The sequence below is a fragment of the Agromyces sp. NPDC056523 genome (assembly GCF_042794545.1).
Taxonomy (GTDB): Bacteria; Actinomycetota; Actinomycetes; order Actinomycetales; family Microbacteriaceae; genus Agromyces.
On record NZ_JBHTTM010000002.1, the window covers coordinates 194,886 to 252,556 of the forward strand.

Consider the following 57,671-nt stretch of genomic DNA (forward strand, 5'->3'; position numbering starts at 1 on the left):
GGGCGCCCCCCGGGGCCATCCCCCCCCCAGGGGGGCGCCCCCCCCACCCGCCACCCCCCTGCTCGCGCCGGGGGGGGGCCGGCGGGGCGCCCGCCGCCACCCCCGTCAACGGTCGCGTCAGTTGGCCTTCGAGGTGACCTGCGCCGCGTCGTGCGCCGCGACGATCCGCCCGCCCGCCAGGCCTGCGAGGATCGAGCTGACGTCGAGGCCCGTCAGCGACTTGACGACCTCGGTGCCCTCGCCGAGCACCTGCCCGACGGTCTTCGTCATGGCGCTGGCGCCGTCGGTCGAGACCACGGTGAGGGTGTCGATGCTGGCGATGGGCTCGGCCGCGGCGCGGACGATCTCGGGCAGGCGGGAGATGATCTCCTGCGCGAGGGCCGCCTCGCCGTACTTCTTCAGTGCCTCGGCCTTGGCGTCGGTCGCAGCCGCGTCGGCGATACCTTCAGCTTGGACGGCGGCGGCGCGAGCCTCACCCTCGGCGCGAATACCGGCCGCGAGTGCGACCTGGCGGTCGCGCTCGGCCTCACCAGCGAAGCGGACGCTCGTGGCGGCGGCCTCGGCATCCTGCACTGCGGCCACCTTGTTCGCCTCGGCGATCTTGGTGCGCTTGTACGCGTCGGCCTCGGTGGCGGCGTTCGCGGCGTCGCGCTGCGCGGTCGCCTTCTGGACCTCGGCGTACGCCTGCGCCTCGGCGGGCTTGCGGATCTCGATGTCGAGCCGCTCCTGGGTGACGAGCGCTTGCTCGGAGAGCGCGTCGCGCTCCTGAACGGCGACGAGCTTGTCCTGCTCGGCCTTCGCGAGCAGGCCGGCGGCTTCGGCCTCGGCGTTCGCCCGGTCGGTCTCGGCCTTGATGCCGGCCTGCTTCAGGCTGAGCGCCTTCTGGCGCTCGGCGACCTGCTCGGCCGCCTCGATGCGTGCGAACTCGCTGACCCGCGCCGCCTCGGCCTCGCTGACCTCGGCGACCTGGCGGGCGCGTGCGGCCTCGGCGCGGCCCAGGTTGGCGAGGTAGTCGCTGCCCGGCGTGGAGATGTCGCTGATGTTGAGCAGGTCGACCTGCAGCCCCTGCTCGGCGAGGTCGGTCTTCGTCTCGGCGACGACACGGTCGGACAGCGACTTGCGGTCGGAGATGATCTGCTCGATCGTCATGTCGCCCACGATGGATCGCAGGGATCCCTCGAGCGACTCCTTGATGATCTCGGTCAGGAGGTCCTGCTGCGACAGGAAGCGCTGCGCGGCGCGGCGCACGCCCTCCTCGCTGCCGCTGACCTTGAAGTTGATCGACGCCTTGATCGCGATCTTGATGCGGTGCTTGTCGACACCCTCGACCGTGATGCCGATCTGGCGCTGCTCGAGCGAGATCGAGAAGCCCTGCTGCAGCACCGGCCACACGAAGGTGCGACCGCCGATGACGACGCGCTGCCCGGTGCCGATCTCGGCGGTCGGGCGACCGGCGCCCCGACCGACGATGATGAGCGCCTCGTTGGGCGGCACGCGGCGGATGCGCCCGGCGATGAAGCCGAGCACGCCGAGGAAGGCGATGGCGATCGCGACGATCGCACCGATCTGGATGAGGGCGGGGTCGAGCATGGGGTCCTTCCGGTTCGGGTCGAGATGGGATGGCTGGGGGTCAGGCGGGCTCGGCGACGACCTTCACGCGCGAGCCCGAGTGCTGGACCACGCGCACACGCGATCCCTCGGCGATCGCGGTGTCGGCGTACGCCAGTCGCCGCTCGAGTTCGCCGGGACCATCGAGGCTCACCTCGCCGCCCGACGCCGTGATCGTGACGGTCGCCACGCCGGACAGCCCCACCGCGGAGGCCGGCACGCCGTCGGAGCTGCGCGCCAGCGAGCGGACGAAGGCGACCGAGGCGATGTACGCCGCCACCGCGAGCACCGCGGCGAGGACGTACGCCCACACGAGTTCGAGTCCGGCGCTCACGGTGAGCGCGCCGGCGGCGCCGAACACGGTCAGGCCGACGCCGAGGGCCGTGCCGGAGACGAGCCCGTCGCCGAGCTCGAAGTGATCGAGCACGTCGCCGATGACGAGCGAGATCACGAGCAGCACGAGGCCGAGGCCTCCGACGACGAGGAAGGGGATGAGCACGGAGCGGCCTCTCTGCACGACGATGTCCCCGCCTCAGGTAGCGGGGACATCGCTCACCCTACCGGCGGCGCGACCCGCCGCACCAGAGGGAGCGGTGCCCATCCGGAGAGATTCCTCCGGGCGCGGGATCGTCCGATCACGTCGTCGCGGGCACGCTGACCCGGAGCCGTTCGACCGCTTCTTCTCCGCGGATGAGGATCATGAGCCGCACGATCTCGTCGACGACGTCGGCCGTGAGCGAGCGGCAGACGATGCTGTACGGACCCAGCGCCTCGAGCCCGCCCGCGCGCACCCGGATGACCTCCCATCCGACCTCGCGCAGCGCCTCGTCCTTCTCGACGTCGGAGCCTTCCTTCAGCCCTCGGTGCGCGCGTCTCGAGCGGCCCGGATCGTCGTACTCGATCGCGATGCGCAGTTCGGCGACCAGGATGTCGGGCCACACCTCCTGGCGGCCGTAGAAGGTGCGTGCCAGGCGGACGGCGTTCGCGCGATGGTGCAGGCGCACGCGCTCACCGAGCATCGCCCGGAGTCGTTGCTCGGTCATGGAGGTACCGACCCGCAGACCCGGCTTCATGAACGGCATGCCGGCCTCGCGGGTCGCCGCGCCCGGTGCCGACGCGTTCGCCCGGCACTTGGCGCACCCCGGTCCGGTGAGCACGTCGATCACCGTCGCCCGGAAGCGGTCGTGCCCGCGCCGGCACTGCCAGTCGTACTCGGCGCCCACCCTCGTCTCGACTGCCAGCGCTCGGCGTCCCGCGGGAGCGACCCGGCCGAGCAGGTCTCCGCGGGTGCGCTGCGTCTCGTCGAGCAGCATGCAGAGGGGGCAGCGGCGACGGATGGCGACCGCCGCCGGATCCTCGGCGGCCGCTCCGTGGCCGCAACCGAACCTCACCGCGACCATGTCGTCGACCTCTTCCGCATGCCGACATCGTGCTCCCTTCCACCGACATCGCGATGTCGTCGGCACAGGAGAGAATCGTGAGCGTGCGGATCGCGGTCGCGGCGACGCGCGGCGGGCGCGCAGAGCTCGTCGACCCCGACGGCGGCCTCCGGCTCCAGGTCGATCGCGCCATGCTGCCCGCAGAGATCGCTCGGCTCGAGTCCGAGCTCGGGCCGCGATGGGTGTGGCGCGAGACGCGCGAGTGGGCGTCCGAACTGCTCGACGCGGGCGTGCGCGTGGCGCGATGCCACGATCTGCGGCTGTGCGGCGCCATCCTGGCTTCGTCCACCTTGGTCGGCGATGCCGGGCCGTCGGCCGGCGAACGACCCGCGTGGTTGCCGCCCGGGCCCGCCGAGGCGGCCGGCCTCGCCGACGTGCCCAGCCCCGCGCCATCCGCCGATCGCGGGCCGGCACTCTTCGACTTCGACCACCTCGAAGCAGGGGGCGCGTCGAGCAGCGCCACCGCGTTGCCCACGGCCGACGAGCTGCTCGAGGAGCAGGACCGCCAGCTCGCGCTCGTCGACGGCGCCGAGCGGCCCGGTGCGCTGCGCTTGCTCATGGCCGCGGAATCGGCCGGGGCGCTCATCGCCGCCGAGCTGCACGCGGCCGGGCTGCCGTGGGACCGACGGGTGCACGAGCGCGTGCTCGAGGAGGCGCTCGGCCCGCGTCCCGCGTCGGGCCGGAAGCCGGCGCGGATGGGGGAGCTCGCCGAGGCGGTCCGCGGCGCGCTCGAGGCTCCGACGTTGAACCTCGACTCGCAGGCCGACCTGCTCCGAGGCCTGCGCCGCGCCGGCATCGGCGCCGACTCGACCGCCCGATGGGAGCTGCGCGAGCACGACCACCCGGCCATCGAACCGCTCATCGCGTACAAGCGGCTCGCGCGCCTGCTCTCCGCGAACGGATGGGGCTGGCTCGACGAATGGGTCGTCGCTGGCCGCTTCCGCGCCGACTGGGTCGCCGGTGGTACTGCGACGGGTCGGTGGGCGACGGCCGGGGGTGGCGCGCTGCAGCTGCCCAAGGCGATCCGGCGCGCCGTCGCCGCCGACGACGGCTGGACGCTCGTCGTCGCCGACGCCTCCCAGCTCGAGCCCCGTGTCCTCGCGGCACTCGCACGGGATCCCGCAATGGCGGCGGCGGGCCGCGGTCGCGACATGTACCGTGCGATCGTCGAGGCCGGCGTGGTCGCGACGCGCGACGAGGCGAAGGTCGCGCTCCTCGGCGCGATGTACGGGGCCACGACCGGCGACAGCGGCCGCCTCGTGCCTCGGCTCGCGCGTGCCTACCCCCGCGCGATGGCGCTTGTCGACCGGGCCGCGCGCGACGGCGAGGCGGGGCGCGCGGTCACCACGCTCCTCGGCCGTTCCTCGCCTTTGCCGCCCGCGCGCTGGCACGAGCTGCAGGCGCGCGCGACCCAGCCCGACGCGACCGAGGTCGACGAGCGACGGGCGCGGACCGCCGCTCGCGAATGGGGACGGTTCACGCGCAACTTCGTCGTGCAGGGCACCGCCGCGGAATGGGCGCTCTGCTGGCTGGCGGGCGTGCGGAACCGGCTGGTCGGCCTGGGGGAGCGGCCGGACGGTTCGCCGGCCGCGCCTGCGTCCGGACCGGCGTTCGAGCGTGCGCCGCACCTGGTCTACTTCCTGCACGACGAGCTGATCGTGCACACGCCGGTCGAGCTCGCGCCCGCGGTGGCCGAGGCGGTTCGCGATTCGGCGGCCGAGGCCGGGCGACTGATCTTCGGCGATGCGCCGGTCGAGTTCCCGCTGAACCTCGTCACGGTGCCGAGCTACGGCGCGGCCACCTGAACCTCGCGCACGGCGCGTGCCGGACGACGACCACGCCGGGGCCGCTCGGCGCTGGGTGCGAAGGCGAGCGACGCGGCATCCGCTCGGCTCACCTGACCGAGCCACGCGATGGCTGCTGAAGCGCGCGCGACGTCGGCCTCGGCGGCGAGGTCGGCGAGGCCGGCGGCGCCCGCGAGGCCGGCCGGCTCCGACGCGACCGAATCCGACGCGCCGCCGCCGTCGGCGACCTCCCGAGCGGCGTCGCGCCGCGTGGTCCATCGGTGGAGCTCGCCGTCGAGGATCGGCGCCGCATCGATCGCAGGCATGGACAGTGCGAGCAGGACCCGGTCGATCGTCTCGTGCCACGGATCGGCGCCTGCGGCATCCGCACCGTCGAGCCAGGCCGCCGCAGCCGCGCGACCCGCCGTCGTGAGCCTGTGAAGGGGGAGTCCGTCGTCGGTCGCGCCGGCCGATTGGACGAGGCCCTGCGCGCCGAGGCGATCGAGTGTCGAGTAGGTCTGGCCGACGTTGATCTCGCGTCGGCCGCCCGTCCGTGCGGCGAGACCGCCGTGCAGCTGGAACCCGTACGCGGGTCCGTCGATCAGCAGCACCAGCAGCGCATCGCGTACGGCCACCCGGTCTCCTTCGCCCACGGGCAATCACTCACCCGGTGAGCAGTTTAGCGTCAGGCCTTGTCAGGCGCGGGGATGGACGGGCATACTCGTCCTGACGACTCGTCGTCGCCAATCGAACATTCGCGCTCACGCCGAGCCCGCAGTTTCCGAGGTCGTAGGGGAAGACGCACCTCACGAGGAAACGGAGCAGGAGATGGCGGAGCAGGTCACGCGGGCCGCACGCGCCGCGCGAGGGATGCTGTTCGTGCATTCGTCGCAGCGGGCGCTCTGCCCGCATGTCGAATGGGCGGCAGGAGGGGCGATCGGCACCGCCGTGAACTTCGACTGGGTCGATCAGCCCGTGCTGCCGGGCACCATGCGCGCCGAGTTCTCGTGGACGGGCGAACCCGGCACGGGCGCGCGGATCGCCTCCGCGCTGCGGGGGTGGGAGCAGCTGCGCTTCGAGGTGAGCGAGGACCCGGGTCCGGGCTCCGATGGCGCGCGGTGGATGCACACGCCCGAGCTCGGGGTCTTCTACGCGCAGACCGACTCGGCAGGCAACCTCGTCGTGCCCGAGGATCGCATCCGCTACGCGATGGAGATCGCCGCGTTCGACGCCGGGGAGCTGCACCGCGAACTGCGCCTCGCGCTCGGCCAGGCATGGGACGACGAGCTCGAGCCGTTCCGCCACGCCAGCGACTTCGCTCCCGTGGTCTGGCTGCACCGCGTGGGATGAGACCCGCCGCCCGGTGGCGCGACGCGTTCGTCGGTCGACTCGATCCCGGCAGCGCACGACCGTACCCCATGGCGGCGATGCAGCGGGCCCCGACGCCGTGAGGCGGCCGGGGCCCGATGCATGTCGGTGAGACGGATGTCGCGGCATCCGCCGCTCGCGTCAGGCGGAGCGGAACGCGGCGACGGCGTTGTGTCCGCCGAAGCCGAACGAGTTGCTGATCGCGACGAGGTCGCCGTCGCCGAGCGAACGCGGGGACGTCACGACGTCGAGCGGGATCTCGGGGTCCTGCTCGGTGAGGTTGATCGTCGGGGGAGCGGTGCGCTCGTGGAGCGCCAGCACCGTGAAGATCGCCTCGATCGCGCCGGCCCCGCCCAGGAGGTGCCCGGTCGACGCCTTCGTCGCGGTGATCGCGATCCGGTCGAGGTGGTCGCCGAAGACGCGTCGCAACGCGTTGTACTCGGCGATGTCGCCGACCGGCGTGCTCGTGGCGTGGGCGTTCACGTGCACCACGTCGGACAGGCTCGCGCCGGCGCCCTCGATGGCCGCCGTCATGGCGCGCGCCGCCGCGGACCCCTCGGGGTCGGGCGCGGTGATGTGGTACGCGTCGCTGGTGATCGCCCCGCCGAGCAGCTCGGCGTAGATGTGCGCGCCACGGGCCTTCGCGTGTTCCTCGGTCTCGAGGACGAGCGCGGCACCGCCCTCGCCCATGACGAAGCCGTCGCGCGCGACGTCGTAGGGCCGCGACGCGACCGCGGGGTCGTCATTGCGCTTGGACAGCGCCTGCATCGAGTTGAACGAGGCGATGGTGATGGGGTGGATGGCCGACTCCGAGCCGCCCGCGATGACGACGTCGGCGACGCCGTCCTGCAGGTGCTCCCACGCGTTGACGAGCGACTCGGTGCTCGAGGCGCATGCCGACACCACAGTGCGGATGCCCGCGCGGGCGTGGAGGTCCATGCCGACTGCGGCGCCCGGGCCGTTCGGCATGAGCATGGGCACGGTCATCGGCAACACGCGCCGTGGGCCCCGCTCGCGCAGGGTGTCCCACGCGTCGAGCAGCGTCCACACGCCGCCGATGCCGGTCGCCCAGTCGATGGCGAGACGCTCGGGGGCGACCTCGGGGGCGCCCGCGTCGGCCCAGGCCTCGCGGCCGGCGATCAGCGCGAACTGGCTCGACGGGTCGAGGCGCTTGACCTCGTGACGCTCGAGCACCTCGGCGGCGGGGACCTTCGCTGTCGCGGCGAACGTCACCGGCAGCTCGTACTTCTCGACCCACTCGTGCTCGAGGGGGCGCGCGCCGGACTCGCCGGCGAGCAGGGCATTCCAGCTGTCACGGGCGGTGCCGCCGATGGGCGTGGTGGCGCCGATGCCCGTGATCACGATCTTCTTGGTCATACGAAATCACTCCGTGGGGGCGAGACGACGGACGGGTCGGCTCGCGCCGACCCGTCCGTTCGTCACTAGGCCTGGGCGTTGACGATGAAGTCGACGGCGTCGCCGACGGTCTTGAGGTTCTTGACCTCTTCGTCGGGGATCTTGACGTCGAACTTCTCCTCGGCGTTGACGACGATCGTCATCATCGAGATGGAGTCGATGTCGAGGTCATCGGTGAACGACTTGTCCGCCTCGACCGTGTCGGTCGCGATGCCGGTCTCGTCGTTGATCAGCTCAGCCAGGCCGGCAAGCACTTCGTCGCGGGACAATGCCATGGTTCTTCTCCTTGCAGGGGTGTCTCGTCGTATGACCGAGACACAGTCTAGATGGACGGGGAACGGCGGCTCAGGGCAGAACCACCACTTGAGCGCCGAACACGAGTCCGGCGCCGAAGCCGATCTGGAGGGCGAGTCCTCCGGAGAGCTCGGGATGCTCCTCGAGCAGGCGGTGCATCGCCAGCGGGATGGAGGCGGCCGAGGTGTTGCCGGTCGTGGCGATGTCGCGACCGATGACGACCGAGTCGGGGAGCTTCAGCTGCTTGGCGAACTCGTCGATGATGCGCATGTTCGCCTGGTGCGGGATGAACGCGGCGAGGTCATCCGAGGTGATGCCCGCGGCATCCAGCGCCTGCTTGGCGACCTTGGCCATGTCCCACACGGCCCAGCGGAAGACCGTCTGGCCCTCCTGGCGGAGGGTGGGCCACTCCGACTCGCCGTTGCGGAACTCGGTCAGCGTGTGGTTCATGCCGACCGCGCCGGCCTTGGAGCCATCCGAACCCCAGACGGTGGCGCCGATGCCGGCAGCGTCGCTCGGGCCGACGACGACCGCTCCCGCGCCGTCGCCGAGCAGGAACGAGATGGTGCGGTCGGTCGGGTCGACGACGTCGGAGAGCTTCTCGGCGCCGATCACGAGCGCGTAGTTGGCGGCGCCGGCGCGGATGAGCGCGTCGGCCTGGGCGACCGCGTACGCGTAGCCGGCGCACGCGGCGTTCATGTCGTAGGCGGCGGCCGGGTTCGCACCGACCCGATCGGCGACGACCGCCGCGATGGACGGCGTCTGCTGCACGTTCGAGATGGTCGCGACGATGACCAGGTCGATCTCGTCGGCGGGAATGCCGGAGCGCTCGACGGCCTCACGCCCCGCCTCGGTGGCGAGGTCGACCGCGAGCACGTCGGCGCCCGCGCGAGCGCGCGTGATGATGCCGGTGCGCTGGCGGATCCACTCGTCGGACGAGTCGATCGGGCCGACCAGGTCGTCGTTCGGGACGAGGTTCTCGCCGCGCGACGCCCCGACCGAGAGGAGGCGGGTGAAGGCGGGTCCGTGCGACTGCGTGAGGGTGGGGTGCGTCATTCGTTCTCTCGTCCGGAGTCGGTGGGCTACGCCGCGGCCTGCTCGAGCAGCTCGATCGCGGCGGGCAGGTCGTCTGGCGTCTTGACGGCGACGGTGGGCACGCCCTTGAGGGCGCGCTTGGCGAGCCCGACCAGCGCACCGGCCGGTGCGAGCTCGATGAGTCCGGTGATGCCCTCGGCCGCGAACGACTCCATGCAGCGGTCCCAGCGGACGGGAGAGGCCACCTGGCCGACGAGGAGGTCGACGAACTCGGCGCCCGAGGCGACCTTCGACCCGTCGCGGTTGGTCCACAGCGTGACGCCGGGGTCGGACACGGACAGCGACGCGGCGACCTCGGCCAGCCGCTCGCGGGCGGGCTGCATGTAGCGCGTGTGGAACGCGCCGGCGACCTGGAGCGGGATGACGCGGGCGCCCGTCGGCGGCTCGCTCCTGAGTTGCTCGAGGGCGTCAACCGCGCCGGCCACGACCACCTGTCCGCCGCCGTTGAAGTTCGCCGGCTCGAGGCCCAGGCCGTCGAGGCGACCGAGCAGGTCGGCCTCGTCGGCGCCGATCACGGCGCTCATGCCCGTCGGCACCAGTGCGGCGGCATCCGCCATGGCCCGGCCGCGAGCCGCCACGAATCGCATCGCGCCGGCGTCGTCGAGGATGCCGGTGGCCGCGGCCGCGGTGATCTCGCCGACCGAGTGGCCCGCGATCCCGCCGATGCCGGAGACGCGCCCCTCGGCGGTGAGTGCGTCGAACGCGAGGATGCCCGCCGCGACGATGAGCGGCTGGGCGACGGCGGTGTCGCGGATCGTGTCGGCGTCGCTCTCGGTGCCGTGCGTGCCGAGGTCGATGCCCGCGGCCTCGGAGAGGCCCGCGAGTCGGTCGGCGAAGGACGGCTCGGCGAGCCACGGAGTGAGGAAACCGGGGGTCTGGGAGCCCTGTCCAGGGCAGACGACGACGATCACCGCTCCAGTCTGCCAATCACGACGTGGCCATGTGTGTGCACTCGCGACAAGGTATCTGCCGAGGCGTTGTCTCCGCGATACATACGAGGCTCAGCTTCCCGGTCGACGCCGGGGCGCGGCCTCGTGATCGCTCATCGAGCCGATGATCAGCGCCGACTGCAGGATCAGCGCCTCGCGAGCCCCCGTGGCATCCCAGCCGATGACGTCGGACACGCGCTTGAGCCGGTACCGCACCGTATTCGGGTGGACGAACAGCTCGCGCGCGGTCGCCTCGAGCGACCGGCCGTTGTCGAGGTAGCTCCAGAGCGTCGTCAGGAGCTCGGTGGAGTGCGCCTGCAGCGGGCGGTAGATCCGGTGCACCAGCGTCGCGCGCGCGAGCGGGTCGCCCGCGAGGGCGCGCTCGGGAAGCAGGTCGTCGGCGTGCACCGGACGCGGCGCATGGCGCCACGACCGCGCCACGGCGAACCCGGCCAGCGCGGCCTTCGCGCTCTTGCCCGCGTCGACGAGGTTGGCGACCTCGTGTCCGAGCACGAGGTGGCCTGTCCCGAAGTGCGGCTCGAGTTGGGTCGCGATCTCCATGAAGGTCAGCGCCGGCGCGGTGCCGACGGCCTCCTCGGCGTCCGGGGCGCGCGGGTCGGCGCGGCCGATCACCACCACGAGGCGGTTGCCCTGCACGCCCACCAGCACGTCGGCCTGCATGTGCCGGGCGGCGCGGCGGACCTGGTCGACGTCGAACAGCTTCGGGGCCGTGCCCACGAGCACCGCGACCTCGCCGTGGCCGTGCCACCCGAGGGCGGCGATGCGGCTCGGCAGCTCGTCGTCGTACTCGCCGGAGAGGATCGAGTCGACGACGAGCGCCTCGAGGCGCGCGTCCCACAGGCCGCGCGCCTCGGCCGCACGCGCGTAGACGTCGGCGGCGGCGAAGGCGATCTCGCGCGAGTACAGCAGGATCGCCTCGCGCAACGGCTCGCCGCCGTCCTTGACGCGCTCCTCGACGACCTCGACCGTGACGCGGATCAACTGCAGCGTCTGCTGCAGGCTCACCGAGCGCAGGAGCTCCCGTGGCGCGGCCCCGAACACGTCGGCGGCGATCCACGGCGTCGAACGCGGGTCGTCGAACCACGCGATGAACGAGCTGATGCCAGCCTGCGCGACGAGGCCGACCGCCGAGCGCCGGCTCGGCGGCATCTCGCCGTACCAGGGCAGGGTGTCCTCGAGACGCTTCAGCGTCTGCGTGGAGAGCTCACCGGAGATGGTGCGCAGCCACGCGAGGGTCTCCGCCTTGGTCCTGGGCTTCGTCGCCACCGTCGGGACGCCTGCTAGCTCTCGCCGCCGGCGGTGCCGGTCGTGCCCGCGTTGACGTCGTGCAGGCGGTACTTCTCGATCGCCTTGGCCGGGAGCGACCGGTCGACCTCGCCGCGGTCGGCGAGCAGCTGCAGCGTCCGGACGACGACCGAGGGGCCGTCGATCTTGAACCAGCGGCGCGCGGCCGGGCGCGTGTCGGAGAAGCCGAAGCCGTCGGCTCCGAGCGTCGCGTATTGACCGGGCACGTAGGGACGGATCTGCTCCTGCACGGCGCGCATGTAGTCGGACACGGCGACGAACGGGCCGCGCGCCCCCGCGAGCTTCTGCGTGAGATACGGCACGCGCCGCTCGGCCTCGGGGTGGAGGAAGTTGTGCTCGTCGGCCGCGAGCCCGTCGCGATTCAGCTCGGACCAGCTCGTCACCGACCACACGTCGGCCGCGATACCCCAGTCCTGCCCGAGCAGGTGCTGCGCCTCGATGATCCACGGGACCGCGACGCCCGACGCCAGCAGCTGGGCCCGAGGGCCGTCGCCCCAGCCCTCGGAGATGCGGTGGATGCCGCGGACGATGCCGTCGACGTCGACCGTCTCGGGCTCGGCCGGCTGCACGAGCGGCTCGTTGTAGACCGTCAGGTAGTACATGACGTTCGGGTCGGAGTGGCTGCCGCCGTACATGCGGTCGAGGCCGGAGCGCACGATGTGCCCGATCTCGTAGCCGTACGCCGGGTCGTACGAGACGACCGCGGGGTTCGTCGACGCCAGGAGCGGCGAGTGGCCGTCGGCGTGCTGCAGGCCCTCGCCGGTCAGCGTGGTGCGGCCCGCCGTGGCGCCGATCATGAAGCCGCGCGTCATCTGGTCGCCGGCCGCCCAGATCGCGTCGCCCGTGCGCTGGAACCCGAACATCGAGTAGAAGACGTAGATCGGGATGAGCGGCTCGCCCTGCGTGGAGTACGAGGTGCCGACCGCGGTGAACGCGGCGAGCGCGCCGGCCTCGTTGATGCCGACGTGGATGATCTGGCCCTGCGGGCTCTCCTTGTAGGCCAGGAGCAGCTCGCGGTCGACCGAGGTGTAGTGCTGGCCGTTCGGGTTGTAGATCTTCGCGTTCGGGAAGAACGCGTCCATGCCGAACGTGCGAGCCTCGTCGGGGATGATCGGCACGATGCGGTTGCCGAAGTCCTTTGCGCGCATGAGGTCCTTGAGCAGCCGGACGAACGCCATGGTCGTGGCGATCTCCTGCGTGCCCGAGCCCTTCTTGGCGATCGCGTACGCCGAGTCGTCGGGTAGCGAGATCGCGGTGTGCTTCGTGCGGCGCTCGGGCAGGTAGCCGCCGAGCTCGCGGCGGCGCTCGTGCAGGTACTGGATCGCCTCGTCGTTCTCGCCGGGGTGGTAGTACGGCGGGAGGTACGGGTTCTCTTCGAGCTGGGCGTCGGTGATCGGGATGCGCATCGTGTCCCTGAAGGTCTTCAGGTTGTCGAGCGTCATCTTCTTCATCTGGTGCGTCGCGTTGCGGCCCTCGAAGGCCGGGCCCAGGCCGTAGCCCTTGATGGTCTTCGCGATGATGACGGTCGGCTGGCCCTTGTGCTCGACGGCCGCCTTGAACGCCGCGTACACCTTGCGGTAATCGTGGCCGCCGCGCTTGAGGCCCCACACCTGGTCGTCGGTGAGGTCCTTCACGAGCTCGAGCGCGCGCGGGTCGCGGCCGAAGAAGTTCTCGCGGACGTACGCGCCGGACTCGGCCTTGTAGGTCTGGTAGTCGCCGTCGGGCGTGACGTTCATCAGGTTGCGCAGCGCGCCGTCATGGTCGCGTGCGAGCAGGTCATCCCACTCGCGGCCCCAGACGACCTTGATGACGTTCCATCCGGCACCGCGGAAGAAGCTCTCGAGCTCCTGGATGATCTTGCCGTTGCCGCGGACCGGGCCGTCGAGGCGCTGCAGGTTCGCGTTGATCACGAACGTGAGATTGTCGAGCCCCTCGTTCGCGGGGACCTGGAGCTGACCGCGGCTCTCGACCTCGTCCATCTCACCGTCGCCGAGGAACGCCCAGACCTGCTGGTCGGAGGCGTCCTTGACGCCGCGGTTGGTGAGGTACTTGTTCAGCTGCGCCTGGTAGATCGCGTTGATCGGGCCGAGGCCCATCGACACGGTCGGGAACTGCCAGAACTCGGGCATGAGCCGAGGGTGCGGGTACGACGAGAGGCCGTCCGGGGCGTGCGACTTCTCTTGACGGAAGCCATCGAGCTGTGCGGCCGAGAGCCGGCCCTCGAGGAACGCGCGCGCGTACGTGCCGGGGGAGGCGTGTCCCTGGATGAAGATCTGGTCGCCGCCGCCGGGGTGGTCCTGGCCGCGGAAGAAGTGGTTGAAGCCGACCTCGTACAGGGCCGCCGACGACGCGTACGTCGAGATGTGGCCGCCGACCGCGATGCCCGGACGCTGTGCGCGGTGCACGAGCATGGCGGCGTTCCAGCGGATCCATGCGCGATAGCGCCGCTCGATCTCCTCGTCACCGGGGAACTCGGGCTCGTTCTCGGGCGCGATGGTGTTCAGGTAGTCCGTCGTGGGCACCATCGGCACGCCGAGGTGCAGCTCCTTCGAGCGCTTCAGCAGGCTGAGCATGATCTCGCGCCCGCGCTCGTGGCCCTTCTCGGCGACGAGCGCGTCGAGGGACTCCGCCCACTCGCCGGTCTCCTCCGGATCGGAGTCCATCGCCTCGACCGAGTACGGGTCCTGGTCGTTGACAGTCACACTCGACCTCTCTCTTCAGCAGATCGTGCCTTCGGTTCCGTGCGTGCGCACGCCGAAGCGACCGGGTCACGGTCGGGGGCACCACGCCATCCTAGTGATTCTAAGCCGGGGGATGACCGGCTAGGCTGGCGCGCGTCCACGCCCGCTCGTGAGGAGGCCCCTCGTGATCCTCGGTGCCGGGGCGATCGCGCCCGACTTCGACCTGCCCGACCAGTTCGGCGCTGCGCAGCGGCTGGGCGCTCGCCGCGGCCTCCGCGGCGTCGTGCTCGTCTTCGTCCCGTTCGCGTTCTCGCGCACCTGCACGGGGGAGCTGCACGACCTCGACGCGCACGCCGACCTGTTCGAGGCATCCGGTGCCGACCTGCTCGTCGCCTCGGTCGACGCGAAGTACGCGCTCCGGGCCTGGGCCGAGGCCGAGGGCGTCGGCGTCACGTTGGTGTCCGATTTCTGGCCGCACGGTGCGGTCGCCCGCGCCTACGGGGCCTTCGACGAGCGCGCCGGCCACGCGCGGCGCGCCACGTTCGCGATCGGTCCCGATGGCGCCATCCGCTCCTCGTTCATGACCGCGCCGGGCGAGGCGCGACAGATGGCTGCCTACCGTGAGGCTCTTGCGGCGCTCCGGCCGGATGACTTGGGCGCCCCCGCCTGAGGCGTGGTCTCAGTCGGAACCGAACCCGCACGTCGAACGATACGATCCGAGGCCGTCGAGGTGTGCCGCCCACTCGTCGGGCGTCAGGTCGCGGCCGGCCATCCGGCAGGCGATCTCCGAGTGCGTCGCCGGGCGGAGGTCCCACACCGCGATGCCGCCGGCGGTGTCCACGGCCAGCTGTCCACCATCGGCACTGAACCTGCCGAGCCCATCGGCGGGCAGCGGTCCTCCGATCGGGATGCCCGCGACGAGGTCGTAGACCGAGACCGTGCCATCCCGCCCGGATGCACCCAGCGTCCGACCGTCGGCGCTCAGACTGAACGCCGCCAGCCCGCCGGGCACCGCGGGAAGTGAATCGACGAGCGCGAGCGACGTGCTGCTGTGTCGGACGATCCGATCGTTCCGAGCGCTGAGGATCCCGCCGTCAGCGTCCAGGATCGCCTCTCGGAGTTTTTCGGGCCCGGACCGCAGCTCCTCGCCGGTCGTCCCGTCGAAGACCGAAATCCGCTCCTCGTCATCACGTTGGTACCACGCCGTGACGATCACCTCGGTGCCGTCCGCGCTCGACGACACCGACCAGACCTGCCCATTCGTGCGGATGGTCGGCTCGGTGCGCGAGCCCGTGCTGGGGTCGATCGTCCAGATGTCCCCGTTCGCGCGAACCGCGAATAGGCGCTTCCCCGCGGCATCCGCGAACGCGCCTGCGAGGTCCATCGGGATCGCCTCGGAGCCATAGCTTCTCCCCGTGCCGACGTCGAGAAAGCCGCGCACCGGACGATGGCCGTCCCAGATGTCCCCGAAGAGGATGCCTCGTCCGCCCCAGATCACGCGGTACGACGGAACGGGCAGCCGGGTGGTCAGTTCGCCGGTGCCAGTGTCCAGCACGGCGAACTCAGTGGGAGCGGAGCCTGCAGTCGCGCCCTCCTGTCGTCGACCGACGAGGATCTGAGGATCGCCGGGCGAGTACCCGTCCACGAGGGTCCATCCCGGCGCGACCAGCCGCGTGGCAGGGCCGGAACCGTCCAGCATCCAGCGGGTGATGGTGGGAGATCCGCGGCCGATGACGATGAGCTCCTTCCCGTCGGCCGAGACGGCGAGCGGCCCGACCTCGCCGAGCCTCGGGTCGTGGTGGATGCCGGTGGACACACCGGTACGGAGGTCGCGCTCGTCGATGTGACCGAAGAGATCGCCGCAGTACAGCGTGCCGAGTTCGACGGAGGCCGCCAGCCAGGGACAGGGCTGGTCCTCGCGAAGAGCGTCGACATCCTCTTCCGGCAGCAGATTCTTCGGGCGTATCGGGGCGCCTCCGCTGTCGTCGATCGCGAACTCGTGCACCCACTCCACCCGAGCATGCTCGAGGTCGACGAATGCGATCCGTCGCTGGCCCGTCGTCACGACTCGGGCGTCGGACAGCACTGCCATCGACACGCTCGTCGCCCCGGGCGGCATCTGAACCGCGACCCGCGCCGTCGCTGTCGCGGGGTCGATCACGAGGAGCTGCCCCTCCATGGTCCCGTAGAGCAACCGTCCGTCGGGCGTGAACTGGAGGGCGCCGTCGGCTCGCGGGAATTTCAGCGACGCGTGCTCGAGGGTTCCCTCTACGGTCCGCATCGAGCCATCGGCCGTGTCGATGAGTCGGAGTCTCCCGGTCCCGTCGAGTGCCGCGAGGACGCGGCCGTCCGGAGCGAGTGCGATCACCGAGGGGTCGAATCCCAGCAGCATCGGCCCGAGCAGCCGCTGCCCTGTCACCACGTCGGCGATGACGAGCCGACCGTTGAAATCCGTTCCCAACCATTCGGTGCGCAGCCACTCGACGGCGGCGACGCGTGTGCCGTCACTGCTGACCACCGGACCGATGCGTTCATCGAGGTATGATCCGCCGTAGCGCGGGATGTCCAGGGTGCGGAGCGTCTCCATCGAGTCGATGTCGACGATACGCACGTCCAGCGCATCGGTTACGAGCACCGCCTCGCGTGATCCCGGGATGAGTGTGCCGGCGATCTCATCCACCCGCTCGACGTAGCCCGTGCCGACCATTCCGAGCGAACCGGTCATCGTGGCCATCAACGCCGATCGGGTGCGAGGATCCTCGGGCCAGCGGCGATAGGACTCCACGGCGAGCAGTGCTGAGACGTCGGGCTCGGTGGCCTGCAGCGACTCGGCCCTGCTGGTCAGCGCCTCGATGCGCGCCTCGACGCGCTGACGGTCGATCTCCGCCGCCCCGGTCACGACGAAGCCGCCCGCGATGAGGGCGACGAGCAACAGCCCGGCAATCGCGCCGAGCGACGTGCGCAGGCGGCGGTTCTGTCGACGATCCCGGGCCGCACGTGCTCGGACCTCCTCGAGCGTGCTCTGATGAAGCCGCGCCGATTCGTCCAGGAACGCAGCCTCGGTCTGCGTCAGCTCGGGAGCATGGCCCTCCCGCCACTCGAGTGCCGCCTGGAGGCGCGCGCCACGGTAGAGGTCCTCGTCGGGGCGTCCGTCCGCATCCCACGTGCTCGCCGCGTTTGCGAGCCCGTGCATCGCCCGGATCCACTGGGCGTCCTCATCCAGCCAGCCGCGCAGGCGCGGCCATGCGACGGCGAGCGACTCGTGCGCGACGATCAGTGAGTCCTCTTCGACACTGACCAGCCGCGATCGCGCCAAGATGGTGAGCACGCGGTCGTGCGCTTCGTCTTCGCGCAGTGGTGCCAGGCCGACACGTCGACGCATGGGCGCGCCATCCGCTCCGATCTCCACCAGCCGGAGGAACGTCGAGCGGCAGATCTCCTGCTGCGCCGAATCGAGCGAACGGTACAGCCGGTCGGCCGACTGGGCGATGGCGCCGTCGAGAGCGCCGGCCGCCTCGTACCCCGCGACGGTGAGCGTCGCACCCTCGCGACGCGCCCACGTCTCCACGAGGGCGTGGGAGACGTGAGGGAGCACGGCGGGCGCGCCCGCAGCGTCACGGAGGAGCACCTCGACGAGGCCGGGCTCGATGCGGAGTCCGGCGAGGGCGGCCGGACCCTCGACCGCCGCACGAAGGCCGTCGGGGGTGAGCGGCCCGACGAGGTGCACGCCGTCTGCGAACAACGGCCCGATGCCGGCTGCGGTCGCGCAGGCGCTGAGGAAGTCCGCGCGTACCACGACGATGACGCGTCGCCCCGCCGCGACCGCGTCGGCGATCAGGGTGCCCGCCTCCTCGACCTGCGACGCGGAGAATCCGGAGTGGAACAACTCCTCGAACTGGTCGATCACCACGACGCCGTGCGCCGACCCCGCCAGCACCTCGCGAAGACGTGTCAGCGGTGCAGCGCCCGAGGCGATCACCACCACGTGCTCGCCGCGTGCCCGGAGGGCCGGAACGATCCCGGCGAGAACGAGGGACGACTTGCCGCAGCCCGAGGCGCCGGAGATCGCCAGGAACGGCGCGACCGTGAGCCGATCCAGTGCCGCCCGGACCTCAGCCTCCCGACCGAAGAACTCCTCGGCGTCTTCGGTCCCGAACGGCTGCAGGCCCCGGTAGGGGCATTCCGCGTTTCCGAGAAGCAGTATGGCGGGCGCCTCGAGTGACGGGTCCTGGTTGAGGATCGCAGACTCGAGAGCGACGAGTTCAGCACCGGGTGCGATGCCGAGCTCCTCCGCGAGCCGCTCGCGCGCCGTGCGCAACGTGGCCAGTGCATCGGCCTGCCGTCCCGTCCGGTACAGCGCAGTCGCCAGGATCGCCCACCGTCGTTCCCTGAAGGGCTCGCGCCGCAGCAGGCGCTCGGCATCGGGCACGACAGTGCGGTCCTCGCCGCACTCGAGCCGCGCCGCCAACAGGTCCTCCTCGGCTGTGGCCCTGATCTGCTCGAGTCTCCGGACCTCGGCGACCGCGGGCGGCCATTCGCCGAGATCTGAGTAGGGCGCGCCGCTCCAGAGCGAGAGAGCACGGTCGATCACGTCGACGGCCCGAACGGGATCATGCTCGGCTCGATGCCGCACCGCGTCGGCGAGGAGGTGCTCGAATCGCAGTACGTCGATCGAGTCGGGTTCGACATCGAGTCGATATCCGGCGCCGAACGTGGCAATGGCGCTGGACCCGAGCTCCCGTCGCGCGTGCGCGACGAGTGCCTGCACCTGCTTGCGCCACGTCGCCGGCGGGTCGTCTCCCCACATCGCATCCGCCAGCTCGGACGGTGCGACGACGTTCCCGGATCGAAGGACGAGTACGGCCAGCAAGGACCGCTCCTTGGGGCTGAGCTTGCCGCCGTTGATCGTGAGGTCACCGAATACTCGGATCTCCACACCTGCATTGTCGAATGGGCCCCGAGGCCTGTCAACGACGGCCCGGCTGCGTCCATACCCGTTGCATACCGCTCGTCCGAGCGCGTCCATACCGACGCACCCGGAACACACTCGACGTGCTCAGCCGAGGATCCCGACCGACCGGGCGATCACGAGCGCGAGGATCACGAACCCGCCGAACGCCTGCAGGCCCATGAGCAGCTTGATCCGCTGCGAGAGCGGGATCGCGTCGCTCGCGCTGAAGGCCATGCTGTTCGACAGCGACGTGTAGAAGTAGTCGACGAACCGGGGCGTCCAGTCCATGACCGCGGACGACCGCGCGGCGACTTCGGCCACGGCGGTGTGGTCCTCGTCCTGCGGGAAGCGGAGGTCGGCCGGCGGCAGCTCGGTTCGCGCCCGCGTCGTTCGCACGACCGGTCCGCCGCGGTCGAGTTCCCAGTAGAGCAGCGCGAAGCCGATGACGTTCGCGACCCACACCTGGAGCGCGGCGAGCAGCAGTTCGGGGGCGTCGTGGGGGCCGCTCACCAGCTTGGTCACGATCACCACCAGGGCGACCTGGTTGACGAGGACGAGGAGGAGCGCGAACGCGACCGAGACGACCCGGTACCAGCGCGGCTGGCGGACCAGCTTGTGCGGATTCACGATCGAGAGCATGACGAGGAAGGCGATGCCCGCAGCGGAGACCACGAACCGCTGGACGCCGATGAGCTCGTTCGGGAGGAACGCGTACAGCGCGAGCGCGACCAGCAGCGCCAGCACCGCCGGCCAGCGGTACTCGGGCTCGGCGGTGCGGCTGGGATGCCGCGTGCCCACCTCCATGCCCGTGAGTCTAGGCCGCTCGGATACCATGGGCGTGCGCCGCACGGCGGGCCGAAGAGGCCCGACGCGGCGAGGGCCTTTAGCTCAGTTGGTAGAGCGCCACGCTTACACCGTGGATGTCGTCGGTTCGAGCCCGGCAGGGCCCACTGCTCCGTCTCGAGCGCCGTTCAGCGCCCGTCGCGTCCGAAGACGGTGACGGTGTCGGATGGCAGGGCGCGGCGTTCGATCGGCTCGAATCCCGCGTCGTGGAGCACCGCGACGTCCGCGTCGACGCCGCGCGCGCTCCGCGACACGACGATCACGCGGTCGATCCCGTCGAGTCGGTGGTCGACGTCGGCGAGCGGGGCCGTGACGTCCCACAGTCCGTCCGTCTCGTGGTGGGGTCGGATGAGGGTGAGGTCGACCAGTCCGCGGAAACCCTCGGGATAGACGTGCATCGCCAGGCGCGGCCGTCGCGACGGCCGCACCTGCCCGTCGAACACGATGCCGTCGCCCGGCTCGGCCAGCTCTGCGACGGCGGCGGAGACGGCCTGCCAGTCGGTACGCCCGTTCTTGGCGTACGGAGTGCGTTGGTCGACGTACGCCGGGACCGCGAGCGCGACGAGCGCGGCGACCGCCGCGACGCGGGGCACGAGTCTGGGCAGCGCGGAGCACCCGACCGCGATCAGGATCGCGACGCCCGGCGCGCTGACGACCAGGTAGCGGGGGGTGAACGCGGGGGTCACGAGCGCCGTCAGGATGAGGAGCACGGCGGCGGGAAGCACCACCCAGGCGCCCGCCAGCACGAGGAGCTCCCGGCGCCCGGACCACGTCGCGTCGTGCCGGTGGGCGACACCGGTCACGACGCCGACCACCATCAGGGTCCACGCCACGGCGGCCACCGCCGGGAGGATGAACCACGGTGAGACGAGGACCGAGGCGAGGCTCACGATGTCCTGCTGCCCGCGGAACGCGATCTGCTCGCGCTGCCGGATCGCGAGCACGGCGACCGGCGCGGCCAGCAGTGCGGCGCCGGCCCAGGTGAACGCGAAGGGGTGGAGCCGCCCTGCGGCGCCGCCGGAGGAGGCACCGGCCCGCGCCATCCGGTGCACCACGACCACGACGTGGACGAGGATCAGCAGGCCCGCATAGAGGAACACGTACGTCCCGGCCGCGAGTCCGATCGCGTACACGACCCACCACGCGCGCCGAGCCGGGCCGTCGAGCAGACGGAGGAGGAGCAGCGTCGTCCAGACCGCGATCGCGGTCGCGAGGGCCATCGAACGAGCCTCGGTGGCGACGTACGTCACGCGGGGCATCACGGCGAAGACGCAGGCCGCGACGAGCGCGACCCATCGATCGGCACGTCGTCGCACGAGCAAGTAGAGGCCCGCCGCCGCCGCACCGACCGCGAGGGCGGAGGGGAGGCGCACCGCGAACGGCGATGCCCCGACGAGGTCGACCCAGACGTGCAGCAGTGCGTAGTAGACCCCGTGGACCGCGTCGACCGTGCCGAGCAGCGCGACGAGCGATTCCCATTCCCGGCGCGCGGACATGATGGAGGCCGCCTCGTCACCCCAGAGCGACGGAACCCAGGACCCGCTGACGACGAGCACGGCCGAAGTCGTGCCGACGATTGCGGCGACGGACGCGTCGCGAACAGGGCGATCCCCTCTCGGGGCGGGCGCCCGATGCGTCCGCCCTGCGGTTCCGCGCAGGTCCTGCATCTGCCGCGATCCTATGCGGGCCGGGCCCGATCTGCCACGGTGCCGCATCACGGATCCCGCGTCGGGCCCGGCGCTAGGCTGGGCGGGTGCCAGTCCTCCTCGCCGACCTCCTCGCGACCGTGGAGCGCCTGTGGCCCGTTGCGGGCGCCGAGGCGTGGGACGCTCCGGGGCTCGTCACCGGTGATCCGCAGGGCGAGGTGGGCCGGGTGCTGCTCGCCGTCGACGCCGTGGCCGCGACCGTCGACGAGGCCGTCGACACGGGCGCCGACCTGCTCATCGCGCACCACCCGCTCCTGCTGCGCGGCGTGACCTCGATCGCCGAGGACCGCTACAAGGGAGCGCTGCTCGCGCGTCTCATCCGTGCCGACTGCGCACTGATCGCCGCGCACACGAACGCCGACGTCGTCGAGACCGGCACGTCGGCGGCGCTCGCCGATCGGCTCGGCCTGGTGGATGCGGCGCCCATCGTGCCCAGTGCGGCGGACCCGGGCCGCGGGCTCGGACGTGCGGGTCGGCTCACCGAACCCACCACGCTCGGCCGGCTCGCGCGCCGCCTCGCCGAGGTGCTGCCGCCGACGGCGAGCGGCGTCCGTGTCGCAGGCGGCTACGACGATCCCGTCGAGACGGTCGCCGTGTGCGGCGGCGCCGGCGACTCGCTGCTCTCCCACCCGGTCGTGCAGGGCGCCGACGTGTACGTCACCGCCGACCTGCGCCACCATCCGGCGTCCGAGGCGCGCGAGCAGGCCGTGCTCGGCGGCGGGCCCGCACTCATCGACGTGTCGCACTGGGCGAGCGAATGGCTGTGGCTGGATGGCGCGGCCGCCGAACTGCGCGAGGCGCACCGCGAGCTCGAGGTCGTGGTCAGCGACCTCCGCACCGACCCGTGGGACTTCCAGGTCCTGCAGTGAACGTCCGACCGACCCCCATCCCCACGAGGAGCACCACGTGAAGGCCAGCCCAGCCGACCAGCAGCAGTTGCTGCGTCTCCAATCGATCGACACGCGCCTCCAGCAACTCGCGCACCGCCTGCGGTCGCTGCCGCAGACCGCCGAGCTCACCTCGCTCGGCGAGCGCGACGGAGCCGTGCGCGCGCGCCGTGCCGAGGCCGTGGGCGCGCTCGAGGACGCGCGCAGCGAGCTGGGTCGCATCGAGTCCGATGTCGAGGTCGTCGAGAAGCGCATCGCGCGGGACAGCGACCGACTCACCCACACCTCGTCGATGAAGGATGTCGCGGCGCTCGAGTCCGAGCTGACGTCGCTGCGCAAGCGCCTCTCCGACCTCGAGGACCAGGAGCTCGTGGTCATGGAGAAGGTCGAGTCCGCGGAGGCGCACGTCGGCGACGTCGACGCCGAGCGTGCGGACATCGCCGCCGACGTGGCGCGACTCGAGGGCGAGCGCGACGAGGCCGCGGGTGGGCTCGCAACGGAGCGCGACGGCGCCGAGCGCGACCGCACCGCGATCGCGGGCACCGTGCCCGGCGACCTCCTGGCGTTCTACGAGCAGCGCCGTGCCCGCGGCGGGGGCGTCGGGGCCGCGCTGCTGCAGCAGCGCACGTGCGGCGGATGCACGATCACGCTCACCGGATCCGACCTCGAGGCCGTGCGGAAGGCCGCGCCCGACGAGGTCGTGCAGTGCCCCGAGTGCGACCGCATCCTCGTCCGCACCGACGAGTCCGGCCTCTGAGCCGATCGGAGCCGCAGCCCAGTTGCGACCTGTAGCCTTGGAGGGCGAGCGGGTCGGCAAGACGGTCGCGTCATCCGAGTGATCGGGTGCCGAGGAACGTCCGGGCTCCGCAGGGCAGGACGGTGGGTAACGCCCACCCGGGGTGACCCGCGAGACAGTGCCACAGAAAGCAGACCGCCGCAGGCTCGCCTGCGGTAAGGGTGAAACGGTGGGGTAAGAGCCCACCAGCGGCCGCGGTGACGCGGTCGGCTCGGCAAACCTCGTCCGGAGCAAGGCCAGACAGGGAACCATGGGGCTGCCCGTCCCGTTCCCGGGTAGGCCGCTGGAGGGTCACGGCGACGTGGCTCCGAGAGAGATGGCCGTCCAGCCGGTGTCGCGCAAGCGCCCGGTGAACAGAACCCGGCGTATCAGCCGGCCCGCTCGCACTCCTCCTCTAGTACTTCGCCGCGAGGGCGGCGGCGCCGAGGAGGCCGGCGTTGTTGCGGAACGCGGCCGGCACGATGGGCGTCTTCAGCGAGAGCCGCGGCAGGAAGTGCTCGTGGTGCTTCGAGACGCCTCCGCCGACGATGAACAGGTCGGGGGAGAAGAGGAACTCCACGTGCGAGTAGTACCGCTGGAGCCGCTCCGCCCACTGCTCCCACGAGAGTCCCTCGCGTTCCATCGCCGAATAGGCCGCGCGGTCCTCCGCATCGTGCCCGTCGATCTCGAGGTGGCCCAGCTCGGTGTTCGGCACGAGCACGCCGTCGTACAGGAACGCGGAGCCGATGCCGGTTCCGAGCGTCGTCAGGATGGCGAGGCCCCGCTCGCCCCGCGCGGCGCCGAACTGCGACTCGGCGTAGCCCGCGGCATCCGCGTCGTTGATGAAGTGGATGGGGCTGCCGAGCTCGCGCTCGAACAGCCGCTCGGCCTCGAGTCCGATCCACTCCTCGGAGATGTTCGCCGCCGAGAGCGTGCGGCCCTGCTTCACGATCGCGGGGAAGCACACGCCGAGCGGCAGCGAGGTGTGCCCCTGCCCGGCGATGATCGCGAGCAGCTGCGAGGTCGCCGCGACGATGTCGGCGGGTCGCCCGCCCGCGGGCGTCTTGATCTTCACGCGCTCGGTGACGAGCTCACCCGTGCCGAGGTCGACGACCGCTCCCTTGATGCCCGTGCCGCCGATGTCGATGCCGATCGCGCGCTCAGTCGCCATGCGGCCACACTATCGCGAGGCCCACGAGGCCCAGGAGCCGGGGCTCACGGCAGCGTCAGGATCTCCGCACCGCGCTCGGTCACGGCGACGGTGTGTTCGAACTGGGCCGTCAGCGATCGATCCCGCGTCACGACGGTCCAGTCGTCGGTCCACAGGTCCCACTCGGTCGTGCCCAGCGTGAGCATCGGCTCGATCGTGAAGACCATGCCCGGCTCCATCACGGTGGTGGCGTTCGGATCGTCGTAGTGGGGGATCACGAGGCCGGTGTGGAATGCGCGTCCCACCCCGTGACCGGTGTAGTCGCGCACGACGCCGTAACCGAATCGCCTGGCGTACGACTCGATCGCGCGACCGATCACGTTCACCTGACGGCCAGGGGCCACCGAACGGATGCCGCGGGCCAGCGCCTCGCGCGTGCGCTCGACGAGCAGCCGCGTCTCCTCGCTCACCTCCCCGACGAGGAACGTGTGATTGAGGTCGCCGTGAACGCCGTCGAGGTACGCGGTGACGTCGATGTTCACCAGGTCGCCGTCCTCGAGCACCGTGTCGTCGGGGATGCCGTGGCAGATCACCTCGTTCACCGAGGTGCACGACGACTTCGGATAGCCGCGGTACCCGAGCGTCGAGGGATACGCACCGTGCGCGACGACGTGCTCGTGCGCGATCCGGTCGAGCTCGTCGGTCGTGGCACCCGGCCGGATGGCGCGAGCCGCGGCCTCGATCGCACCCGCCGCCACGCGTCCGGCCGCCCGGATCCGCTCCACCTCGTCGGCCGAGTAGCGGTCGCCGCCGGTGTTCGGCGTCGGTGCGGCGCGGCCCACGTATTCCGGGCGGGGGATCGCCGACGGAACTGCGCGCGTCGGCGACGGTCGGCCGGGGATCAGGCGGCCGGCGGGGTCCTTGGGCATAGGATCAGCCTATGTCGCGGGACGCAGAGCATCAGTTCTGGTACAACCTCAACACGGGGCAGGTCGAGGAGGGCATGGTCTCTCCCGCGGTCGAGCGCGTGGGCCCGTTCGCCACGCGCGCCGAGGCTGAGAACGCCCTCGAGATCCTCCGCGCGAACAGCGCGAAGTGGGCCGAGGAGGAGGCCGCCGAGGAGTGACGGCGGCCGGCACGCGCGATCGGCGCGTCGGCCGGTGACACGCCTCAGTACGAGTGCTGCTCGGTCGGGTAGGCGCCCGACGCGACATCGGAACGCCACGCCGTCGCGGCGTCGCTCAGCACCCCCGCGAGGTTCGCGTACTGCTTGACGAACTTCGGGATGCGCCCGGTCGTCAGGCCCGCCCAGTCGGTCCATACGAGCAGCTGCCCGTCGCAGTGCGGCCCGGCGCCGACCGAGATGGTCGGGATCTCGAGCAGATCGGTGACCTCGCGGGCCGCGTCGGCGGGCACCATCTCGAGCACCACGGCGAAGGCACCCGCATCCTGGACCGCCTTGGCGTCGGCGAGGAGCTGGTTGATGCCCTCGCCGCGCCCCTGGATGATGTGGCCGCCGAGCTGGTGTTCGCTCTGCGGCGTGTAGCCGATGTGGGCCATCACCGGGATGCCCGCGCCGACGATGCGGCGGATCTGCTTGTGGCTGCGTTCGCCGCCCTCGAGTTTCACGGCGTGCGCGCCGGTCTCCTTCATGAAGCGGATGGCGGTGTGCAGCGCCTCGTCGGGGCCGTTCTCGTAGGACCCGAACGGCAGGTCGCCGATCACGAACGCGCGCGTGACCGCACCGGCGACCGCGCGGGTCAGGGGGATCAGCTCGTCGACCGTGACGGGCAGCGTCGTCTCGTAGCCGAGCACGTTGTTGCCCGCCGAGTCGCCGACGAGGAGGAAGTCGATGCCGGCGTCGTCGAAGATGCGCGCGGTGAGCTGGTCGTAGCTCGTGAGACCCGTGATCTTGATGCCCTCGCGCTTGGCGTTCTGGAAGTGCCGGGTTCGCACGCGCTTGGGCCCGCCGACGGCGGCCGAGGCGCCGCCGTACGGGTTCTCGGTCACGGTGGAGTCGGCTGCGGATTCGGCGTCGCTGGATGCGTGGTCGGACATGTCGTCATCCTCGCACAGCGGACCGTCACCCGGCCGGGCGCGACGGCGCGACCCAGTACGCTGAAGAGCGTCGAGGAAGGGTGTGCATGGACAAGCAGCGCGACTTCGTTCTCCGGACCATCGAGGAGCGAGGGGTCAAGTTCGTCAGGCTGTGGTTCACCGATGTCGTCGGCACCCTGAAGTCGGTCGCGATCGCCCCGGCAGAGGTCGAGGGCGCCTTCACCGAGGGCATCGGCTTCGACGGCTCGGCGATCGAGGGCCTCAGCCGCACGTTCGAGTCCGACCTGCTCGCCTATCCCGACCCCACGACGTTCCAGACGTTGCCGTGGCGCGGCGACATCGATCCGACGGCCCGCATGTTCTGCGACATCACGACGCCCGACGGCGAGCCCGCCGTGGCCGACCCGCGCAACGTGCTCAAGCGCACCCTGGCGAACGCCGCCGACCGGGGCTTCACGTTCTACACGCACCCCGAGATCGAGTTCTACCTCCTCAAGTCGAGCAAGTACGGCCCCGAAGGCCCCCAGCCCGTCGATTCGGCGGGCTACTTCGACAACGTCCCCGGCGGCACCGCGCACGACTTCCGCCGGCGCTCGGTGCGCATGCTCGAAGACCTGGGCATCTCGGTCGAGTTCAGCCACCACGAGGCGGGGCCGGGGCAGAACGAGATCGACCTCCGCTACGCCGACGCGCTGACCACCGCCGACAACATCATGACCTTCCGCACGGTCGTGAAAGAGGTGGCGATCGAGCAGGGCGTGTACGCGACCTTCATGCCCAAGCCGTTCTCGCACTATCCGGGTTCCGGCATGCACACGCACCTGTCGTTGTTCGAGGGCGACGCGAACGCGTTCTACGAGCCGGGCGCGCAGTACCAGCTGTCCAAGATCGGCCGCCAGTTCATTGCGGGCCTGCTGCGGCACGCCAACGAGATCTCCGCCGTCACGAACCAGTTCGTGAACTCGTACAAGCGCCTCTGGGGCGGCGACGAGGCCCCCAGCTTCATCTGCTGGGGCCACAACAACCGGTCGGCCCTCGTGCGCGTGCCGCTCTACAAGCCCAACAAGGGGCAGAGCGCGCGCGTCGAGTACCGCGCGATCGACTCGGCCGCCAACCCCTACCTCGCGTTCTCGCTCCTGCTCGCCGCGGGCATGAAGGGCATCGAGGAGGGCTACGAGCTCCCGTCCGAGGCCGAGGACGACGTGTGGGCGCTCACCGACAGCGAGCGTCGTGCGCTCGGGTACCACCCGCTGCCCGCGAGCCTCGACCACGCGATCGAGTACATGGAGGAGTCCGAACTCGTCGCCGACACCCTCGGCGAGCAGGTCTTCAACTACGTACTCGCGAACAAGCGCGCCGAGTGGCGCGACTACCGGTCGCAGGTCACGCCGTTCGAGCTGCAGCGCAACCTCGAGATCCTCTGAAGAGCGCGAGCGGATGACTCGACAGGTCCCCACGCTCGGCGGACTCGCTCGCGCAGGGTTCGACGACCTGGAGCGGGCCGGAAGCGGGCTGACCGGCCTTGCTGACGCCACCGGCCTGGCGCCGATGTCGCTGCTCGACGCATTCGCTGCCGCAGGCGACCCCGACCAGGCGCTCGCAGAGCTGCAGCGGCTGTACGAGCGGGCACCCGAGGCCGTCCGCGACATCCTGCACGACCCCGGCTCGCTCGAGCGGGCGGCGAGGCTGCTGGGCGCGTCGCGAGGCTTCGCCGAGTTCTTCCTCCGGAACGCCGGAGAGCTCGCAGTGCTCCGGGAGGCACCCCAGCCTCCGCCCTCGCCCGATGCGGCCGCGGCCGAACTCGTCGACGCGGTCGCGTCGGTCGACGCGCCGCCCGCGACGCTCGCCGAGGCGGGCGGACGGGCGCTGCGGGTGCGGTATCGGCGGCTGCTCGCCCGGATCGCGGTGTGGGACCTGACGCGCTCCGATGCCGTCGACGCCGTCGACGCGGTCTCGGCCGGCCTGGCCGATCTCGCCGGCGCCGCACTGGAGGCGGCCCTGCACCTCGCGCGCCGGATGGTCGGACGGAACGACGACGAGCCCGCGGCGCCGGGGCGGTTCCCGGCAGCCGAGGTCGCCGCCACGCGCCTCGCGGTCATCGGCATGGGCAAGGCCGGCGCGCGCGAGCTGAACTACGTCAGCGACGTCGACGTGATCTTCGTCGGGGAGTCCGCCGATGACGAGGCCGTGTCGTCGGCACGGGCACTCGACGTCGCGACCCGGCTCGCGATGACCGCCATGCGGCTGATCGGCGAGCCCGGGATCGAACCGCCGCTCTGGGAGGTCGACCCGAACCTGCGACCCGAGGGCAAGGACGGCGCGCTCGTACGCACGCTCGAGTCGCACCTGCAGTACTACGACCGGTGGGCGAAGAGCTGGGAATTCCAGGCGCTCCTCAAGGCGCGGCCCCTGGCCGGCGACCGCGAGCTCGGCGACCGGTACGCCGCGGGCGTCGCGCCGAAGGTGTGGGCGAGCTCGTCGCGCGAGGGGTTCGTCGAGTCCGTCCAGCGCATGCGCGAGCGCGTGACCGAGCACATCCCGGGCGACGAGGTCGAGGTGCAGCTCAAGCTCGGTCCCGGCGGCCTCCGCGACATCGAGTTCACGGTGCAGCTGCTGCAGCTCGTGCACGGCGCGACCGATCCGGCGATCCGCCAAGGAGGGACGCTTCCCGCGCTCGCGGCGCTCGCCGAGCACGGGTACGTCGGCCGCGAGGAGTCGGCCGTGTTCTCCCGGGACTACCGGATCCTGCGCGTCCTCGAGCATCGGCTCCAGCTCGCGCGCCTGCGGCGCACGCACCTGATGCCACGGGATGCGGCGGCGAGGCGTGCGCTGGCTCGGGCGTCCGGTCTCGGCCGAGATGCCGACGAGTTGACCTCCACCTGGCAGGCCACGCGTCGCCGGGTGCGCGGATTGCACGAGCGCCTCTTCTACCGTCCGCTGCTCTCGGCCGTGGCGGCCCTGCCCGCCGAAGGGCTGGGGTTGACGAGCGAGCAGGCCGAAGCGCGGCTCGCGGCCATCGGATTCCGGGATCCGCACGGGGCGCTCGCGCACATCGGCGCGCTCACCGCGGGTGTGTCGCGGCGCGCGACGATCCAGCGCCACCTGATGCCGGTGCTCATCTCGTGGTTCGCCGACGGCGCCGACCCCGACTACGGCCTGCTCGCGTTCCGGCGCATCAGCGACGGACTCGGAACGACCCACTGGTACCTGCGACTCCTGCGCGATTCCTCGGATGCCGCGCTGCGGCTCACCCGCGTCCTGTCGGGTTCACGGTTCGCCGGCGAGCTCCTCGAGCGCACGCCCGAAGCGGTCGCCTGGCTCGAGGACGTCGAGGAACTGCGCCCGCGACCCCTGTCGGCCCTTCGCGAGGAGACCTCCGCGGTGCTCGCGCGCCACTCCGAGCTCGAACCGGCCGCGAAGGTGCTGCGCGCGGTCCGTCGGCGCGAGGTGCTCCGGCTCGCGCTCGCGGCGATGCTCGACGTCTGCACGATCGAGGAGCTCGGGCACGGCCTCAGCGACGTCGTCGAGGCGCACATCGACGGGCTCGTCCGGGCGATCCGGCGAGGCGACGACGGGATCGAGTTCGCGGTCATCGGGATGGGGCGCTTCGGCGGGCGCGAGCTCGGCATCGGCTCCGACGCCGACATCCTCTACGTCTACCGCCCCGCGGGGGCCGAACCCGATGCCGCCCACTCGCGGGCGCTCAAGATCGTGTCCGAGCTCGTGCGCGTGAGCGAGGACGCCCGGTTGCCGTTCGAGCTCGACGCGGGACTGCGCCCCGAGGGACGCAACGGCGTCGTCGCCCGCTCGCTCGACGCGTACCGCGCCTACTACGCCCGCTGGTCGCTCACGTGGGAGGCCCAGGCCCTGTTGCGCGCGCGGGGCGTCGCGGGAGACCGCACCCTGATCGCCGACTTCACCGAACTCGCCGACGGTGTGCGGTATCCCGCCGCGATCGCCGAGCAGGAGGTGCGCGAGGTCAAGCGGATCAAGGCCCGCGTCGAGAACGAGCGGCTTCCTCAGGGTGCCGATCCGACTCGACACCTGAAGCTGGGGCGAGGATCGCTGAGCGACGTCGAGTGGTTCGTGCAGCTCGTCCAGCTCGAGCATGCGGCGCGCGTGCCGGCACTGCGGACCACGTCGACCCTCGACGCCCTCTCGGCGTCGGTCGAGGCCGGGCTCGTCGCCGCCGTCGACTCCGAGACGCTCCGAGCCGCGTGGATCTTCGCGTCCCGGGCGCGATCGGCGCTGACGCTCTGGCTCGACAAGACGACCGACGTGCTGCCCGTCGAACGCACCCAGCTCGAGGGCGTCGCCCGGATCATGGGCTACCCGCCCGGCTCGGCGACGCGGCTCGAGCACGACTACCTGCAGGTCACCCGCCGGGCCCGGGCGACCTTCGAGCGCGGCTTCTACGGCGTCGAGCCGCGACGCGAACCGACGACCGGCTGAGTCGCGCCATCCGCTCGCCCGCCGTCGGCCGGTGTCGGGAGACGAACGAGGGCCCGTGTCGCACGCGACACGGGCCCTCGACTCTCCCTGGGGGGCGGAGAGATCTAGACGCCGTAGTAGAGCTCGTACTCGAACGGGTGCGGACGCTGGGCCAGCGGCTTCAGCTCCTTCTCGCGCTTGTAGTCGATCCAGGTCTCGATGAGCTCCTTGGTGAACACACCGCCCTCGAGGAGGAAGTCGTGGTCGGCCTCGAGCGCGTCGAGCACGGCGTCGAGCGAACCCGGCACCTGGGGGATCGACTTGGCCTCCTCGGGCGGCAGCTCGTAGAGGTCCTTGTCGACCGGCTCGTGCGGCTCGATGCGGTTCTTGATGCCGTCGAGGCCGGCCATGAGCTGCGCGGCGAACGCGAGGTAGGGGTTGCCCGAGGCATCCGGCGCGCGGAACTCGATGCGCTTGGCCTTCGGGTTCGTCCCCGTGATCGGGATGCGGATCGCCGCGGAGCGGTTGCCCGCCGAGTAGACGAGGTTCACGGGGGCCTCGAAGCCCGGCACCAGGCGGTGGTACGAGTTCACCGTCGGGTTCGTGAAGGCGAGCAGCGCCGGGGCGTGACGCAGGATGCCGCCGATGTACCAGCGCGCGACGTCGGAGAGGCCGCCGTAGCCCGCCTCGTCGTAGAACAGGGGCTTGCCCTCGTTCCAGAGCGACTGGTGGGTGTGCATGCCCGAGCCGTTGTCGCCGAAGAGGGGCTTCGGCATGAACGTGGCCGTCTTGCCCCACTCGTTGGCGGTGTTCTTGACGATGTACTTGAACTTCAGGATGTCGTCGGCGGCGTGCACCATCGTGTCGAACTTGTAGTTGATCTCGCCCTGGCCGGCCGTGCCGACCTCGTGGTGCGAGCGCTCGACCTCGAGGCCCGCGTCGATCAGCTTGAGCACGATGTCGTCGCGCAGGTCGGCGTGCTGGTCGACGGGCGAGACGGGGAAGTAACCGCCCTTGTACGCCGTCTTGTTGGCGAGGTTGCCGCCCTCCTCCTCGCGGCCCGAGTTCCAGGCGCCTTCGCTCGAGTCGACCGAGAAGAAGCTCGAGTTCTGCTTCACCTCGTAGCGCACGTCGTCGAAGATGTAGAACTCGGCCTCGGGGGCGAAGAACGCGGTGTCGGCGATGCCGGTCGAGGCGAGGTACTTCTCGGCCTTCTTTGCGACCTGGCGCGGGTCCTTGCCGTAGATCTCGCCGTTGCGGGGGTTGTAGATGTCGAAGACCATGATGAGCGTGCGCTCGGCCCGGAACGGGTCGACGTATGCGGTCGAGACGTCGGGGATCAGCTGCATGTCGGACTCGTGGATCGACGCGAAGCCGCGGATCGAGGAGCCGTCGAACAGCTGGCCGACGGTGAAGAAGTCCTCGTCGACGGTGGAGGCCGGGATGTTGAAGTGCTGTTGCACGCCCGGGAGGTCGGTGAAACGGATGTCGAGGAACTTGACGTCCGTCTCCTTGATGAACTTGAGGACTTCAGATGAATCACTGAACATGTGACGATGCTCCAAGGGCGGGTAGAGGGCGCGGACGCAGTCGTTCGACCGGTAGCGACGCTACGCGGACGGCGTTTCCCGACCGTGACGCGAATGTTTCCACCGTGTTACGCGATCGGCCATCGGTAGAATCGTCCGGTGCCCGAACCCGCGCCCGCATCCGGTGACCTCACGCCCAATCGCTACCCGGGGGAACGCCTCGGACTCCCGGAGGAGGGCACCGGCTCCGTCGGCCGTGTCGGGCGCCGCGTCGCGGCGATCCTCGTCGACTGGGCGATCGCGAACGTCATCGCCCTGCTCGCCGGGCCCTACGCATCACCGGCCCAGTCCTGGGCGACGCTCGGGATCTTCGCGCTCATGCAGGTGCTGTTCATCCCCACCCTCGGCGGCAGCGTCGGCCACCGGTTCCTCGGGCTCCGGGTCGTGCCGATGGCCGGCGGCTGGGTCGGCCTGTGGCGGCCCGTGGTCCGCACCCTGCTGCTCCTGCTGGTGATCCCGGCCCTCATCTGGGATGCCGACCAACGGGGCTTCCACGACAAGCTCGCCGGAACGATCCTGCTCCGGAGCTGAGACGACCGCGGCATCCGCTCGAGGTGAACGGATGCCGCGGGGCAGTCGTGTGTGCGTCAGCGCATCTTGCCGCGCTGCGGACGTACCTTCATCGGGTCGATGCCCTTCGGGATCGGCAGCGGCGCCTGGAGCGAGTTGAGCCGGTTCGACACGGCGAGCACCTCGGGCTTGGTCAGCACGCGCTTGCGCTTGCGCAGCGCCGCTGCGAGGCGGTGCAGCTCGACCGAGCCCTCCTCGTGGCCGACGGAGAGCGTGCTCACGGGCACGTTCGGAAGCACGCGGGCGACCTTGCGCTGCTCGTCGGTCAGCATGCGCTCCGTGCGGGCGCGCGGGCCCTCGCTGATCAGGACCACTCCGCCCCGGCCGACCGCGCGGTACACCGCATCCTGCGTCTTGCCGTTCACGGCGACGGGCATCTCGCTGCCGACCCATCCGCCCCGCAGGCCGCTGCGCAGGACCGCGCCGACCGCGCCGGGCTGGCCGTCGATCTGCGAGTACGCCGCCCGTTCGGCACGGCGGCCGAGGATGACGAGCGCAACGAGGAGGCCGGCGAGCGCGCCCGCGACGATCCACAGCGCGATCGTGAAGCCGTTGCCCTCGCTGAGCCAGAGGGCGAGGACGAGGCCGACGAGCACGGGTCCGAGGAATCCGAGGAGCATGAGCCACTGCGCGGTGGGGTCGTAGCGGCGGGTCATCTGGAAGACCTGCCACATCTGCTTCATGCGGCCGGGCTCCTTCGGGGGCTTGGAAGCGTCCCCGGCGTCCTTGGTTCGTGCCATGCGACAAGGATACCGGCGGCTGACGGCACGTCCGACCGTCGAGTGACGGCCGGACGTCCGTCAGCCGCGCATCGACTCAGCCGACGGCCTGCGCGAAGCCGAGCGACTCGTCGGCGAGGTGCGCGAGGTCGGCCGGCAGGGCGCGGCCCTTGGCGTGCATCGACTGCGCCCAGAGCCGACCGGCGCGATACGACGAGCGGACGAGCGGACCGGCGAGGACGCCGAGGAACCCGATCTCCTCGGCCTCGGCCTTGAGCTCGACGAACTCCTCGGGCCGCACCCAGCGTGCGACCGGGAGGTGCCGCGGGCTCGGACGCAGGTACTGCGTGATCGTGATGATGTCGGTGCCCGCATCGTGCAGGTCGCGCAGTGCCTGCGAGATCTCCGCGCGCTCCTCGCCCATGCCGAGGATGAGGTTCGACTTGGTGATCAGGCCGGCATCGCGACCCTGCGTGATCACGTCGAGCGAGCGTTCGTACCGGAACGCGGGACGGATGCGCTTGAAGATGCGCGGGACCGTCTCGACGTTGTGGGCGAACACCTCGGGCCGCGCCGAGAACACCTCGCCGAGCAGCTCGGGGTTCCCCGAGAAGTCGGGCACGAGGATCTCGACGCCGGTTCCGGGGGACTGGCGGTGGATCTCGCGGATGGTCTCGGCGTACAGCCAGGCGCCCTCGTCGGGGAGGTCGTCGCGCGCGACGCCCGTGACGGTCGAGTAGCGCAGCTTCATCCGCACGACCGACTCGGCGACGCGTCGCGGCTCGTCGATGTCGTAGTCCGCCGGCTTGCCCGTGTCGATCTGGCAGAAGTCGCAGCGCCTCGTGCACTGCGAACCCCCGATGAGGAAGGTCGCCTCGCGGTCCTCCCAGCATTCGTAGATGTTCGGGCAGCCCGCCTCCTGGCAGACGGTGTGCAGCTCCTCGGACTTCACGAGCTGCTGCAGCTGGCGGTACTCGGGGCCCATCCTGGCCCGGGTCTTGATCCACTCGGGCTTGCGTTCGATCGGCGTCTCCGCATTGCGCACCTCGAGGCGCAGCATCCGCCGGCCTGCGGGATCGGCGCTCACGCGGCGGCCTCCTCGGCCGGGGCGAACTCGGCGGACAGGCGCGCACGGACCGCGTCGACGACGTCGGCCGGCGTCACGAGACGGTCGAGCTGCCTCGACATCGTCGTGATGCCGGCGTCGCGGATGCCGCAGGCCACGATCTTCTCGTAGGGCTCGAGCGAGTTCGAGCAATTGAGGGCGAACCCGTGCATGGTCACGCCGTCGGCGACGCGGATCCCGATCGCGGCGATCTTCTCCTCGACGGCGTCGCGGACGATCCAGACGCCCGATCGGCCCTCCACGCGACGACCCTCGATGCCGAAGGTCGCGAGCACGTCGATGAGCACGGCCTCGAGGCGGCGCACGTAGCCGACCACGTCGATCGGTTCGTCGAGGTGCAGGATCGGATAGCCCACCAGCTGGCCGGGGCCGTGCCAGGTGATCTTGCCGCCTCGATCGACGTCGACCACCGGCGTTCCGTCGGTCGGTCGCTCGTCGGGGGCGGTCCGCTTGCCGGCGGTGTAGACCGGCTCGTGTTCGAGGAGGATGACGGCGTCCGGCCGATCACCGGAGACCACCGCCTGATGGACGGCGCGCTGGAGGGAGAGACCCTCGAGATACGGCACGGAGTTGGCGCTTAGCCCCGTGACGACGTAGTCGAGCATGGGCTCCATCCTAGGTGGCGGCTCGTCCTCCACAGTGCTCGGGATGCGTTGGATGTGCAGGACGGCCCTCGTATCGGCTGGGACTGCGCTTGCTCGCGCGATCCTTGCGCCATGCCACGGTTCTTCCGCTCGCAGTCGCCGCCCAGCACCGCGCCTCCGGCCACCGGTGAGCTCACCTCCGGCGGGGACGGCATCGAACCTGTGCTGGCCGGCTACCGACTCATCCGCCGCCTGGCGACCGGCGAGCGCGCCGACGTGTACCTCGCGACGGCCCACGTCCCTCCCGGCAGCGCGGAACCCGGGGCGGCACCGCCCACCACCGGCTCGCTGGTGGTCGTCCGGGTATACGGTCGCGCGGCAGACGATGAGGCGATCGCGAACGAGATGACGGCGATGCAGCACGACGGGTCGGGTGCGACACCGGCGCTCATCGACGTCGCCGGGTTCGACGAGGGCCGATGCTGCCTGGTGGTGGAGCGCATCACGGGCACGCCGCTCGCTGCGCTGCTGGCCGACGGCGGGCTGCTTCCGGGCCAGGCCGTCACCGCCCTGGCACCGATCGTCGTCGCCGTCCGCGAACTCGCCGCCCGCGGCCTCGTCCATGCGCGGCTCGACATCGCCGACGTGACGATCGACGAGGACGGGAGGCCGCGACTCCTCGGGCTCGGTGCCCTCGAGCGACTGGACCGTGCCGTCGCCGCGGGGCAGCGCGCCGACCTGCTCCGCCGCGGGCAGGCCGCGCTGCTCCGGCTCATCGAGGACGTCGCTGCGGCCACGCGCGATCGACGTGCGCTCGACGCCGTCGTTCGCGTCGCCCGCGACGCGCTCGACGCACGTCCGTTCCTGCCTCGGGATCTCGACCTCGAGCGGGCGCTGTTCGACGTCGCGGCACCCCTGCCGCTTCCGGGGGTCCGGTCCGAGACGACGGCCCGTCGGCAGGTGCCGTCGCGTATCACGGCCGGCGTGCCTCGTGAGGTCGTCCCGGGAGCGGATGAGATCGACCCGAGTGATTCCGCGGAGTCGGGATCCCGTCGAACGAGGCGGTGGGCGAGACTCGCCGAGATCGCGCAGATGCCCCCCGGTGTCGCCGCCGAGGTGGCCGACACGCTCGATCACGATCCGCGAACGGCGCTGGCCGGGCGACTCGCGGAGGTCGTGCGGCGACGCCGTGGCGCGTTCCTCACGGGCGGCTTCGTGGGCGCCGGTGCCCTCGTCGTCCTGCTCACCGCGGGTCCGCCGTCGGCGGCCGACCCGGCATCGCGGCTGGGCGATTCGAGCATCGCATCGACCGCGCCGTCGCCGGGACCGGATGCACCCGTGGCGTCTCCGGAGACGGGCCCGGACCATCCGGATGCCGAAGGAGCAGGGACTGCCGAGGCGGTTCCGGTCCGCACCGACGACCCGATCGCCGCAGCGGCGGCGCTGCTGGAGATCCGCACGAGCTGCCTCGCCTCGCGCGACGTCGCATGCCTGGCGGCCGTCGCGCAGCCCGGCTCGCCGATCGAGGCCCGGGATCGTGCCGCCATCGAGCAGGGCGACGCCGGCTTCGAGGCGCAGGCCGACCTCGATGCGATCACCGTGGTCGCCGACCTGGGTGATGCGGTCGTGGTCTCCGTCCCCGATGTCGCGGGCGAACGCGAACCGGCCTCGCTCCTCATGATGCGGAGCGAGGCCGGGTGGCGGTTACGGGAGTGGTTCGACTAGATGCCGAGGTCGCCCTCGAAGTCGCCCTCCTCGAGCCGGGCCTTGACGGCGGTGAGGAACCGCGCGGCGTCGGCGCCATCGATGATCCGGTGGTCGTACGACAGTGCGAGGTAGACCATCGATCGGATCGCGATCGCGTCGGAGCCGTCTTCGGAGATCACGACCGGACGCTTCACCACGACGCCCGTGCCCAGGATCGCGGTCTGCGGCAGGAACACGACCGGCGTGTCGAACAGCGCACCGCGCGAGCCGGTGTTGGTCAGCGTGAACGTGCCGCCTGCGAGCTCGTCGGGCTTGAGCTGGTTGTTTCGCGTGCGCTCGGCCAGATCGGCGATCTGCTTGGCGAGTCCTGCGATGTCGAGCTCGCCCGCGTCGCGCACGACCGGCGTGAGCAGGCCGCGCTCGGTGTCGACCGCGATGCTCAGGTTCTCGCGCTCGGGGTAGACGATCGACTCGCCGTCGACCGTCGAGTTGACGATCGGGTAGGCGCGAAGCGCCTCGACCGCCGCCAGCGCGAAGAACGGCAGGAACGAGAGCTTCGTGCCGGTCTGCTCGTGGAAGGCGCCCTTGACCCGGTCGCGGAGGCGGGCGACGCGCGTCACGTCGACCTCGACCACGGAGGTGAGCTGGGCCGTCGACTGCATCGAGACCACGGCGCGCTCGGCGACGACCTTGCGCAGACGCGTCATCGGCTGGGTCGTGCCGCGGAGCGGCGACGTCTCGAGCGGCTGACGTGCGGGCTTGGCCTCGGCACCCGCGGCTGCCGGTGCTGCCGCCGGGGTTCCGGCCGACAGGACGTCCTGCTTGCGGATGCGGCCGCCGACGCCCGTGCCCTGCACCGACGCCAGGTCGACGCCCTGCTCGTTCGCGAGCTTGCGCACGATCGGGGTCACGTAGCCGGAGGCGCCGGCGTGGGCGCCCGCCTGCGGTGCGGGGGCGGCCTCGGCGGCCGGAGCAGGCGCGGCGGGGGCGGCCGGCTGCTCGGGAGCAGGGGTCGGAGCCGGTGCAGCAGGTGCCTGGGCAGCGGGGGCCTGGGCGGCGGGGGCCTGGGCAGCCGGGGCCTGGGCAGCCGGGGCCTGGGCGGCGGGCTGCTCGGGAGCCGGGGCCGGCTGGGCCGGTGCCTGCGGAGCCGCGGGCTCGGCGGCCGGAGCTGCGGGCGCTTCGGCGGCCGGCTGCGCGGCGGGCGCCTGGGCCGGGGCCTGCTCGGGAGCTGGGGCTGGGGCCTGCTCGGGAGCTGGGGCCGGGGCCTGCTCGGGAGCTGGGGCCGGGGCCTGCTCGGGAGCTGGGGCCGGGGCCTGCTCGGCCTCGGGTGCCGCAGCCTGTTCGGCAGCCGGCGCCTCGGCGGGCGCGGCGCCCGCACCGGAGCCGTCGCCGATGGTCACGAGCGGGGTGCCGACCTCGACGGTCTCATCCTCCTGGACGAGGATCGCCTCGATCACTCCGGCGACCGGGGATGGGATCTCGGTGTCGACCTTGTCGGTCGAGACCTCGAGCAGCGGCTCGTCGACCTCCACACGGTCGCCGACATTCTTCAGCCAGCGGGTGACCGTGCCCTCCGTGACACTCTCGCCGAGTGCCGGGAGGCTGACGGATTCGCTCATGCGCTTGTCTCCTTCACAGCGTTGACGCGTTCTAGCTTATTGCAGTCGTGGTGCAGCGGGCCGGGCTCAGAGCGCGTGCAGCGGCTTGCCCGCGAGCTTGAGGAAGGCCTCGCCGAGGGCTTCGTTCTGGGTCGGGTGCGCGTGGATGAGCGGGGCGATGTCCTCGGGGTACGCCTCCCAGTTGACCGCGAGCTGGGCCTCTCCGATGAGCTCGCCGACGCGCGCGCCGATCATGTGGACGCCGACGACGGGGCCATCCTCGACGCGGACGACCTTGATGATGCCGCTCGTCTCGAGGATGTGGCTCTTGCCGTTGCCGGCGAGGTTGTACTCGTACGCCGAGACCTTGTCGGCGCCGAACTTCTCGGCGGCACGGGCCTCGGTGTAGCCGACCGAGGCGACCTCGGGCTCGCAGTACGTGACCTTCGGGATGTTGACGTCCTCGACGACGATCGGGTTCAGGCCCGCGATCTCCTCCGCGACGAAGATGCCCTGCTGGAAGCCGCGGTGCGCGAGCTGCAAGCCGGGGACGATGTCGCCGACGGCGTACACGCCGGGGACGCTGGTCTGGAGGCGCTCGTTCGTGATGACGAAGCCGCGGTCGACGGTCACGCCGGCCTCCTCGTACCCGAGGTTCTGGGTGACGGGTCCGCGACCCACGGCCACGAGCAGGAGCTCGGCCTCGACGGTCTCGCCGTTCTCGAGCGTGACGACGACGCCGTCGTCGTGCTGGGTGACGCCCTGGAAGCGGACGCCGAGCTTGTAGTCGATGCCGCGCTTGCGGAAGGCGCGCTCGAGGTGCTTCGAGATCGCTTCCTCCTCGTTGGGGACGAGGTGCGGGAGGGCCTCGATTATCGTGACCTCGGCGCCGAACGACTTCCAGACGCTCGCGAACTCGACGCCGATGACGCCGCCGCCGAGGACCGCCACCTTCTGCGGCACGAAGTCGAGCTCGAGGGCCTGCTCGCTGGTGATCACGCGGCCGCCGAGCTCGAGGCCGGGCAGCGAGCGCGAGTACGAGCCCGTCGCGAGCACCACGTTCTTGCCGACGAGGCGCTGGTCGCCCACCTGGACGGCGTTCGCCGCCACCAGGCGGCCCTCTCCCTCGACCACGGTGATGCCGCGCGCCTTGACGAGGCCCTGGAGGCCCTTGAACTTGCTGGAGACGATGCTCTCGCGGTACTTGGTCACGGCCGCGACGTCGATGCCGTCGAACGTCGACCGCACGCCGAACTTCGCCGACTCACGCGAGTTGTCGGCCACCTCGGCGGCGTGCAGGAGCGCCTTGGTCGGGATGCAGCCGCGGTGCAGGCACGTGCCGCCGAGCTTGTCCTTCTCGACGAGTGCCACGGTGAGGCCGAGCTGGACGGCTCGCAGCGCCGCCGCGTACCCCCCGCTGCCGCCCCCGAGAACGACGAGGTCAAAGTTCTGCTCGGACAAACGGAATCTCCCTTGCGCATCGGTCTGCGGCGCCGTCCACCGCGGCTCGTGGCCGGGGCGGGCCTCGGGGCGACGATCGCCCCACACGACCTTACTACCTGGCGGCGAGCTGCTCGCCCAGCCGGACGAGCGTCCGGACGGCCGCTCCGGTCGCGCCGGAACCGGTGAATCCCCACGGCGATCCGCTGTTGAAGGAGGGGCCGGCGATGTCCACGTGCGCCCACGGGATGCGGGCCTCATCGGCCCCGTCGCGGTGGCCGACGAACTGCTGCAGGAAGACGCCCGCGAGCAGCATGCCCGGCACGACGGTGCCCAGCTTGGTGTTCGCCAGGTCCGCGACATCCGACTTCAGCAGCGTCTTCAGGTCGTCGGGCAGCGGCATCGGCCAGACCGGCTCGCCGACGGCGTCGGCGGCGCTGCGCACCTGTGCGACGAGATCGTCGTCGCCCATGAGGCCCGCGATCCGATTGCCGAGTGCCACGACCTGCGCGCCGGTCAGCGTCGCGACGTCGACGATCGCGTCGGGCTGCTCGGCGCTGGCCGCGGCGAGCGCGTCGGCCATGACCAGCCGGCCCTCGGCGTCGGTGTTGAGCACCTCGACGGTCGTGCCGTCCTTCATGCGCAGCACGTCGTTCGGCCGCACCGCGTGCCCCGACGGCATGTTCTCGGCGAGGCAGAGCCAGCCGGTGACGCGCACGGGCACGCGCAGCTCGGCGAGGGCGACGATCGCCGACAGCACGGCCGCGGCGCCGGCCATGTCGGACTTCATGCCGACCATCGAGGCGCCCGGCTTGAGCGAGAGCCCACCCGAGTCGAACGTGATGCCCTTGCCGACGAGCGCCAGGTGCACGGATGCCTCGGCGGGGGCGTACTCGAGGCGCACCAGCCTCGGCGGGCGCGACGAGCCGGAACCGACGGCGAGGATGCCGCTGAAGCCCTCGTCGGCGAGCAGGCGCTCGTCGAGCACTCGCACGGCGATCCCGGCAGCGGAGGCCGCCTCGGCCGCGAGCTCGGCGAGGGCCGCGGGCGGCAGGTCGTTCGGTGCGGTGTTGACGAGGTCCTTCGTGCGCGCCACCGCCGCCACCACGGCGCGGATGCGGTCGAGGCGGATCGCGTCCGCGTCGTGATCGGCGTGCAGGACGATCCGACCGGGACCGGACGGCCCCTCGCGATAGTCGGTGAACGCGTAGGCGCCGAGCGCCGCCCCCTCGAGCAGGGCCGCGGCCGACTCGGGCTCCGTCGCCGGGACGGCGATCGACACCGCCTCGAGGGACGGGCTGCTGCGCACCGCGGCGCCGGCCGCGAGGCGGAGCGTCGCGGCATCCGCCCGGTCGCCGACCCCGGCCACGATGACCAGCCGGCCCCGGTCGCCCGGTTCGACCAGGGACGTGACCTCGTCGGCGGCGCCCTTGGCGCCGAGGGCGGTGAGTGCCGCCGGCACCCAGTCGAATCCGGCCGGTGCGAGCAGCTCCGGACCGTCGCCGGTGCGGCGGGCGGCGAGCAGGACGGCGGGGGCCTCGGAGTCGACGGCGGGGGAGTCGGTGAGTTCGAGTGTGGGAACGGGCATGCGTTCGATGCTAGGTGTTCGCTCAGGGCATCACCTGCGGCGCCGTCGGCCGGCGGTGGGCGTCCCGCCCGTCAGTACCCTTGAGGTATGCGCGACCCCCGTTCCCTGTACGAGCTCAACGCCGATGTCGACGTGCCGACCGGGCTGCCGCTCGTCGCGGGACTGACGGGATTCGCCGATGCCGGGAGCGCCGTCGCGCAGACGTCCTCGTACCTCCTGAGCACGCTCGACACGACCGTGGTGGCGACGTTCGACGCCGACGAGCTGCTCGACTATCGCGCGCGGCGTCCCATCATCCTCTTCGAGGGCGATCACCTCACCGACTACCGCCCGCCTCGGCTGTCGCTCGACCTCGCGCGAGACGAGCTCGGGCAGCCGTTCCTCCTCCTCACCGGATTCGAGCCCGACTTCCAGTGGGAGCGCTTCGGGGCGGCCGTGCTCGGCCTCATCGAGCAGCTCGAGGTGGGCTCGACGACGTGGATCAACTCGATCCCCATGCCGGTGCCGCACACCCGCCCGATCGGCGTGACCGTGAGCGGGAATCGAGCCGACCTGATCGATGCGATGTCGGTCTGGAAGCCCACGACCCAGGTGCCCGCCAATGCGCTGCACCTCGTCGAGTACCGGCTGCAGGAGCGGGACCACCCCACGACCGGATTCGTGCTGCTCGTGCCGCACTACCTCTCCGACGCCGAATGGCCGTCAGCGGCGGTCGCCGCCCTCGAGGCCGTGAGCGCGTCGACGGGCCGGATCTTCCCGACCGATGCCCTGCGCGAGCAGGGTCGCGAGTTCTCCGCCCGCATCGACGAGCAGGTGGCCGAGAACGGCGAGCTCGCCAAGCTCGTGCACGCGCTCGAGGAGCGCCACGACGCGTACATGGAGGGCACGAGCCTCCGCTCGCCGTTGACCGACGAAGACGGCGAACTGCCCTCCGCCGACGAGATCGCCGCGGAGCTCGAGAAGTTCCTCGCGCATCGGCGCACCCGGGAGGACGACGGCGCCTGATCCGGGCGTCGACGCCCGCCGAAGGGGAATGCGGCGCATCGCCGTCGCGTTGGATCTGGAGACGGGTGCGATGCGCTCCGGATCCGGCGGTGTCGCGGGTCGGTTCGCGCGCGCAGCCCTGTATAATAGGGGGAAGGACCCGTTCTGGTCCGCTGTGCGGTTCGAGCCGCACGCATCGCGGACTTGACATGGGTCCTCATCGTGTCCGAAATCACCGAATCGTGACGCAGATCTCCGTGGGTCCCGTACTCGGGCTCCCGGACGCGACGGTGAGGAAGAGGTTCTAACGCATGGCAACCAAGGCCACCAAGGCCACGGCTTCGACCGACGAGTCGGCTGAGGCCCGGACGACCGCAGCGCCCAAGCGCGCGGCCGCCAAGACCACTGCGGCGTCGAAGTCCGCATCCACCAAGGCCGGCGCCAAGAGCACTGCGACGAAGTCGCCGGCGAAGGGCAAGGCCGCCACGACCGCATCGAAGACGCCACGCACGTCGACCGCGAAGGGCTCGAAGTCGAAGGCCGCTCCGACCGGCGATGACGTTTCCGTCGACGACGAGGAACTCGACCCCGAGGTGCTCGAGGTCGACGAGGCCGATGGCGGCGAGACCAGCGCGGCGGTCGCCGAGAGCGCCGAGGCGACCGAGTCCGCCGAGCCGGAAGCCGCTCCGGCCGACGACGAGGAGGAGGCCAAGCCGATCCCCGTCGAGCCGCACCCGACCGGTGCACTCGTGCTGCGCGCGTCCGATGACGAGGATGAGATCCCGGTCTACTCCACGACCATCACGGGCGCCACGGCCGACCCGGTCAAGGACTACCTCAAGCAGATCGGAAAGGTCGCGCTCCTGAACGCGGCCGAAGAGGTCGAGCTCGCGATGCGCATCGAGGCGGGCCTCTTCGCCGAGGAGAAGCTCTCGCACATGGGCGACTCCGAGAAGAAGTCGCAGCTCGGCCGCGAGCTGCAGTGGGTCGCGCGCGACGGCCAGCGGGCCAAGAGTCACCTGCTCGGCGCGAACCTGCGCCTCGTGGTCTCGCTCGCCAAGCGCTACACGGGTCGCGGCATGCAGTTCCTCGACCTGATCCAGGAGGGCAACCTCGGCCTCATCCGCGCGGTCGAGAAGTTCGACTACACCAAGGGCTTCAAGTTCTCGACGTACGCCACGTGGTGGATCCGCCAGGCGATCACCCGCGCGATGGCCGACCAGGCCCGCACCATCCGCATCCCGGTGCACATGGTCGAGGTCATCAACAAGCTCGCGCGTGTGCAGCGCCAGATGCTGCAGGACCTCGGCCGCGAGCCCACGCCCGAGGAGCTGTCGAAGGAACTCGACATGACCCCTGAGAAGGTCATCGAGGTGCAGAAGTACGGCCGCGAGCCCATCTCGCTGCACACCCCGCTCGGCGAGGACGGCGACAGCGAGTTCGGCGACCTCATCGAGGACACCGAGGCGGTCGTGCCGGCCGACGCGGTGGGCTTCACCATGCTGCAGAAGCAGCTCGAGTCGCTGCTCGACTCGCTGAGCGAGCGCGAGGCAGGCGTCATCCGCATGCGCTTCGGCCTCGGCGACGGCATGCCGAAGACCCTCGACCAGATCGGCGACACGTTCGGCGTGACGCGCGAGCGCATCCGCCAGATCGAGTCGAAGACGATGGCGAAGCTGCGCCACCCGTCCCGCTCGCAGTCGCTGCGCGACTACCTCGAGTAGGCCGCGGTGCGCTACGCGCCGGCGATCCTCGTCGGCAGGCTCACCCGATTCGCCGCCCGGCTGCGCAAGCCCGGCGGCGGATCGGCCGTTCCCGGGCTCGTCGTCAACCGGCTCGCGCCCGGCTACCTGAAGCGGACGCTGTCGGGATTCCCGCAGGGTCTCCTGGTCGTCTCCGGGTCGAGCGGCAAGTCCACGACCACCAAGATGCTCGTCGCCATCCTTCGCGCGCACGGCGTCGACGTGTTCACGAACCCGTCGACGGCGAACATCAGCCAGGGGCTCACCTCGGCGCTCCTGGAGCGGGCCGACTGGCAGGGTCGCGTGCCCGGCGACATGGCCGTGCTCGAGATGGACGAAGGCCATGGCGCGCTGGTGATGCAGGGTGTCGACGCGCGCGTCGTGACCCTCACGAACGTGATGGTCGACCAGATCGACCGGTTCCACGATTCCGAGATGGTCGCCGGCATGCTCGCGAAGATCGCGGCCCGCGCCCACGAGGCGGTCGTCGTGAATGCCGACGACGCGTACCTCGAGCGGCTCGCGGGCGGCCTGCGACCCGAGGTGCGCGTGCGACGATTCGGCGTGTCCGATGCGGTCCTCGCCGCCGCGCCGCGGGGGCTGGGGCACACCGAGACGAGCGCACGGCGACTCGACGCCGCCGACGGGACCGTGGTCGAGTCGGTCGACGGTTCGTCGGCGGCGCTCGCCGACGGCGCGGCATCCGTGCCCATCGGCCTGCCTGCCCGGGGCACGCACTACGCGGTCGACGCGGCCGCCGCCTACGCCACCGCGAAGACCGTGCTGGCCGAGCGCTTCGCCCCCGAGACCGCCGCCGCCGCGCTCAGCGCCATCCCCGCCGTCTTCGGCCGCGGCGAGCGCGTCATGGTGCGCGGCCACGAGGTCGACTTCGTCCTCGTCCAGAACCCGGCGAGCTACCAGCTCAATGTCGACAGCATCGCGCCCGGCACCGAGCAGATCCTCTTCGCGATCGGGTCCGACGTGCGCGACCCGTCCTACTTCTGGCCCACGGATGCCTCGTCGCTCGGGCGTGTGGCGATCGTGAGCGGCTCCAAGGCCGACGAAGCCGCCCTCATGCTCGCCTACGACGGCGTCGCGATCGACCGGGTGGAGCCCGACCTCGGTCGCGCGCTCGACGACTTCCTCGCCGCACCGCCGCCGGGGTCGGGCGTGAAGACCATCGTCTTCTCGGCCGATGCCATGCGGCGCACCCGCGCGCACCTCGGACTCACGGGAGCGGAATGACCCTCACGATCGTCTCGCTGCTGCCCTCGCTGCAGAACACCAACGGCGACGCCGAGAACGCGGCCGTGCTCGCCACCCGCGCTCGGTGGGGCGGGCACGATGCCCGCGTCGTGCCCGTGGAGCGCGCCGACGACCTGCCGGCCCGCGTCGACGCCGTGATCCTCGGCTCCGGCAGCGACGGGTCGCTCGAGACGAGCCGGACCCGGCTCCTCGAGGTGCACGACGCACTCCGCCGCTGGGGCACCGAGGGCGTGCCGATCCTCGCGGTGGGCACCGGGTGGGAACTGCTGAGCTGGGGGATCGAGCGCCCCGACGGCAGCACCGTCGAGGGGCTGGGCATCGTCGCGGGTCGAGCCGTCGCGCGCGAGGGCCGCGTCGCCGGGGATCTCGTCGTGAAGGCGGGCGGCGGACTGGGGCTCCTGGTCGGATTCGAGAACCACGCGCGGGACTACATCGGCGCCGAGGCGTCCCCGCTCGGTCGGGTCCACGCCGGCTCCGGCAACGGACGCGGTTCCGGGCAGGAGGGCCTCCGCATGGGCGATGTCATCGGCACGCACCTGCACGGCCCGGTGCTCGCGAAGAACCCGAGCCTCGCCGACGCGATCCTCGAGCGGATGTGCGCGCGTGCGGGATCGACGTATCGCCCCGGCGAGCAGGCCGCGGTCGTGGACCGCTACGCCGAAGCCGCGCGAGCGGCCCAGCTGCGTGCCGCCGGCGTCGCGGCATCCGTCGGCACCTGACCCTGCGGCGCGATCGCCCGCGGGCGCGACATGACGAACGCCCCGGACGGATCCGGGGCGTTCGTGACGTGGTGGGGTGCGTTCAGTCGCGGGTGTCGGTGAGGAGTCGGCTCGACTCGTCGTGCCAGCTGTGCGCGATCTGGGAGAGCTTCTCCTGGTGCTTGCGGCCGTGGTGGGCGCAGAAGAGGAGTTCGCCGCTCGAGACGACCACGCGGATGTAGGCCTGCGCACCGCAGGCATCGCAGCGGTCGAGGGCCGTGAGCTCGTGCGGGGTGTCGAGTTCGTCGACCGCACCGGCGGTGTCGGTGGTCTGGTTCATGGCGCCTCCTCCGTAGCTCACGATCCGTTTCCGTCTGACATCAATGAAAACACGGCCGGGCTCGGGAAACTTCCGTGCTGCCCTGCATTTCGCTGTGCGCGAAGCGCCTGGCGAGCGTCGGGGGTAGCCCTCAGTAGGCTTGTGCGACGTGAGCTCCGACTATTCCGCCCGCCACCTCTCCGTGCTCGAGGGCCTCGAGGCCGTCCGCAAGCGCCCGGGCATGTACATCGGCTCGACCGACTCGCGCGGCCTCATGCACTGCCTGTGGGAGATCATCGACAACTCGGTCGACGAGGCGCTCGGCGGCCACGGGACCGAGATCGACGTGGTCCTGCACGCCGACGGCAGCGTCGAGGTTCGCGACCGGGCCCGCGGCATTCCGGTCGACGTCGAGCCGAAGACCGGCCTCACGGGCGTCGAGGTCGTCTTCACCAAGCTGCACGCGGGCGGCAAGTTCGGATCCGGCTCGTACTCGGCCTCGGGCGGCCTGCACGGCGTGGGAGCCTCGGTGGTGAACGCACTGTCGGAGCGGCTCGACGTCGAGGTCGATCGCGGCGGCGCGACCTGGGCGATGTCGTTCCACCGCGGGGAGCCCGGCGTGTTCGCCGACAACGGCGCCGTGTCGCCCGAGTCCCGGTTCCGTCCGTTCGAGCAATCCAGCGAACTGCGCAAGGTCGGGCGTGTCGCGAAGGGCGTCACCGGCACTCGCGTGCGGTACTGGGCCGACCCCCAGATCTTCACCAAGGGCGCGTCGTTCCAGGTCGACGAGCTCCTCAACCGTGCCCGGCAGACCGCCTTCCTGGTGCCCGGCCTCGCGATCACCGTCGTCGACGAGCGGGGCGAGGCGCCCGAGACGCACCGCTTCCAGTTCGACGGCGGCATCTCCGAGTTCGCCGAGCACTTGGCGGTCGACGGGCCGGTCACCGACGTCTGGCGCATCACGGGCGACGGTCGATTCACCGAGACCGTCCCCGTGCTCAACGACCACGGCGCGATGATCCCGACCGACGTCGAACGGCACTGCCACGTCGACATCGCCCTCCGCTGGGGCATCGGCTACGACACCGTCATGCGCAGCTTCGTGAACATCATCGCCACGCCCAAGGGCGGGACGCACCAGGCGGGCTTCGAGCAGGGCCTGCTCAAGTTCCTGCGCCAGCAGGTCGAGCAGAACGCGCGGCGCCTGAAGGTCGGCAACGACAAGCTCGAGAAGGACGATGTCCTTGCCGGCCTCACGGTCGTGCTCACGGTCCGGCTGCCCGAACCGCAGTTCGAGGGCCAGACGAAGGAGGTGCTGGGCACGCCGGCGGTCCGCTCGATCGTGGCCTCCGTCGTGCAGAAGGCACTCGGCGAGCGATTCGCCTCGACCAAGCGCGACGACAAGGCGCAGACCTCGCTGGTGCTCGAGAAGATCGTCTCCGAGATGAAGGCGCGCATCTCGGCACGCACGCACAAGGAGACGCAGCGCCGCAAGAACGCGCTCGAGACGTCGTCGCTTCCGGCGAAGCTCGTCGACTGCCGGTCGAGCGACGTCGCGCAGAGCGAGCTGTTCATCGTCGAGGGCGATTCGGCGCTCGGCACGGCGAAGCTCGCGCGCGACAGCGAGCACCAAGCGCTCCTGCCGATCCGCGGCAAGATCCTCAACGTGCAGAAGGCGAGCATCGCCGACATGCTGAGCAATGCGGAGTGCGCCTCGATCATCCAGGTGATCGGCGCCGGATCCGGCCGCACGTTCGACCTGTCGGCCGCCCGCTACGGCAAGGTCATCATCATGAGCGACGCCGACGTCGACGGCGCGCACATCCGGACGCTGCTCCTCACCCTGTTCTTCCGGTACATGCGACCGATGATCGAGGACGGTCGCGTGTTCGCCGCAGTCCCGCCGCTCCACCGCGTCGTGGTGCTGAACCCCGGATCCAAGCCCAACGACGTGCTGTACACGTACTCGGAGGCCGAGCTGCAGGGCGTCCTCGCGACGCTGCGCAAGCAGGGCAAGCGCTACCAGGATCCGATCCAGCGCTACAAGGGCCTCGGCGAGATGGATGCCGACCAGCTCGCGACGACGACCATGGACCGCAAGCACCGCACGCTTCGCCGCGTCGGCGTGGCCGACGCGGAGAGCGCCGGGCGCGTGTTCGAGCTGCTCATGGGCAACGAGGTCGCGCCGCGCAAGGAGTTCATCGTCGACAGCGCGGCGGCGCTCACGCGAGATCGCATCGACGCCTGAGGCGGTCGGGCATCGCCTCAGCGGGTCAGGTCCGCGTCGGGGCGATGTTCTGGTTGAGGTGGAAGACGTTGCCCGGATCGTGGGCGTCCTTCACTGATCGCAGCCGGGCGAGCTTCTCGTCGGTGTACGCACGACGGAGGCCGGCCACGCCGTCGTCGCCCAGGACGTTGACGTAGGCGCCGCTGGCGAAGGGGTCCATGGTGCGGGCGTACCCGCGGGCCGATTCCATCCGCACCGCGTCCTCGGCGGGATCATCCCATCGGGCCGCCGCGACGAACTCGAACGCGGCGTCGCGGCGTGAGAACGCCGTGTCGTCGTCGGCCACGTCGGCGATCGCGCCGCCGTACGCCTGCAGGCTCACGTTCGGCAGCCGGTCGCCATCGCGGGCGAGGAGGGCGTCGATCGCCGCGTCGCGGAGTTCGCGGAAGTAGTGGCCCTTCCAGTAGCGGCGCAGGGCATGGCCCTCGACGTCGTCCTCACGCGCCTGCAACTGCAGGTACGACAACGGCGCGACCATCCGCTCGGCCGGTTCCCGTGCCTCGGCCAGCCTGGCACCCAGTTCGCCGGCCTGGACGACGCCCTCCACGGGGTCGCCGACCCAGACGAAGCCGAGCGAGACCGTCCGCTCGACGACGGTCGCATTCCAGGTCGCGCGACGGTCGGCCGTCAGGCTCGCATCACGCCAGATCCGCATGGCGTCAGCCGCGGACGCGCTGGGGAACAGGAACTCGACCGACAACGCGGTCCCGGGTTCGGGATGCAGTGCGAACTCGAACTCGGTGACGACGCCGAAATTCCCGCCACCGCCGCGAAGCGCCCAGTACAGGTCGGGATGCGAGTCGGCATCGACGTGCAGGATCTCGCCCTCCGCCGTCACCAGCTGGAACGAGACGACGTTGTCGCATGTGAGCCCGTATCGGCGGGCGAGCCAGCCCATGCCGCCGCCGAGCGCGAGGCCTCCGACGCCGGTGTGCGAGACATTGCCCGCCGTCGTCGCGAGTCCGTGCTCCTGCGTGGCACGATCGAGGGCGCCGAGGAGGGCCCCGCCCTGCACGAGGGCACGGCGGGCGGCGACATCCACCCGGACCGCGCCCATCGGGCGCAGGTCGAGCATGAGGCCGCCGTCCGGGACGGCGTGGCCGACGATGCCGTGACCACCGCAGCGGATGCCGACCTCGAGCTCGTGCTCGACCGCGAACCGCACCGCGGCCGCGACATCGTCGGCGCTCGTGCAGCGCACGACGAACCTCGGCCTGCGATCGATCATCGCGTTCCACACGGATCGCGCCTCGTCGTAGCCCGCGTCGCCCGGCTCGAGCACCGGGCCTTCGACCCTGCCCCGCAGCACTTTGCCCGACATCGACATCGACCACCCCGCCCCCTCGGTGCGGCGCCCGACGTCATCCTTGATCGCCACGGTCCGTCCGCCCGGTCAGGGCCGAAGATGCCATGCGACCGGCGCGAGGTCAAGCGCGCCCGACCGACGTCGCCCGGCGCGGCGTCGGCGTCAGCGGATGGCGCGACCCACGACCTGCACGACCGCCTCGAGGGGCTGGCCGGAGCCGTCGCGCCTGCCGCCCGCCTCGGGCAGCGGCCGCACGGAGCCGTCGGCGGCCAGCCCGTGCGCGGGGCCGGGCCCGACCCAGGCGAGCGACAGCGCGTCCTGGCCCTTGAGGAACCGGTGCGCCCGGACACCGCCGGTGGCGCGGCCCTTGCCCGGGTACTCGGCGAAGTCGGCGACCTTCGCGGCACCGGGATCGGCGCCGAGGAGCGTGTCGCTCGATGCGGCGACCGTCACGACCACAGCGCGCTCGACATCGGCACGCGCGAGCGCGCTGAACTCGACCACCTTCGTCCCGGAGGCCAGCTTGATGCCGGCCATGCCGCCCGCGGGGCACCCCTGCGGGCGGACCGACGAGGCGGGGAAGTGCAGCAGCTGCGCGTCGCTCGTGACGAACACCAGCTCGTCGTCGTCGCCGCCCTGCGCCGCGCCCACCACCCGGTCGCCGGCCTTCAGGCCGATGACCTCGAAGTCGGGGCGGTTCGGGTAGCCCCCGGGTGCCACGCGCTTGACGATGCCCTGCTCGGTGCCGAGCACGATCGGCCGGCTCGACTCGAGCGACACCACCGCGAGCACGCGCTCGTCGCGATCGGCCAGAGCGAGGTAATCGCTGACGCGGACCCCGGCAGCGAGCTGCACCGAGTTCGGCGGCAGCACCGGCAGTTCGAGCGGCGAGAACCGGATCAGGCGTCCCTTCGAGGTGATCGCGCCGATCTCGGTCCGGCTCGTGGTGTCGAGCTCGGAACGGACCGCATCGTGCTTGGACCGCCGCGCCGGGGGAGTGATCGCTACTGAGGTCTCGCCCTCGGGCGCGTCGACCCGCGCGATCCGGCCGGTCGCGCCGAGGATCACCCGGCACGGGACGTCGGCGTGCTCGAGCGTCGCCGGGTCGACCGCCTTGCGCGTCTTCGGCATCACGCGCGCCTCGGTCAGCATCGTGCGGCGCGGCGTGCCATAGAGGTCGGCGGCCCGATCGAGCTCCTGGGCCACCTGCGCGCGGATGCGGAGATCGCTGCCGAGCAACTCTTCGAGGGCGGCGATCTCGGCGAGCAGCTGGTCGCGCTCGGCCTCGAGCTCGATGCGCGAGAACCGGGTCAGGCGGCGGAGCCTCAGCTCGAGGATGTACTCCGCCTGCAGCTCGCTGAGGTCGAAGACCTCGATGAGCCGGCGGCGCGCGGCATCGGCGTCGTCGCTGGATCGGATGACCTGGATGACCTCGTCGATGTCGAGGATGGCGATGAGCAGGCCCTCGACGAGGTGCAGCCGTTCGCGACGCCGAGCGAGGCGGTACTCGGACCGCCGCGTCACGACGCGGATGCGGTGCGCGAGGTACACCTCGAGCAGCTCGCGCAGGCCGAGGGTCTGCGGTTGGCCGTCGACGAGCGCGACGTTGTTGATGTTGAACGAGTCTTCGAGTGGCGTCAGCCGATAGAGCTGCTCGAGCACCGCCTGCGGGTTGAATCCGGTCTTGACGCCGATCACGAGCCGCAGCCCGCGCGTGCGGTCGGTGAGGTCGGTGACATCGGCGATGCCCGTGATCTTCTTGGCGTTGACGCCGTCCTTGATCTTCTCGATGACCTTCTCGGGGCCGACGAGGTACGGCAGCTCGGTCACGACGAGCCCCGTCTTGCGGGGCGTGAGCTGCTCGATCGACACCTTCGCGCGCGTCTTGAACGACCCACGGCCGGTCGCGTAGGCGTCGCGCACCCCCGCGAGCCCGACGATCGTGCCGCCCGACGGGAAGTCGGGCCCGGGGACGAACTCCATGAGGTCGTCGAGCGTCGCCTCGGGCGTCGTCAGCAGGTGGCGAGCCGCGGCGACCACTTCGACGAGGTTGTGGGGCGCCATGTTCGTCGCCATGCCGACCGCGATGCCGCTCGCGCCGTTCACGAGCAGGTTCGGGATGGCGGCTGGCAGGACCTCGGGCTGATGGTGGGAGTTGTCGTAGTTCGGGATGAAGTCGACGACGTCTTCATCGAGGCTCTCGGTCATCGACATCGCCGGCGGGGCCATGCGCGCCTCGGTGTACCGGGCCGCGGCCGGCCCGTCGTCGAGCGAACCGAAGTTGCCGTGCCCGTCGACGAGCGGCACGCGCAGGGTGAACGGCTGGGCGAGGCGCACGAGCGCGTCGTAGATCGCCGCATCGCCGTGCGGGTGGAGCTTTCCCATGACCTCGCCGACGACGCGCGCGGACTTCACGTGGCCGCGGTCGGGGCGCAGCCCCATGTCGCTCATCATGTAGAGGATGCGCCGCTGGACGGGCTTCAGGCCGTCGCGCGCGTCGGGCAGGGCGCGCGAGTAGATGACCGAGTAGGCGTACTCGAGGAACGAGCCCTGCATCTCCTCCGCCACGTCGACGTCGTCGATCCGTTCGTCGATCTGGGAGGGGGCGGGCTCGTTCTTGCCTGGGGTCATTCGTCGTCTCTGCGCAGGGCGTGCCGGGCACGCGAGGGAGCGGGGAACGCGCCGGCCGCTATGCGAGACTGGGCGCGATGCCTGCCATGCTACCGGTGCCCACCGAGGGTGCCCCGAGGCTCACCGCGGTGCTCGGCTCCGCACTCGACTCGCTCGCGGGCTCGCCGAATCCGCTCGACCTTCCGCGGGCGAACGCCGCCGTGGTGGTCCTCGTCGACGGCCTCGGCGCGTCCAACCTTCGCGGGCGGGCCGGTCACGCGAGGTTCCTCGCCGCGCGGATGGCGAAGCGCGACGTCATCCGCACGGTCTTCCCGTCGACGACCGCCGCGGCCATCGCGAGCTTCGCGACCGGGCTCATGCCGGGCGCGCACGGACTCATGGGCTACCGCGTCCCCGACCGCGCGAACGACCGCGTAGTCAATCAGCTCAGCGGATGGGACGACCGGATGGTGCCCGAGCAGTGGCAGCGCCATCCGACCGTGTTCGACCGTGCCGCCGAGCGGGGAGTTCGCGCGGTCGCCGTGGGTGGCACGCGCTACGCCACGTCCGGGTTCACCCGCGCCGTGCTGCGCGGCTCCGAGTACCGATCGGGCGCGAGCGTGGCCGATCGCTTCGCCGAGGCGCTGCGCATCATCGAGGAGGGTCCGGCCCTCGTCTACGTGTACGTCTCCGAGCTCGACCAGATCGCGCATGCGCACGGCTGGGAGTCCGACCGGTGGATCGCCGCCCTCGAGGCGCTCGACGCCGAGGTCGCGGCCTTCGAACGACGGATGCCGCGTGGGACGGGCCTGCTCGTGACCGCCGACCACGGCGTCATCGACGTGCCGGCGCACCGCCACGTGTTCGTCGATGCGTCGCCGGCGCTGCTCGACGGAGTGCGGCACGTCGCGGGCGAGCCCCGCTGTCTGGGCCTCGTGCTCGAACTCGAGCTCGAGGCGGCGGAGCGGCGTGCGCTGCTCGAGCGGTGGCGCGCCGCCGAGGGCGATCGTGCGTGGGTGCTGTCGGCCGACGAGGCGATCGCCGCGGGCCTGTACGGCGGTGTGGACGCCGGCAACCGCGACCGGATCGCGGACATCCTGGTGGCCGCGCGTGCCGGCGTCGCGTACTACGACCGGCGCGAGGCCGACCGCCGCGGCGAGGGCATGGTGGGCCAGCACGGCTCGCTCACCGACGAGGAGACACGCATTCCCCTCATCCGCTCGGGCGTCTTCACGCGCGGGTGAGGCGACGGCCTGCGCCGCCTGCGACGGCCGCGCCGGCCGTGATCAGGACGGGTACTGGCCGCGCTTGACCTGGGGCTTCGGCAGGCGCAGGGGCCGCAGCTGCAGGGCGCGCATCGCCGCGTACCACCGGACTCGCTCGACGCGGTCGGCACCGAACTTCGCGGCGAGCTTGCGCTTGAGCAGCGCGCCGAGGATGATCACGTCGACCACCGAGATGAGGAAGAACGCCCAGAGCGCGAAGATGCCGATCGTCTGCACCTGGGTGCTCGGGATGAACGTCAGCACGATCACCGCGAACATGACGGGGATCAGCACCTCGCCGATGCTGAAGCGCGCGTCGACGTAGTCGCGCACGTACTTCTTCTGCGGACCGCGATCGCGAACGGGCAGGTACTTCTCCTCGCCCGCGGCCATTCCGAGCCGGGCGCGCTCGCGCGCGTCGGCCGACCTGGCACGCGCCTGTCGCGCCGCCTCCTTGCGGTCGTTCGGCACAAGCGGCCGCTTCCGGGCGGCCTCCTGCGCGGCGCGGCTCGGCGTCGGGGCGCCCTTGCCGACCTTGGGAGCGTCGGGCGCGTCGCCGGCGCCGTTCTCGGGAGCGGGGGAGTCGGTACGGGGGTTCTTGGCCACGGGAGTCCTCGTCGATTCGGTTCGCCTTAAGATTACCCGCATGACCGAGACCCCGACCGACGTCCAGCCTGCCCGCGAACCTCGAACCGATCACGACTCGGGCGGCACGTTCGATCGACTCCGGGAGGCCGTCGAGGCCGGGTTCCCCTCCACCGTGGCCGACCTCACCCGACTCGTGCGCATCCCGTCGGTCTCGTGGAGCGCCTTCGATCCCGAGCAGGTCGCGGCGAGCGCCGAGGCGGTCGCCGAGCTCGTCCGTGGACTGGGCGTGTTCGACGAGGTGCACATCCGTCGCGCAGCCGTGGCCGACGGGGTCGAGCTCGGGCAGCCGGCCGTCGTCGCGCGTCGCGCGGCCCGCAACGGCCGACCCACCGTGCTGCTGTACGCGCACCACGACGTCCAGCCGCCGGGCCGCGACGACCACTGGGAGTCGGCGCCGTTCGAGCCCACGCTGCGCGGCGACCGCCTGTACGGCCGGGGGGCCGCCGACGACAAGGCCGGTGTCATGGCGCATGTCGCCGCCATCCGTGCGCTCGTCGACGTGCTGGGCGACGACTTCGACCTCGGCATCGTGATCTTCATCGAGGGCGAAGAGGAGGACGGATCGCCCTCGTTCGCCAACTTCCTGCGCGCGCAGCGCGACCTGCTCGCGGCCGACGCGATCGTGGTCGCCGACTCGAACAACTGGGACCTCGACACGCCCGCGCTCACCGTGGCGCTGCGGGGCAACGTCACGTTCCGGCTCACGGTCTCCACCCTCGACCACGCATCGCACTCCGGGATGTTCGGCGGCGCGGTGCCTGACGCGATGCTCGCCGCCATCCGGTTGCTCGACTCGCTCTGGGACGCGGACGGATCGGTCGCCGTCGACGGCCTCCGTGCGGCCGACCTCGACACTCCCGAGTACGACGAGGCGCAGTTGCGCGACGAGACCGGCCTGCTCGACGGCGTCGCGCCCATCGGCCGGGGGAGCGTCCTCTCCCGGATCTGGGCCCAGCCGTCGATCACCGTCACCGGCATCGACGCGCCATCGGTCGCCCACGCCTCGAACACGCTCCTGCCGAGCGTGGCGGTGCGCCTCAGCACCCGCATCGCGCCCGGCCAGGACGCCCGCGAGGCACTCGCGGCGCTGCGCGCCCACCTGCTCGCGAACGCGCCATTCGGCGCACGCATCGAGATCGATGACGTCGACACCGGGCAGCCGTTCCTCGTCGACACGAGCGGCTGGGCGGTCGCGGAGGCCAGGGCCGCGATGGCTGAGGCGTGGGGACGCGCGCCCGTCGACATCGGCGTGGGCGGATCCATCCCGTTCATCGCGGAGCTCGTCGAGGAGTTCCCGTCCGCGCAGATCCTCGTGACGGGCGTCGAGGACCCGGATTCGCGTGCGCACAGCCCCAACGAGTCGCTCCACCTCGGGGTCTTCCGTCGTGCCGTGCTCGCGGAGGCGTCCTTCCTCGCGCGTCTGCAGGCCCGCGAGCAGTCCTGAGCCGGCAGGGCGTCGTGGCCCACGGATGACGCGACTCCGCCGTCGCACTGGGGGAGCCCCCAGCCGGCGCAGGTACAATCGATGCATCCGTACTCTTCGAGGAGTGACATGACCGACACCATCACCGACACCATCCACGGCGTGAAGCTGAGCGAGCCGGCTGCCGACAAGGTGCGCAGCCTCCTCGAGCAGGAGGGTCGAGACGACCTCCGCCTGCGCGTCGCCGTGCAGCCCGGTGGCTGCTCGGGGCTCATCTACCAGCTCTACTTCGACGAGCGACTGCTCGACGGCGACGCCGTCGTGGACTTCTCGGGCGTCGAGGTCGTGGTCGACAAGATGAGCGTGCCGTACCTCGACGGCTCGACGATCGACTTCGAGGACACGATCCAGAAGCAGGGCTTCACCATCGACAACCCCAACGCGCAGGGCAGTTGCGCGTGCGGCGACTCGTTCCACTGAGTCGTCCGGACACGGAAGGGGAGACCGCTCGCGCGGTCTCCCTTTCTGCATTTCCGGGGGCCGAGCTCGGCTTTCCCCGCACGTCCGCCCGAACGCGCGTCGGCGGTGCACGAGCCGGTGGTCGACTCGGAGTAGGCTAGGCATGATCAGTGCGCTTCTGAGAAGCGCCTTCGAATCTCCCGAAAGGTCACCGGTGCGCCACAATCGCCGTCTCCGATGGGCTGCAGTTCCGATCGCAGCGACGCTCAGCCTCGTCCTCGCCGGATGCACGCAGGCACAGCTGAACGGATTCCTCCCCGGGTTCGTCGAGGGCGAGCCGCCCGTGACCAACCACACGGAGCGTGTCTCGGGCCTCTGGGTGACGTCGTGGATCGTGCTGCTCGTGGTCGGCATCATCACCTGGGGCCTCACCATCTGGGCCGTCATCGCGTATCGCCGACGCAAGGGCCAGACCGGCCTTCCGGTGCAGCTGCGGTACAACATGCCGATCGAGGTCTTCTACACGGTCGTCCCGCTGATCCTGGTCCTCGGCTTCTTCGCGTTCACCGCGCGCGACCAGGCGGTCATCGAGGAACGCTTCGCGGAGGACCAGGTCGACGTCAGGATCGAGGCCATCGCGAAGCAGTGGGCGTGGGACTTCAACTACGTCGACGAAGACGTCTACTCGGCCGGCATCCAGGCGCAGCTCGAGGCCGACGGCAGCGGCTCCGTCAAGACGGAGGAGCTGCCGAAGCTGGTGCTCCCCGTCGGCGCCAACGTCGAGATCGCGCTCCAGGCACGCGACGTGATCCACTCGTTCTGGGTCGTGGACTTCCTCTACAAGAAGGACATGTTCCCCGGCAAGACGAACTACATGTCGTTCGTGCCCGAGCGCGAGGGCACGTACGCCGGCAAGTGCGCCGAGCTCTGCGGCGAGTACCACTCGCTCATGCTCTTCAACGTCGAGGTCGTCTCCGAGGCCGAGTACGAGGAGTACATCGA

46 protein-coding genes, 1 tRNA gene and 1 other RNA gene (1 of these 48 only partly in view) are annotated in these 57,671 nt (G+C 71.3%); 21 read left to right on the plus strand and 27 right to left on the minus strand.

The window, feature by feature from the left end:
- Positions 1-117 precede the first annotated feature (117 nt).
- The 3 genes from ACFQ58_RS07895 to ACFQ58_RS07905 form a co-directional block, all read right to left on the minus strand.
- Positions 118-1,590, minus strand: coding sequence for an SPFH domain-containing protein (locus ACFQ58_RS07895; protein ID WP_376950528.1), 1,473 nt, complete (start codon positions 1,588-1,590; stop codon positions 118-120).
- Between the two features lie 40 nt (positions 1,591-1,630).
- Entirely contained in the window at positions 1,631-2,107 is a 477-nt protein-coding gene (locus ACFQ58_RS07900; RefSeq protein ID WP_376950529.1) for an NfeD family protein, read from the minus strand.
- A 136-nt stretch (positions 2,108-2,243) separates the two neighbouring features.
- Entirely contained in the window at positions 2,244-3,008 is a 765-nt protein-coding gene (locus ACFQ58_RS07905) for a hypothetical protein (protein ID WP_376950530.1), read from the minus strand.
- A 77-nt stretch (positions 3,009-3,085) separates the two neighbouring features.
- Between ACFQ58_RS07905 and ACFQ58_RS07910 the strand changes: the two genes are divergently transcribed.
- Positions 3,086-4,852, plus strand: coding sequence for a bifunctional 3'-5' exonuclease/DNA polymerase (locus tag ACFQ58_RS07910; protein WP_376950531.1), 1,767 nt, complete (start codon positions 3,086-3,088; stop codon positions 4,850-4,852).
- Here ACFQ58_RS07910 and ACFQ58_RS07915 read toward each other — a convergent pair.
- The gene (locus tag ACFQ58_RS07915) at positions 4,834-5,466 is read right to left on the minus strand and encodes a PadR family transcriptional regulator (protein ID WP_376950532.1); all 633 of its coding nucleotides are present in this window, start codon (positions 5,464-5,466) and stop codon (positions 4,834-4,836) included. The two genes, ACFQ58_RS07910 and ACFQ58_RS07915, sit on opposite strands and share 19 nt — an antisense overlap.
- Positions 5,467-5,659: 193 nt before the next feature.
- Here ACFQ58_RS07915 and ACFQ58_RS07920 point away from each other — a divergent pair, with 193 nt between their 5' ends.
- On the plus strand, positions 5,660-6,181 hold the full coding sequence (locus tag ACFQ58_RS07920; RefSeq protein WP_376950533.1) for a DUF3145 domain-containing protein: 522 nt from the start codon (positions 5,660-5,662) through the stop codon (positions 6,179-6,181).
- Positions 6,182-6,340: 159 nt separating this feature from the next.
- On the opposite strand, the gene ACFQ58_RS07925 is transcribed toward ACFQ58_RS07920, so the two are convergent.
- The 6 genes from ACFQ58_RS07925 to aceE all read right to left on the minus strand — a co-directional run bounded on the left by ACFQ58_RS07925 (position 6,341) and on the right by aceE (position 13,961).
- Positions 6,341-7,576: a beta-ketoacyl-[acyl-carrier-protein] synthase family protein gene (locus tag ACFQ58_RS07925; protein WP_376950534.1), complete on the minus strand. Its 1,236-nt coding sequence runs from the start codon at positions 7,574-7,576 to the stop codon at positions 6,341-6,343.
- Positions 7,577-7,641: 65 nt separating this feature from the next.
- On the minus strand, positions 7,642-7,890 hold the full coding sequence (locus ACFQ58_RS07930; RefSeq protein ID WP_092670197.1) for an acyl carrier protein: 249 nt from the start codon (positions 7,888-7,890) through the stop codon (positions 7,642-7,644).
- A gap of 70 nt (positions 7,891-7,960) precedes the next feature.
- Positions 7,961-8,965 (minus strand): beta-ketoacyl-ACP synthase III, encoded by a 1,005-nt coding sequence (locus ACFQ58_RS07935; protein WP_376950535.1) that lies wholly within the window; start codon positions 8,963-8,965, stop codon positions 7,961-7,963.
- A 26-nt stretch (positions 8,966-8,991) separates the two neighbouring features.
- Positions 8,992-9,915: an ACP S-malonyltransferase gene (locus ACFQ58_RS07940; RefSeq protein ID WP_376950536.1), complete on the minus strand. Its 924-nt coding sequence runs from the start codon at positions 9,913-9,915 to the stop codon at positions 8,992-8,994.
- A 90-nt stretch (positions 9,916-10,005) separates the two neighbouring features.
- Positions 10,006-11,220, minus strand: a complete 1,215-nt coding sequence (locus ACFQ58_RS07945; protein ID WP_376950537.1) for a PucR family transcriptional regulator — start codon at positions 11,218-11,220, stop codon at positions 10,006-10,008.
- 14 nt (positions 11,221-11,234) lie between these two features.
- Positions 11,235-13,961, minus strand: coding sequence for a pyruvate dehydrogenase (acetyl-transferring), homodimeric type (aceE, locus tag ACFQ58_RS07950; RefSeq protein WP_376950538.1), 2,727 nt, complete (start codon positions 13,959-13,961; stop codon positions 11,235-11,237).
- A 163-nt stretch (positions 13,962-14,124) separates the two neighbouring features.
- Between aceE and ACFQ58_RS07955 the strand changes: the two genes are divergently transcribed.
- On the plus strand, positions 14,125-14,610 hold the full coding sequence (locus tag ACFQ58_RS07955; protein ID WP_376950539.1) for a redoxin domain-containing protein: 486 nt from the start codon (positions 14,125-14,127) through the stop codon (positions 14,608-14,610).
- 9 nt (positions 14,611-14,619) lie between these two features.
- Here ACFQ58_RS07955 and ACFQ58_RS07960 read toward each other — a convergent pair whose 3' ends face one another.
- Both ACFQ58_RS07960 and ACFQ58_RS07965 read right to left on the minus strand, forming a co-directional pair.
- Positions 14,620-18,876 carry a BTAD domain-containing putative transcriptional regulator gene (locus ACFQ58_RS07960; protein ID WP_376950540.1) on the minus strand — a complete coding sequence of 1,419 codons (4,257 nt, stop codon included), beginning with the start codon at positions 18,874-18,876 and terminating at the stop codon, positions 14,620-14,622.
- Between the two features lie 120 nt (positions 18,877-18,996).
- Positions 18,997-19,695: a hypothetical protein gene (locus ACFQ58_RS07965; RefSeq protein WP_376950541.1), complete on the minus strand. Its 699-nt coding sequence runs from the start codon at positions 19,693-19,695 to the stop codon at positions 18,997-18,999.
- Between the two features lie 73 nt (positions 19,696-19,768).
- Here ACFQ58_RS07965 and ACFQ58_RS07970 point away from each other — a divergent pair.
- Positions 19,769-19,841, plus strand: a tRNA-Val gene (locus ACFQ58_RS07970).
- Between the two features lie 21 nt (positions 19,842-19,862).
- Here ACFQ58_RS07970 and ACFQ58_RS07975 read toward each other — a convergent pair.
- Entirely contained in the window at positions 19,863-21,290 is a 1,428-nt protein-coding gene (locus ACFQ58_RS07975; protein ID WP_376950542.1) for a glycosyltransferase family 39 protein, read from the minus strand.
- 197 nt (positions 21,291-21,487) lie between these two features.
- Here ACFQ58_RS07975 and ACFQ58_RS07980 point away from each other — a divergent pair, with 197 nt between their 5' ends.
- The 3 genes from ACFQ58_RS07980 to rnpB all read left to right on the plus strand — a co-directional run bounded on the left by ACFQ58_RS07980 (position 21,488) and on the right by rnpB (position 23,507).
- Positions 21,488-22,309 (plus strand): Nif3-like dinuclear metal center hexameric protein, encoded by an 822-nt coding sequence (locus ACFQ58_RS07980; protein WP_376950543.1) that lies wholly within the window; start codon positions 21,488-21,490, stop codon positions 22,307-22,309.
- 37 nt (positions 22,310-22,346) lie between these two features.
- Positions 22,347-23,084: a zinc ribbon domain-containing protein gene (locus ACFQ58_RS07985; protein ID WP_376950544.1), complete on the plus strand. Its 738-nt coding sequence runs from the start codon at positions 22,347-22,349 to the stop codon at positions 23,082-23,084.
- 49 nt (positions 23,085-23,133) lie between these two features.
- Positions 23,134-23,507: RNase P RNA component class A (gene rnpB / locus ACFQ58_RS07990), an RNA gene on the plus strand.
- A gap of 10 nt (positions 23,508-23,517) precedes the next feature.
- Here rnpB and ppgK read toward each other — a convergent pair.
- Both ppgK and map read right to left on the minus strand, forming a co-directional pair.
- The gene (ppgK, locus tag ACFQ58_RS07995) at positions 23,518-24,273 is read right to left on the minus strand and encodes a polyphosphate--glucose phosphotransferase (protein ID WP_376950545.1); all 756 of its coding nucleotides are present in this window, start codon (positions 24,271-24,273) and stop codon (positions 23,518-23,520) included.
- Positions 24,274-24,317: 44 nt separating this feature from the next.
- Positions 24,318-25,181, minus strand: a complete 864-nt coding sequence (gene map / locus ACFQ58_RS08000) for a type I methionyl aminopeptidase (RefSeq protein WP_376950546.1) — start codon at positions 25,179-25,181, stop codon at positions 24,318-24,320.
- An 11-nt stretch (positions 25,182-25,192) separates the two neighbouring features.
- Here map and ACFQ58_RS08005 point away from each other — a divergent pair, with 11 nt between their 5' ends.
- Positions 25,193-25,378: an SPOR domain-containing protein gene (locus ACFQ58_RS08005; protein WP_376950547.1), complete on the plus strand. Its 186-nt coding sequence runs from the start codon at positions 25,193-25,195 to the stop codon at positions 25,376-25,378.
- A 44-nt stretch (positions 25,379-25,422) separates the two neighbouring features.
- Here ACFQ58_RS08005 and panB read toward each other — a convergent pair whose 3' ends face one another.
- Positions 25,423-26,310 carry a 3-methyl-2-oxobutanoate hydroxymethyltransferase gene (gene panB, locus ACFQ58_RS08010; protein WP_376950548.1) on the minus strand — a complete coding sequence of 296 codons (888 nt, stop codon included), beginning with the start codon at positions 26,308-26,310 and terminating at the stop codon, positions 25,423-25,425.
- A gap of 86 nt (positions 26,311-26,396) precedes the next feature.
- Here panB and ACFQ58_RS08015 point away from each other — a divergent pair, with 86 nt between their 5' ends.
- Entirely contained in the window at positions 26,397-27,734 is a 1,338-nt protein-coding gene (locus ACFQ58_RS08015; protein ID WP_376950549.1) for a glutamine synthetase family protein, read from the plus strand.
- A 13-nt stretch (positions 27,735-27,747) separates the two neighbouring features.
- Entirely contained in the window at positions 27,748-30,762 is a 3,015-nt protein-coding gene (locus tag ACFQ58_RS08020; protein WP_376950550.1) for a bifunctional [glutamine synthetase] adenylyltransferase/[glutamine synthetase]-adenylyl-L-tyrosine phosphorylase, read from the plus strand.
- A gap of 104 nt (positions 30,763-30,866) precedes the next feature.
- Here the strand turns inward: ACFQ58_RS08020 and glnA are convergent, their stop codons facing one another.
- On the minus strand, positions 30,867-32,291 hold the full coding sequence (gene glnA, locus ACFQ58_RS08025) for a type I glutamate--ammonia ligase (RefSeq protein WP_376950551.1): 1,425 nt from the start codon (positions 32,289-32,291) through the stop codon (positions 30,867-30,869).
- A gap of 138 nt (positions 32,292-32,429) precedes the next feature.
- Here glnA and ACFQ58_RS08030 point away from each other — a divergent pair, with 138 nt between their 5' ends.
- Positions 32,430-32,861, plus strand: a complete 432-nt coding sequence (locus ACFQ58_RS08030; RefSeq protein WP_376950552.1) for an RDD family protein — start codon at positions 32,430-32,432, stop codon at positions 32,859-32,861.
- A 56-nt stretch (positions 32,862-32,917) separates the two neighbouring features.
- On the opposite strand, the gene ACFQ58_RS08035 is transcribed toward ACFQ58_RS08030, so the two are convergent.
- The 3 genes from ACFQ58_RS08035 to lipB all read right to left on the minus strand — a co-directional run bounded on the left by ACFQ58_RS08035 (position 32,918) and on the right by lipB (position 35,350).
- Complete coding sequence (locus ACFQ58_RS08035) at positions 32,918-33,640, minus strand: DUF4191 domain-containing protein (protein WP_376950553.1); 723 nt, start codon at positions 33,638-33,640, stop codon at positions 32,918-32,920.
- 76 nt (positions 33,641-33,716) lie between these two features.
- Positions 33,717-34,706 carry a lipoyl synthase gene (gene lipA, locus ACFQ58_RS08040; protein WP_376950554.1) on the minus strand — a complete coding sequence of 330 codons (990 nt, stop codon included), beginning with the start codon at positions 34,704-34,706 and terminating at the stop codon, positions 33,717-33,719.
- Positions 34,703-35,350, minus strand: coding sequence for a lipoyl(octanoyl) transferase LipB (gene lipB / locus ACFQ58_RS08045; protein ID WP_376950555.1), 648 nt, complete (start codon positions 35,348-35,350; stop codon positions 34,703-34,705). The genes lipA and lipB overlap by 4 nt, the downstream gene beginning before the upstream one ends.
- Positions 35,351-35,461: 111 nt before the next feature.
- Here lipB and ACFQ58_RS08050 point away from each other — a divergent pair, with 111 nt between their 5' ends.
- Positions 35,462-37,054: a hypothetical protein gene (locus ACFQ58_RS08050; RefSeq protein WP_376950556.1), complete on the plus strand. Its 1,593-nt coding sequence runs from the start codon at positions 35,462-35,464 to the stop codon at positions 37,052-37,054.
- Here the strand turns inward: ACFQ58_RS08050 and sucB are convergent.
- The 3 genes from sucB to ACFQ58_RS08065 all read right to left on the minus strand — a co-directional run bounded on the left by sucB (position 37,051) and on the right by ACFQ58_RS08065 (position 41,662).
- Complete coding sequence (gene sucB / locus ACFQ58_RS08055; RefSeq protein WP_376950557.1) at positions 37,051-38,655, minus strand: 2-oxoglutarate dehydrogenase, E2 component, dihydrolipoamide succinyltransferase; 1,605 nt, start codon at positions 38,653-38,655, stop codon at positions 37,051-37,053. The two genes, ACFQ58_RS08050 and sucB, sit on opposite strands and share 4 nt — an antisense overlap.
- Before the next feature lie 66 nt (positions 38,656-38,721).
- Positions 38,722-40,095 carry a dihydrolipoyl dehydrogenase gene (gene lpdA, locus ACFQ58_RS08060; RefSeq protein WP_376950558.1) on the minus strand — a complete coding sequence of 458 codons (1,374 nt, stop codon included), beginning with the start codon at positions 40,093-40,095 and terminating at the stop codon, positions 38,722-38,724.
- Positions 40,096-40,189: 94 nt separating this feature from the next.
- Positions 40,190-41,662 carry a leucyl aminopeptidase gene (locus tag ACFQ58_RS08065; RefSeq protein WP_376950559.1) on the minus strand — a complete coding sequence of 491 codons (1,473 nt, stop codon included), beginning with the start codon at positions 41,660-41,662 and terminating at the stop codon, positions 40,190-40,192.
- Between the two features lie 87 nt (positions 41,663-41,749).
- Here ACFQ58_RS08065 and ACFQ58_RS08070 point away from each other — a divergent pair, with 87 nt between their 5' ends.
- The 4 genes from ACFQ58_RS08070 (at position 41,750) to ACFQ58_RS08085 (ending at position 46,373) form a co-directional block, all read left to right on the plus strand.
- Entirely contained in the window at positions 41,750-42,667 is a 918-nt protein-coding gene (locus ACFQ58_RS08070; RefSeq protein WP_376950560.1) for a proteasome assembly chaperone family protein, read from the plus strand.
- Positions 42,668-42,957: 290 nt separating this feature from the next.
- Positions 42,958-44,370: an RNA polymerase sigma factor gene (locus tag ACFQ58_RS08075; RefSeq protein ID WP_376950561.1), complete on the plus strand. Its 1,413-nt coding sequence runs from the start codon at positions 42,958-42,960 to the stop codon at positions 44,368-44,370.
- 6 nt (positions 44,371-44,376) lie between these two features.
- Complete coding sequence (locus ACFQ58_RS08080) at positions 44,377-45,633, plus strand: Mur ligase family protein (RefSeq protein ID WP_376950562.1); 1,257 nt, start codon at positions 44,377-44,379, stop codon at positions 45,631-45,633.
- A complete protein-coding gene (locus ACFQ58_RS08085) occupies positions 45,630-46,373 on the plus strand; it encodes a type 1 glutamine amidotransferase (protein ID WP_376950563.1) in 744 nt (247 codons plus the stop codon). Before ACFQ58_RS08080 ends, ACFQ58_RS08085 begins: the two co-directional genes overlap by 4 nt.
- A gap of 82 nt (positions 46,374-46,455) precedes the next feature.
- On the opposite strand, the gene ACFQ58_RS08090 is transcribed toward ACFQ58_RS08085, so the two are convergent.
- The gene (locus ACFQ58_RS08090; protein WP_092670140.1) at positions 46,456-46,692 is read right to left on the minus strand and encodes a hypothetical protein; all 237 of its coding nucleotides are present in this window, start codon (positions 46,690-46,692) and stop codon (positions 46,456-46,458) included.
- A 148-nt stretch (positions 46,693-46,840) separates the two neighbouring features.
- Between ACFQ58_RS08090 and ACFQ58_RS08095 the strand changes: the two genes are divergently transcribed.
- Positions 46,841-48,919, plus strand: coding sequence for a type IIA DNA topoisomerase subunit B (locus tag ACFQ58_RS08095; protein ID WP_376950564.1), 2,079 nt, complete (start codon positions 46,841-46,843; stop codon positions 48,917-48,919).
- 25 nt (positions 48,920-48,944) lie between these two features.
- Here the strand turns inward: ACFQ58_RS08095 and ACFQ58_RS08100 are convergent, their stop codons facing one another.
- Entirely contained in the window at positions 48,945-50,336 is a 1,392-nt protein-coding gene (locus ACFQ58_RS08100) for an FAD-binding oxidoreductase (protein ID WP_376950565.1), read from the minus strand.
- Positions 50,337-50,426: 90 nt separating this feature from the next.
- Positions 50,427-52,895 (minus strand): DNA topoisomerase (ATP-hydrolyzing) subunit A, encoded by a 2,469-nt coding sequence (locus ACFQ58_RS08105; RefSeq protein ID WP_376950566.1) that lies wholly within the window; start codon positions 52,893-52,895, stop codon positions 50,427-50,429.
- A gap of 77 nt (positions 52,896-52,972) precedes the next feature.
- On the opposite strand from ACFQ58_RS08105, the gene ACFQ58_RS08110 reads away from it, so the two are divergent.
- Positions 52,973-54,118: an alkaline phosphatase family protein gene (locus tag ACFQ58_RS08110; RefSeq protein ID WP_376950567.1), complete on the plus strand. Its 1,146-nt coding sequence runs from the start codon at positions 52,973-52,975 to the stop codon at positions 54,116-54,118.
- Positions 54,119-54,160: 42 nt separating this feature from the next.
- Here ACFQ58_RS08110 and ACFQ58_RS08115 read toward each other — a convergent pair whose 3' ends face one another.
- The gene (locus ACFQ58_RS08115) at positions 54,161-54,745 is read right to left on the minus strand and encodes a DUF3043 domain-containing protein (protein WP_376950568.1); all 585 of its coding nucleotides are present in this window, start codon (positions 54,743-54,745) and stop codon (positions 54,161-54,163) included.
- Positions 54,746-54,785: 40 nt separating this feature from the next.
- Between ACFQ58_RS08115 and ACFQ58_RS08120 the strand changes: the two genes are divergently transcribed.
- From ACFQ58_RS08120 to coxB, 3 genes are all read left to right on the plus strand, one after another.
- Positions 54,786-56,231 carry a dipeptidase gene (locus ACFQ58_RS08120; RefSeq protein ID WP_376950569.1) on the plus strand — a complete coding sequence of 482 codons (1,446 nt, stop codon included), beginning with the start codon at positions 54,786-54,788 and terminating at the stop codon, positions 56,229-56,231.
- A 108-nt stretch (positions 56,232-56,339) separates the two neighbouring features.
- Positions 56,340-56,690 carry an iron-sulfur cluster insertion protein ErpA gene (gene erpA, locus ACFQ58_RS08125; protein ID WP_376950570.1) on the plus strand — a complete coding sequence of 117 codons (351 nt, stop codon included), beginning with the start codon at positions 56,340-56,342 and terminating at the stop codon, positions 56,688-56,690.
- A 193-nt stretch (positions 56,691-56,883) separates the two neighbouring features.
- On the plus strand, positions 56,884-57,671 hold the 5' portion of the coding sequence (gene coxB, locus ACFQ58_RS08130) for a cytochrome c oxidase subunit II (protein WP_376950571.1). Its footprint extends 103 nt past the window's final position; only the first 788 of its 891 coding nucleotides appear in the window; its start codon is at positions 56,884-56,886; its stop codon lies off the right edge, out of view.

Bases quoted from the DNA above. Each gene is read 5' to 3' on its own strand.
- ACFQ58_RS07895 (WP_376950528.1), bottom strand. From the start codon at position 1,590: ATGCTCGACCCCGCCCTCATCCAGATCGGTGCGATCGTCGCGATCGCC.
- ACFQ58_RS07905 (WP_376950530.1), bottom strand. From the start codon at position 3,008: ATGGTCGCGGTGAGGTTCGGTTGCGGCCACGGAGCGGCCGCCGAGGAT.
- ACFQ58_RS07920 (WP_376950533.1), top strand. From the start codon at position 5,660: ATGGCGGAGCAGGTCACGCGGGCCGCACGCGCCGCGCGAGGGATGCTG.
- ACFQ58_RS07925 (WP_376950534.1), bottom strand. From the start codon at position 7,576: ATGACCAAGAAGATCGTGATCACGGGCATCGGCGCCACCACGCCCATC.
- ACFQ58_RS07930 (WP_092670197.1), bottom strand. From the start codon at position 7,890: ATGGCATTGTCCCGCGACGAAGTGCTTGCCGGCCTGGCTGAGCTGATC.
- ACFQ58_RS07935 (WP_376950535.1), bottom strand. From the start codon at position 8,965: ATGACGCACCCCACCCTCACGCAGTCGCACGGACCCGCCTTCACCCGC.
- ACFQ58_RS07965 (WP_376950541.1), bottom strand. From the start codon at position 19,695: ATGGAGGTGGGCACGCGGCATCCCAGCCGCACCGCCGAGCCCGAGTAC.
- ppgK (WP_376950545.1), bottom strand. From the start codon at position 24,273: ATGGCGACTGAGCGCGCGATCGGCATCGACATCGGCGGCACGGGCATC.
- map (WP_376950546.1), bottom strand. From the start codon at position 25,181: ATGCCCAAGGACCCCGCCGGCCGCCTGATCCCCGGCCGACCGTCGCCG.
- ACFQ58_RS08005 (WP_376950547.1), top strand. From the start codon at position 25,193: ATGTCGCGGGACGCAGAGCATCAGTTCTGGTACAACCTCAACACGGGG.
- panB (WP_376950548.1), bottom strand. From the start codon at position 26,310: ATGTCCGACCACGCATCCAGCGACGCCGAATCCGCAGCCGACTCCACC.
- ACFQ58_RS08015 (WP_376950549.1), top strand. From the start codon at position 26,397: ATGGACAAGCAGCGCGACTTCGTTCTCCGGACCATCGAGGAGCGAGGG.
- ACFQ58_RS08020 (WP_376950550.1), top strand. From the start codon at position 27,748: ATGACTCGACAGGTCCCCACGCTCGGCGGACTCGCTCGCGCAGGGTTC.
- glnA (WP_376950551.1), bottom strand. From the start codon at position 32,291: ATGTTCAGTGATTCATCTGAAGTCCTCAAGTTCATCAAGGAGACGGAC.
- ACFQ58_RS08035 (WP_376950553.1), bottom strand. From the start codon at position 33,640: ATGGCACGAACCAAGGACGCCGGGGACGCTTCCAAGCCCCCGAAGGAG.
- lipB (WP_376950555.1), bottom strand. From the start codon at position 35,350: ATGCTCGACTACGTCGTCACGGGGCTAAGCGCCAACTCCGTGCCGTAT.
- ACFQ58_RS08050 (WP_376950556.1), top strand. From the start codon at position 35,462: ATGCCACGGTTCTTCCGCTCGCAGTCGCCGCCCAGCACCGCGCCTCCG.
- sucB (WP_376950557.1), bottom strand. From the start codon at position 38,655: ATGAGCGAATCCGTCAGCCTCCCGGCACTCGGCGAGAGTGTCACGGAG.
- ACFQ58_RS08065 (WP_376950559.1), bottom strand. From the start codon at position 41,662: ATGCCCGTTCCCACACTCGAACTCACCGACTCCCCCGCCGTCGACTCC.
- ACFQ58_RS08070 (WP_376950560.1), top strand. From the start codon at position 41,750: ATGCGCGACCCCCGTTCCCTGTACGAGCTCAACGCCGATGTCGACGTG.
- ACFQ58_RS08075 (WP_376950561.1), top strand. From the start codon at position 42,958: ATGGCAACCAAGGCCACCAAGGCCACGGCTTCGACCGACGAGTCGGCT.
- ACFQ58_RS08085 (WP_376950563.1), top strand. From the start codon at position 45,630: ATGACCCTCACGATCGTCTCGCTGCTGCCCTCGCTGCAGAACACCAAC.
- ACFQ58_RS08090 (WP_092670140.1), bottom strand. From the start codon at position 46,692: ATGAACCAGACCACCGACACCGCCGGTGCGGTCGACGAACTCGACACC.
- ACFQ58_RS08105 (WP_376950566.1), bottom strand. From the start codon at position 52,895: ATGACCCCAGGCAAGAACGAGCCCGCCCCCTCCCAGATCGACGAACGG.
- ACFQ58_RS08110 (WP_376950567.1), top strand. From the start codon at position 52,973: ATGCCTGCCATGCTACCGGTGCCCACCGAGGGTGCCCCGAGGCTCACC.
- ACFQ58_RS08120 (WP_376950569.1), top strand. From the start codon at position 54,786: ATGACCGAGACCCCGACCGACGTCCAGCCTGCCCGCGAACCTCGAACC.
- erpA (WP_376950570.1), top strand. From the start codon at position 56,340: ATGACCGACACCATCACCGACACCATCCACGGCGTGAAGCTGAGCGAG.